The sequence below is a fragment of the Streptomyces sp. YGL11-2 genome, assembly GCF_050054615.1.
In the GTDB taxonomy this organism is placed as follows: Bacteria; Actinomycetota; Actinomycetes; order Streptomycetales; family Streptomycetaceae; genus Streptomyces.
Genome location: NZ_JBNHIN010000006.1, coordinates 56,608 through 109,674, shown reverse-complemented (window position 1 = coordinate 109,674; position 53,067 = coordinate 56,608). Strand labels below are relative to the sequence as shown.

Annotated in this window: 48 protein-coding genes, 2 tRNA genes and 1 other RNA gene (1 of these 51 only partly in view); 22 read left to right on the top strand and 29 right to left on the bottom strand. The window is 71.3% G+C overall.

Translation table 11 applies throughout. The features are described from left to right. Window positions 1-253: 253 nt before the first annotated feature. The 4 genes from nhaA (at window position 254) to ACO1BR_RS09530 (ending at window position 3,408) form a co-directional block, all read left to right on the top strand. Complete coding sequence (gene nhaA, locus ACO1BR_RS09545; protein ID WP_426794716.1) at window positions 254-1,606, top strand: Na+/H+ antiporter NhaA; 1,353 nt, start codon at window positions 254-256, stop codon at window positions 1,604-1,606. Between the two features lie 44 nt (window positions 1,607-1,650). Next, window positions 1,651-2,103, top strand: coding sequence for a phage holin family protein (locus tag ACO1BR_RS09540; protein WP_426794594.1), 453 nt, complete (start codon window positions 1,651-1,653; stop codon window positions 2,101-2,103). Between the two features lie 2 nt (window positions 2,104-2,105). Further along, the gene (locus ACO1BR_RS09535; protein ID WP_426794593.1) at window positions 2,106-3,044 is read left to right on the top strand and encodes an alpha/beta fold hydrolase; all 939 of its coding nucleotides are present in this window, start codon (window positions 2,106-2,108) and stop codon (window positions 3,042-3,044) included. 166 nt (window positions 3,045-3,210) lie between these two features. Further along, window positions 3,211-3,408: a hypothetical protein gene (locus ACO1BR_RS09530; RefSeq protein WP_426794592.1), complete on the top strand. Its 198-nt coding sequence runs from the start codon at window positions 3,211-3,213 to the stop codon at window positions 3,406-3,408. An 87-nt stretch (window positions 3,409-3,495) separates the two neighbouring features. On the opposite strand, the gene ACO1BR_RS09525 is transcribed toward ACO1BR_RS09530, so the two are convergent. The 3 genes from ACO1BR_RS09525 to nth all read right to left on the bottom strand — a co-directional run bounded on the left by ACO1BR_RS09525 (window position 3,496) and on the right by nth (window position 6,493). Beyond that, window positions 3,496-4,695: a MarP family serine protease gene (locus tag ACO1BR_RS09525; RefSeq protein WP_426794591.1), complete on the bottom strand. Its 1,200-nt coding sequence runs from the start codon at window positions 4,693-4,695 to the stop codon at window positions 3,496-3,498. Between the two features lie 13 nt (window positions 4,696-4,708). Next, window positions 4,709-5,416: an NUDIX hydrolase gene (locus ACO1BR_RS09520; RefSeq protein WP_426794590.1), complete on the bottom strand. Its 708-nt coding sequence runs from the start codon at window positions 5,414-5,416 to the stop codon at window positions 4,709-4,711. Window positions 5,417-5,512: 96 nt separating this feature from the next. After that, window positions 5,513-6,493, bottom strand: coding sequence for an endonuclease III (nth, locus tag ACO1BR_RS09515; protein ID WP_426794589.1), 981 nt, complete (start codon window positions 6,491-6,493; stop codon window positions 5,513-5,515). 383 nt (window positions 6,494-6,876) lie between these two features. On the opposite strand from nth, the gene ACO1BR_RS09510 reads away from it, so the two are divergent. Both ACO1BR_RS09510 and ACO1BR_RS09505 read left to right on the top strand, forming a co-directional pair. After that, a complete protein-coding gene (locus ACO1BR_RS09510; RefSeq protein WP_006604164.1) occupies window positions 6,877-7,551 on the top strand; it encodes a Crp/Fnr family transcriptional regulator in 675 nt (224 codons plus the stop codon). Between the two features lie 113 nt (window positions 7,552-7,664). Continuing rightward, complete coding sequence (locus ACO1BR_RS09505; protein WP_426794588.1) at window positions 7,665-8,498, top strand: nucleotidyltransferase domain-containing protein; 834 nt, start codon at window positions 7,665-7,667, stop codon at window positions 8,496-8,498. 62 nt (window positions 8,499-8,560) lie between these two features. Here the strand turns inward: ACO1BR_RS09505 and ACO1BR_RS09500 are convergent, their stop codons facing one another. The 4 genes from ACO1BR_RS09500 to ACO1BR_RS09485 form a co-directional block, all read right to left on the bottom strand. Next, on the bottom strand, window positions 8,561-9,391 hold the full coding sequence (locus ACO1BR_RS09500) for an MBL fold metallo-hydrolase (protein WP_426794587.1): 831 nt from the start codon (window positions 9,389-9,391) through the stop codon (window positions 8,561-8,563). Next, a complete protein-coding gene (locus ACO1BR_RS09495; RefSeq protein WP_426794586.1) occupies window positions 9,388-10,302 on the bottom strand; it encodes an NUDIX hydrolase in 915 nt (304 codons plus the stop codon). The genes ACO1BR_RS09500 and ACO1BR_RS09495 overlap by 4 nt, the downstream gene beginning before the upstream one ends. Before the next feature lie 90 nt (window positions 10,303-10,392). Beyond that, window positions 10,393-10,857 (bottom strand): RidA family protein, encoded by a 465-nt coding sequence (locus ACO1BR_RS09490; protein WP_426794585.1) that lies wholly within the window; start codon window positions 10,855-10,857, stop codon window positions 10,393-10,395. Further along, the gene (locus ACO1BR_RS09485; protein ID WP_019992579.1) at window positions 10,854-11,012 is read right to left on the bottom strand and encodes a DUF4177 domain-containing protein; all 159 of its coding nucleotides are present in this window, start codon (window positions 11,010-11,012) and stop codon (window positions 10,854-10,856) included. The genes ACO1BR_RS09490 and ACO1BR_RS09485 overlap by 4 nt, the downstream gene beginning before the upstream one ends. 198 nt (window positions 11,013-11,210) lie before the next feature. Here ACO1BR_RS09485 and ACO1BR_RS09480 point away from each other — a divergent pair, with 198 nt between their 5' ends. Both ACO1BR_RS09480 and ACO1BR_RS09475 read left to right on the top strand, forming a co-directional pair. Beyond that, on the top strand, window positions 11,211-12,188 hold the full coding sequence (locus ACO1BR_RS09480; protein WP_426794584.1) for an ArsA family ATPase: 978 nt from the start codon (window positions 11,211-11,213) through the stop codon (window positions 12,186-12,188). Next, the gene (locus tag ACO1BR_RS09475; protein ID WP_426794583.1) at window positions 12,185-13,597 is read left to right on the top strand and encodes an ArsA family ATPase; all 1,413 of its coding nucleotides are present in this window, start codon (window positions 12,185-12,187) and stop codon (window positions 13,595-13,597) included. The genes ACO1BR_RS09480 and ACO1BR_RS09475 overlap by 4 nt, the downstream gene beginning before the upstream one ends. Before the next feature lie 59 nt (window positions 13,598-13,656). Here the strand turns inward: ACO1BR_RS09475 and ACO1BR_RS09470 are convergent, their stop codons facing one another. After that, a complete protein-coding gene (locus tag ACO1BR_RS09470; protein ID WP_043265402.1) occupies window positions 13,657-14,001 on the bottom strand; it encodes a WhiB family transcriptional regulator in 345 nt (114 codons plus the stop codon). 381 nt (window positions 14,002-14,382) lie between these two features. On the opposite strand from ACO1BR_RS09470, the gene ACO1BR_RS09465 reads away from it, so the two are divergent. After that, window positions 14,383-16,572, top strand: coding sequence for a transglycosylase domain-containing protein (locus ACO1BR_RS09465; RefSeq protein WP_426794582.1), 2,190 nt, complete (start codon window positions 14,383-14,385; stop codon window positions 16,570-16,572). A gap of 136 nt (window positions 16,573-16,708) precedes the next feature. Here the strand turns inward: ACO1BR_RS09465 and ACO1BR_RS09460 are convergent, their stop codons facing one another. Beyond that, entirely contained in the window at window positions 16,709-17,173 is a 465-nt protein-coding gene (locus ACO1BR_RS09460; protein WP_426794581.1) for a GatB/YqeY domain-containing protein, read from the bottom strand. Window positions 17,174-17,334: 161 nt separating this feature from the next. Between ACO1BR_RS09460 and ACO1BR_RS09455 the strand changes: the two genes are divergently transcribed. The 3 genes from ACO1BR_RS09455 to ACO1BR_RS09445 all read left to right on the top strand — a co-directional run bounded on the left by ACO1BR_RS09455 (window position 17,335) and on the right by ACO1BR_RS09445 (window position 19,325). Further along, window positions 17,335-18,261 carry a metallophosphoesterase gene (locus ACO1BR_RS09455; protein WP_426794580.1) on the top strand — a complete coding sequence of 309 codons (927 nt, stop codon included), beginning with the start codon at window positions 17,335-17,337 and terminating at the stop codon, window positions 18,259-18,261. 108 nt (window positions 18,262-18,369) lie between these two features. Further along, window positions 18,370-18,443 (top strand) — tRNA-Pro (locus ACO1BR_RS09450). 300 nt (window positions 18,444-18,743) lie between these two features. Then, window positions 18,744-19,325, top strand: a complete 582-nt coding sequence (locus tag ACO1BR_RS09445) for a hypothetical protein (protein ID WP_426794579.1) — start codon at window positions 18,744-18,746, stop codon at window positions 19,323-19,325. A 314-nt stretch (window positions 19,326-19,639) separates the two neighbouring features. Here the strand turns inward: ACO1BR_RS09445 and ACO1BR_RS09440 are convergent, their stop codons facing one another. Then, window positions 19,640-21,175, bottom strand: a complete 1,536-nt coding sequence (locus ACO1BR_RS09440) for an FAD-dependent monooxygenase (protein ID WP_426794578.1) — start codon at window positions 21,173-21,175, stop codon at window positions 19,640-19,642. Window positions 21,176-21,212: 37 nt separating this feature from the next. On the opposite strand from ACO1BR_RS09440, the gene ACO1BR_RS09435 reads away from it, so the two are divergent. The 3 genes from ACO1BR_RS09435 to ACO1BR_RS09425 all read left to right on the top strand — a co-directional run bounded on the left by ACO1BR_RS09435 (window position 21,213) and on the right by ACO1BR_RS09425 (window position 24,786). Then, window positions 21,213-21,959, top strand: a complete 747-nt coding sequence (locus ACO1BR_RS09435; protein ID WP_426794577.1) for a TetR/AcrR family transcriptional regulator — start codon at window positions 21,213-21,215, stop codon at window positions 21,957-21,959. A gap of 83 nt (window positions 21,960-22,042) precedes the next feature. Then, entirely contained in the window at window positions 22,043-22,438 is a 396-nt protein-coding gene (locus tag ACO1BR_RS09430; protein WP_426794576.1) for a hypothetical protein, read from the top strand. A gap of 302 nt (window positions 22,439-22,740) precedes the next feature. Then, on the top strand, window positions 22,741-24,786 hold the full coding sequence (locus ACO1BR_RS09425) for a M3 family metallopeptidase (RefSeq protein WP_426794575.1): 2,046 nt from the start codon (window positions 22,741-22,743) through the stop codon (window positions 24,784-24,786). Between the two features lie 144 nt (window positions 24,787-24,930). Here the strand turns inward: ACO1BR_RS09425 and ACO1BR_RS09420 are convergent, their stop codons facing one another. Together ACO1BR_RS09420 and ACO1BR_RS09415 are read right to left on the bottom strand one after the other, a co-directional pair. After that, window positions 24,931-26,001, bottom strand: a complete 1,071-nt coding sequence (locus tag ACO1BR_RS09420) for a hypothetical protein (protein WP_426794574.1) — start codon at window positions 25,999-26,001, stop codon at window positions 24,931-24,933. 368 nt (window positions 26,002-26,369) lie between these two features. Next, complete coding sequence (locus tag ACO1BR_RS09415) at window positions 26,370-27,212, bottom strand: class I SAM-dependent methyltransferase (RefSeq protein WP_426794573.1); 843 nt, start codon at window positions 27,210-27,212, stop codon at window positions 26,370-26,372. 68 nt (window positions 27,213-27,280) lie between these two features. On the opposite strand from ACO1BR_RS09415, the gene ACO1BR_RS09410 reads away from it, so the two are divergent. Next, a complete protein-coding gene (locus ACO1BR_RS09410; protein ID WP_426794572.1) occupies window positions 27,281-29,230 on the top strand; it encodes a S9 family peptidase in 1,950 nt (649 codons plus the stop codon). 160 nt (window positions 29,231-29,390) lie between these two features. Here the strand turns inward: ACO1BR_RS09410 and ACO1BR_RS09405 are convergent, their stop codons facing one another. From ACO1BR_RS09405 to ffs, 10 genes are all read right to left on the bottom strand, one after another. Continuing rightward, a complete protein-coding gene (locus tag ACO1BR_RS09405) occupies window positions 29,391-30,410 on the bottom strand; it encodes an SURF1 family protein (protein ID WP_426794571.1) in 1,020 nt (339 codons plus the stop codon). Between the two features lie 351 nt (window positions 30,411-30,761). Continuing rightward, complete coding sequence (locus ACO1BR_RS09400; RefSeq protein ID WP_426794570.1) at window positions 30,762-31,757, bottom strand: hypothetical protein; 996 nt, start codon at window positions 31,755-31,757, stop codon at window positions 30,762-30,764. A gap of 431 nt (window positions 31,758-32,188) precedes the next feature. After that, the gene (locus ACO1BR_RS09395) at window positions 32,189-32,764 is read right to left on the bottom strand and encodes a SigE family RNA polymerase sigma factor (RefSeq protein WP_201305259.1); all 576 of its coding nucleotides are present in this window, start codon (window positions 32,762-32,764) and stop codon (window positions 32,189-32,191) included. A 506-nt stretch (window positions 32,765-33,270) separates the two neighbouring features. After that, a complete protein-coding gene (locus ACO1BR_RS09390) occupies window positions 33,271-34,440 on the bottom strand; it encodes an aspartate-semialdehyde dehydrogenase (RefSeq protein ID WP_426794569.1) in 1,170 nt (389 codons plus the stop codon). Further along, window positions 34,437-35,708 (bottom strand): aspartate kinase, encoded by a 1,272-nt coding sequence (locus ACO1BR_RS09385; protein ID WP_159509018.1) that lies wholly within the window; start codon window positions 35,706-35,708, stop codon window positions 34,437-34,439. Before ACO1BR_RS09385 ends, ACO1BR_RS09390 begins: the two co-directional genes overlap by 4 nt. Before the next feature lie 343 nt (window positions 35,709-36,051). Continuing rightward, window positions 36,052-36,714 carry a DUF5063 domain-containing protein gene (locus ACO1BR_RS09380; RefSeq protein ID WP_426794568.1) on the bottom strand — a complete coding sequence of 221 codons (663 nt, stop codon included), beginning with the start codon at window positions 36,712-36,714 and terminating at the stop codon, window positions 36,052-36,054. Beyond that, the gene (gene recR / locus ACO1BR_RS09375; RefSeq protein WP_426794567.1) at window positions 36,707-37,306 is read right to left on the bottom strand and encodes a recombination mediator RecR; all 600 of its coding nucleotides are present in this window, start codon (window positions 37,304-37,306) and stop codon (window positions 36,707-36,709) included. The genes ACO1BR_RS09380 and recR overlap by 8 nt, the downstream gene beginning before the upstream one ends. 51 nt (window positions 37,307-37,357) lie before the next feature. Next, complete coding sequence (locus ACO1BR_RS09370) at window positions 37,358-37,708, bottom strand: YbaB/EbfC family nucleoid-associated protein (protein ID WP_078893978.1); 351 nt, start codon at window positions 37,706-37,708, stop codon at window positions 37,358-37,360. Window positions 37,709-37,969: 261 nt separating this feature from the next. After that, window positions 37,970-40,483 (bottom strand): DNA polymerase III subunit gamma and tau, encoded by a 2,514-nt coding sequence (locus ACO1BR_RS09365; RefSeq protein ID WP_426794566.1) that lies wholly within the window; start codon window positions 40,481-40,483, stop codon window positions 37,970-37,972. Between the two features lie 87 nt (window positions 40,484-40,570). Then, window positions 40,571-40,669, bottom strand: an RNA gene (gene ffs, locus ACO1BR_RS09360) — signal recognition particle sRNA small type. A 120-nt stretch (window positions 40,670-40,789) separates the two neighbouring features. Here ffs and ACO1BR_RS09355 point away from each other — a divergent pair. Beyond that, a tRNA-Ser gene (locus tag ACO1BR_RS09355) sits at window positions 40,790-40,874 on the top strand. Window positions 40,875-40,982: 108 nt separating this feature from the next. On the opposite strand, the gene ACO1BR_RS09350 is transcribed toward ACO1BR_RS09355, so the two are convergent. The 4 genes from ACO1BR_RS09350 to ACO1BR_RS09335 form a co-directional block, all read right to left on the bottom strand. Next, complete coding sequence (locus tag ACO1BR_RS09350; protein ID WP_426794565.1) at window positions 40,983-42,278, bottom strand: hypothetical protein; 1,296 nt, start codon at window positions 42,276-42,278, stop codon at window positions 40,983-40,985. A gap of 92 nt (window positions 42,279-42,370) precedes the next feature. Further along, entirely contained in the window at window positions 42,371-44,131 is a 1,761-nt protein-coding gene (locus ACO1BR_RS09345; RefSeq protein WP_426794564.1) for a tyrosine-type recombinase/integrase, read from the bottom strand. Between the two features lie 14 nt (window positions 44,132-44,145). Continuing rightward, window positions 44,146-44,445 (bottom strand): helix-turn-helix domain-containing protein, encoded by a 300-nt coding sequence (locus tag ACO1BR_RS09340; RefSeq protein ID WP_426794563.1) that lies wholly within the window; start codon window positions 44,443-44,445, stop codon window positions 44,146-44,148. A 167-nt stretch (window positions 44,446-44,612) separates the two neighbouring features. Further along, entirely contained in the window at window positions 44,613-45,149 is a 537-nt protein-coding gene (locus ACO1BR_RS09335) for a helix-turn-helix transcriptional regulator (protein WP_039634338.1), read from the bottom strand. 282 nt (window positions 45,150-45,431) lie between these two features. Here ACO1BR_RS09335 and ACO1BR_RS09330 point away from each other — a divergent pair, with 282 nt between their 5' ends. The 4 genes from ACO1BR_RS09330 to ACO1BR_RS09315 all read left to right on the top strand — a co-directional run bounded on the left by ACO1BR_RS09330 (window position 45,432) and on the right by ACO1BR_RS09315 (window position 50,846). Continuing rightward, complete coding sequence (locus ACO1BR_RS09330; protein ID WP_426794562.1) at window positions 45,432-46,967, top strand: DnaB-like helicase N-terminal domain-containing protein; 1,536 nt, start codon at window positions 45,432-45,434, stop codon at window positions 46,965-46,967. Between the two features lie 366 nt (window positions 46,968-47,333). Further along, window positions 47,334-48,479, top strand: a complete 1,146-nt coding sequence (locus ACO1BR_RS09325) for a hypothetical protein (protein WP_426794561.1) — start codon at window positions 47,334-47,336, stop codon at window positions 48,477-48,479. 164 nt (window positions 48,480-48,643) lie between these two features. Beyond that, a complete protein-coding gene (locus tag ACO1BR_RS09320) occupies window positions 48,644-49,135 on the top strand; it encodes a plasmid mobilization protein (RefSeq protein WP_426794560.1) in 492 nt (163 codons plus the stop codon). Window positions 49,136-49,139: 4 nt separating this feature from the next. Continuing rightward, window positions 49,140-50,846, top strand: a complete 1,707-nt coding sequence (locus ACO1BR_RS09315; protein ID WP_426794559.1) for a mobilization protein — start codon at window positions 49,140-49,142, stop codon at window positions 50,844-50,846. On the opposite strand, the gene ACO1BR_RS09310 is transcribed toward ACO1BR_RS09315, so the two are convergent. The 3 genes from ACO1BR_RS09310 to ACO1BR_RS09300 all read right to left on the bottom strand — a co-directional run bounded on the left by ACO1BR_RS09310 (window position 50,847) and on the right by ACO1BR_RS09300 (window position 52,624). Continuing rightward, window positions 50,847-51,404, bottom strand: a complete 558-nt coding sequence (locus tag ACO1BR_RS09310) for a flavoprotein (protein ID WP_426794558.1) — start codon at window positions 51,402-51,404, stop codon at window positions 50,847-50,849. A gap of 150 nt (window positions 51,405-51,554) precedes the next feature. Beyond that, window positions 51,555-51,968: an NUDIX hydrolase gene (locus tag ACO1BR_RS09305; RefSeq protein ID WP_426794557.1), complete on the bottom strand. Its 414-nt coding sequence runs from the start codon at window positions 51,966-51,968 to the stop codon at window positions 51,555-51,557. Further along, a complete protein-coding gene (locus ACO1BR_RS09300) occupies window positions 51,965-52,624 on the bottom strand; it encodes an NUDIX hydrolase (protein ID WP_426794556.1) in 660 nt (219 codons plus the stop codon). The genes ACO1BR_RS09305 and ACO1BR_RS09300 overlap by 4 nt, the downstream gene beginning before the upstream one ends. A gap of 403 nt (window positions 52,625-53,027) precedes the next feature. Between ACO1BR_RS09300 and ACO1BR_RS09295 the strand changes: the two genes are divergently transcribed. After that, on the top strand, window positions 53,028-53,067 hold the 5' end (the start) of the coding sequence (locus ACO1BR_RS09295; protein ID WP_261951409.1) for a nucleoside-diphosphate kinase. 470 nt of this gene lie beyond the right edge of the window; 40 of the gene's 510 nt are visible here — the first part of the coding sequence; its start codon is at window positions 53,028-53,030; the stop codon falls past the right edge of the window.

Sequence of the window (53,067 nt, the reverse complement as noted above, 5' to 3'; positions counted from 1 at the left end):
GCTTCCTCCCCCCCCTCCGGCGTTCCCGGGCCGCCGCTCCCCCGGCCGCCGTAAGCCCGAAATGCCCGTAAAGTTAACCCCACGCCTCAACCCCCTGCACCCGCCCGGTAAAGTAGGCACTGCGTCAATGAGGCGCTAAGAAACTCTGGGTGCGCCGGGAAGTCTGGTCGGCAACTGCTATTGCCGTTCACAGCTGCCGGAGGTCAACCGCGTGACTGCGCCCAGCAACCGCCGCTCCATATTCCTCGGCCGGATGCCGCTGCCCGAGCGGAACTACGTCGCCGACGCGCTGCGCGCCGAGACCGTGGGTGGGGTCCTGCTCCTGGTCGCCGCCGTGGCGGCGCTCATCTGGGCCAACACCCTCGGCGGCAGCTACGAAGCCGTCCGCGGCCTGCACATCGGCCCGGCCTCGCTCGGCCTGGACCTCTCCCTCCAGCACTGGGCCGCCAACGGCCTGCTTGCGATCTTCTTCTTCGTCGCCGGCATCGAGCTCAAGCGCGAACTGGTCGCCGGCGAGCTGCGCGACCGCAAGGCCGCCGCCCTCCCCGTCGTCGCCGCGCTCTGCGGAATGGCCACGCCCGCCGTCGTCTACTTCACCGTCAACGCGCTCGGCGGCGGCTCCCTCAGGGGCTGGGCGGTCCCCACCGCCACCGACATCGCCTTCGCACTCGCCGTCCTCGCGGTCATCGGCACGTCTCTGCCGTCCGCGCTGCGCGCCTTCCTGCTCACCCTCGCCGTCGTCGACGACCTCTTCGCGATACTGATCATCGCGATCTTCTTCACCTCGAAGATCAATTTCCTGGCGCTCGGCTTCGCCGCCGTCGGCCTGATGGTCTTCTACCTGCTGCTGCGCAGGGGCGTCCGCGGCTGGTACGTCTACCTCCCACTCGCCGCGGTGATCTGGGCCCTGATGGAGAACAGCGGGGTGCACGCCACCATCGCCGGCGTCGCCATGGGCCTGATGCTGCGCTGCCACCGCCGCGACGGCGAGACCCAGTCGCCCGGTGAGCACATCGAGCACCTGGTCCGCCCGCTGTCGGCCGGCCTCGCCGTACCGCTCTTCGCGCTGTTCTCCGCAGGTGTGTCCATATCCGGCGGCGCGGTCCACGACGTCTTCACCCGGCCCGAGACGCTGGGCGTGGTCCTCGGCCTGATAGTGGGCAAGTCGCTCGGGATATTCGGCGGCACGTGGTTCACCGCCCGCTTCACCAGAGCCGAACTCAACCCCGACCTCAGATGGCCGGACGTCTTCGCCGTCGCCTCCCTGGCCGGCATCGGCTTCACCGTCTCCCTGCTCATCGGCGAGCTGGCCTTCGCCAAGGACCTGGTACTGGCCGACGAGATCAAGGCGTCGGTCCTGATCGGCTCGCTGCTCGCGGCCCTCTTCGCCGGCATCCTCCTCAAGATCCGCAACAACAAGTACCGCCGCCTCTGCGACGAGGAGGAGCGCGACGAGGACCAGGACGGCATCCCCGACATCTACGAACTCGACAAGCCGGAGTACCACCTGCGGATGGCCGAGATCCTCGAAGCGAAGGCCGCGGAGCACCGGCGTCTGGCCGAAGTGGCCTCCGGCGCCCGCGCCGGGGACGATGGTCCGGCATGATCTGAGAGGCTTTGCATCCAGGAGAAGAGAAGAGGGAGACGGCGATGAGCGCAGCCGACGACGGTGGGGACCGCAGCCTCGGGCAGCTGGTGGCCACGGCGACCGCCGAGATGTCCGCGCTGGTGCACGACGAGATCGCGCTGGCCAAGGCCGAGCTGCGGCAGGACGCCAAGCGGGCGGGCATCGGCAGTGCCGCGTTCGTCGTGGCGGGCGCACTGGCGCTGTTCGCACTGCCGGTACTGAGTTTCGCGGCGGCGTACGGCATCCACAACCTCGGGCTCGGGCTCGCCTGGTCGTTCCTGATCGTGGGCGGTGCCTTCCTGGTCATCGCCGCACTGCTGATCCTCATCGCGCTGGCCAAGCTCAAGAAGATCAAGAAGCCGGAGAAGTCGATCGCCTCCGCCAAGGAGACCGCGGCCGTCCTCCAGAACGCCAGGCCGCACCCGCGCGAAGAGCTCCCGGACCACCCGGTCCTGGAGTCTGTGACACGCTCGTAGTTATGACAGCCCCTGACAGCACCGCCGCGGTCGTCCAGCTCGACGTCCCCGGTGGGCGCGAGGTGACGCACCGGGACGTCGCGGCGAACGGCGCGCGCTTCCACATCGCCGAGATGGGCGACGGCCCGCTGGTGCTGCTGCTGCACGGCTTCCCGCAGTTCTGGTGGACCTGGCGGCACCAGCTCCCGGCGCTGGCCGACGCGGGCTTCCGCGCGGTCGCCATGGACCTGCGCGGCGTCGGCGGCAGCGACCGCACCCCGCGCGGCTACGACCCGGCGAACCTCGCGCTCGACATCACCGGCGTCATCCGCTCGCTCGGCGAGCCGGACGCCGCGCTCGTCGGCCACGACCTGGGCGGATACCTGGCCTGGACGGCCGCGGTGATGCGGCCCAAGCTGGTGCGCCGGCTCGCGGTGGCGTCGATGCCGCATCCGCGGCGCTGGCGGGCCGCGATGCTCGCCGACGTCCGGCAGAGCGCGCGCAGCTCGCACATCTGGGGCTTCCAGCAGCCCTGGCTGCCGGAGCGCCGACTGCTGGCCGACGACGCGGCGTTGGTCGGCCGGATGATCCGCGACTGGTCCGGCCCCCGGCTCCCGGAGGACGACACGGTCGAGGTCTACCAGCGGGCGATGAGCATCCCCTCGACGGCGCACTGCTCGATCGAGCCGTACCGCTGGATGGTCCGCTCGATGGCCCGCCCCGACGGCATCCAGTTCAACCGCCGGATGAAGCTGCCCGTACGGGTACCGACCCTGCATCTGCACGGCTCGCTGGACCCTGTGATGCGCACCCGCAGCGCCGCCGGCTCCGGCGAGTACGTGGAAGCCCCGTACCGCTGGCGGCTCTTCGACGGCCTCGGGCACTGGCCCCACGAGGAGGACCCGGTGGCCTTCTCCACGGAGCTGGTCAACTGGCTGAAGGACCCGGAGCCGGACCGCTGACGACGCCCACCGGGTCCGCCGTGCGGAACGCGGGGCACCGCTGAGCGAACACCCGGCCGGGGCACTGCGAACGTTCGTCTGACGAACAGCCAATTGCCTCGCGCATAGGCCAATTGGCCCCCTCCGAGGCGGTTACGGACCATGGGCCACGGGCAGAGTCGAAGGTATGGGCTGGACGCACGACTACCGTGACGTGGCACGCAACCGCCGCAGCAGTGCCGCTGCAGTGGGCACTCAGGACAGGGGCACCCCGGATCTCAGGTCCGGTCCGTCCCGCGACGCGGCGCACCCGATGGGCATCCCGCGCATCCTGCGCCGCAGAGCACGCTGGATGAGCGCGCGGCTGCGCCATCCCCGCAGCTGACCCGCGTCGGCGCGCGCCGCGCGGGCGCCGCCCGGACCGGGCCGCGCCCCGTCCGCACCGGATCGGTTCGCGGCCCAGGCCCCGGCCTCAGATCGCGCAGCCCTCCGTGTCGACCTGCTGGGTCGCCGTACGCCCCTTGGCGATGTCCTGGCGGACCTCGTCGGCCGTCAGCGCATAGCCGGTGTGCGAGTCGTCCAGCGACTTCGCGAAGACCACGCCGTAGACGTCGCCCTTCGTCGTCAGCAGCGGGCCGCCGGAGTTGCCCTGCCGGACCGTGGCGTAGAGGGAGTAGACATCGCGGCCGATCGTGCCGCGGTGGTAGATGTCCGGGCCGTTGGCCTGGATACGGCCGCGGATCCGGGCCGGGCGGACGTCGTAGGAGCCGTTCTCCGGGAAGCCGGCGACGATGGCGCTGTTGCCGGTCGCGGCGTCCTTCGAGGCGAACTTCAGCTCCGGGGCGCGCAGCTGCGGGACGTCCAGGACCGCGATGTCGCGCTCCCAGTCGTAGAGCACGACCTTGGCGTTCAGCGGCAGCCCCTCGCCGCCCACCTGGACCTTCGGGTCGGTGACACCGCCGACGACGTGGGCGTTGGTCATCACCCGGTGTGGCGCGAACACGAAGCCGCTGCCCTCCAGGACCTTGCCGCAGCTGGGCGCCCTGCCGACGATCTTGACGATGCTGTGCTTGGCGTCCGCCGCGACCGCGCCGTTGGCCAGCTGCGGGTCGGGCGCCGGGACCGAGGTGATCGGCTCGTTGGAGAACGGCGTGAAGACCTGCGGGAAGCCGTTCTGCGCGAGCGCCGAGGAGAAGTCCGCGAACCAGGTGCTGGCCTGCGGGGGCATGACCTGGGAGACGCCCAGCAGCACCTTGGAGTTGCGGACCTCCTTGCTGAGCGTCGGCAGGGACGTCCCGGCGAGGGCGGAGCCGATCAGCCAGGCGACCAGCAGCATCGCCATGACGTTGACCAGCGCGCCGCCGGTCGCGTCCAGCGCCCGCGCCGGTGTCCAGGTGATGTGGCGGCGCAGTTTGTTGCCGAGGTGGGTGGTGAGCGCCTGGCCCACGGACGCGCAGACGATCACGATGGCGACCGCCGCGATGGCCGCGAAGGTGCCGGGTTTGGCGTCGTCGGTGACCTCGTTCCAGATCACGGGCAGCAGATACACCGCGATCAGGCCACCCCCGAGGAAGCCGATCACGGACAGGATGCCGACGACGAAGCCTTGCCGGTACCCGACGATCGCGAACCACACGGCCGCGATCAGCAGCAGAATGTCCAGGACGTTCACGCCGGACACCGTCTCACGAGCGCCAGTCGAGCGGGACCTGCTTGTCGCGGTCCCATGCAATCTCCCAGCCCGCGTAGTGCAGGATCCGGTCGATCACTCCGGCGGTAAAACCCCAGACCAGGGCGTTCTCGACACGGAACGCCGGGCCGGTGTGGCCGCTGGGGTGGCGCGTGGTGACCCGATGCGCGGGGTCCGTGAGATCCGCCACGGGAACCGTGAAGACCCGCGCGGTCTCCGCCCGGTCCACCACGCCCACCGGGCTCGGCGTACGCCACCAGCCCAGGACGGGCGTCACGACGAAGCCGCTGACCGGGATGTAGAGCCGCGGCAACACCCCGAAGACCTGGACCCCGGACGGATCGAGGCCGGTCTCCTCCTGGGCCTCCCGCAGCGCCGCCCGCACCGGACCGGGCCCGTCCGGGTCACCGTCCTGCGGGTCGAGCGCGCCGCCGGGGAAGGAGGGCTGACCAGCATGGGAGCGCAGGGTGCCGGCCCGCTCCATCAGGAGCAGCTCCGGCCCGCGGGGGCCGTGGCCGAAGAGGATCAGCACCGCGGACTGCCGGCCGCCGTCCTCCGGCGGCAGGAACCTGCTGAGCTGGCGCGGCTCTATCGTTCCCGCCGCACGGGCCACCGGGGCCAGCCACTCGGGCAGGCCCTCGGCCGTGACCGTGACCTCCCGGCCGGCCGCCGCCTCGCCGTACTGCTCCCGTGCACTCGTCATACGCGCCCCCTCAGGCATCGCGTCGATGGTCGGTGTCCCCTCGTGGAGCGGTCCCCGTGGCCCTGCGGTCACGGCGCTCGGTCCTGGCGTTCGCCGTTACGCGCTCGCCAGCGGGGGCGCGGGCTGCCCCGGATAGCCGGCCGGCGGTTTCAGCCGCTGCCCCGGCTGGCCGCCCAGCTCGTACTTGAGCAGCTTCCTCGCCTTGTCCGGGTCCGTCTCGCCCTCGCCGTACGCGGGGCACAGTGGGGCGATGGGGCAGGCCCCGCAGGCGGGCTTGCGGGAGTGGCAGACGCGGCGGCCGTGGAAGACGACGCGGTGCGAGAGCATCGTCCATTCGCTCTTCGGGAAGATCGCCGCGACATCGGCCTCGACCTTCTCGGGGTCCTCCTGGGTCGTCCAGCCGAAGCGGCGGGCCAGCCGGCCGAAGTGCGTGTCGACGGTGATGCCGGGGACGCCGAAGGCATTGCCGAGCACCACGTTGGCGGTCTTGCGGCCGACGCCGGGGAGCGTGACGAGATCCTCCAGGCGGCCCGGGACCTCGCCGCCGAAGCGGTCGCGCAGCGCGGTGGAGAGGCCGATCAGGGACTTCGCCTTGGCGCGGAAGAAGCCGGTCGGCCGGATCAGCTCCTCCAGCTCCTCCGGGGCGATCGCGGCCATGTCCTCGGGCGTCGGGCAGACGGCGAACAGCCTCGGGGTGGTCTGGTTGACCCTCAGGTCGGTGGTCTGCGCGGAGAGGACCGTCGCGACCAGCAGCTCGAAGGGGTTGGTGAAGTCCAGCTCCGGATGGGCGTACGGATACAGCTCGGCCAGCTCGCGGTTGATCCGGCGGGCCCGCCGCACCATCGCCACCCGCGACTCCGGCTTGCGCGCGGCCGCCTTCCGGGCGGGGGACGCGGTGACCGCCTTCTTCGCCACGGTCTTCTTGGCCGCCGCCTTCTTCGCCACCGTCTTCTTGGCGGGTGCCGCGGCCGTCGACGCAGCCGTCGACGCGGCCCTCTTCGCGGGCGCCTTCTTGGCCGGGGCCTTCTTCGCGGCGGCCTTCCCGGCCGTTGCCCGCTTCGCGGGGGATTCCGCCACGGACGCCTCCTTTGCCTCGGGTTGCGACGCGCCGGACGGGCGCTTCGCCGGCTTACGCCCGGTCGTCACCCTGGAGGGCGATTTGCTACTTTTATCTGTATTCAAGACGCCTGTGGGACACTGTTCGCCCACAGCGGAATCGCGTCCTGCGCTCACTCTGTCGGCCCCCCAGTCCTCTGCTCTCACCGGCGTATTGGACACTCGGCCAGACTAAGGCCACCCACTGACATCCGACCCGATCACCAGGATTCGTGACCCCAATCGGCCCCCTGCCGTATGGCTCGGGCCACGGGTCCGGCAAACTTGTGATTGATCGCACTGTTTTGCATTCCGGCATGATGGGGACCACAGTCCCCCGGAGCATGTCGACAAGGAGAGATCTCGTGGACGACGTTCTGCGGCGCGCACCGCTCTTCGCGGCGCTCGATGACGAGCAGGCGGCCGAGCTGCGCGCCTCGATGGGAGAGGTCACGCTCGCCCGCGGCGACGCCCTGTTCCACGAAGGGGACCCCGGCGACCGCCTCTACGTGGTCACCGAGGGCAAGGTGAAGCTGCACCGCACCTCCCCGGACGGTCGGGAGAACATGCTCGCCGTGCTCGGCCCGGGTGAGCTGATCGGTGAGCTCTCGCTCTTCGACCCGGGCCCCCGTACGGCCACCGCCTCCGCCCTCACGGAGGTCAAGCTGCTCGGCTTGGGCCACGGCGACCTCCAGCCCTGGCTCAACGCCCGCCCCGAGGTGGCCACCGCCCTGCTGCGCGCGGTCGCCCGGCGGCTGCGCAAGACCAACGACCAGATGTCCGACCTGGTCTTCTCGGACGTGCCGGGCCGCGTGGCGCGCGCCCTGCTCGACCTGTCGCGCCGCTTCGGTGTGCAGTCCGAGGAAGGCATCCATGTCGTGCACGACCTGACACAGGAGGAGCTGGCCCAGCTGGTCGGCGCCTCCCGGGAGACCGTCAACAAGGCGCTCGCGGACTTCGCGGGCCGCGGCTGGCTGCGCCTGGAGGCGCGCGCCGTGATCCTGCTGGACGTCGAGCGGCTGGCCAAGCGCTCGCGCTGACGCCTCCCGTCCACGCCACCACACCAAGGGCCCCGCTCCGGCGGGGCCCTTGGCCGTGCGCGCGCCGGACAACGCGCTCGCGGCCCGCCGCCCCGCCCCTCCATAGTGGCGCCATGGACAGCGACAGCGGCCCCCACGGCCCCGGACTCGACCAGGACGGCTGCTTCGTACGGGAAGGAGCCCTCGACCGTGTGCCGGCGGCGTTCGCACCCGTGGTGGCGAGGCTGGCCGACCGCCTGACCGCCGGCTTCCCGCCCGGCAGGGTGGTCAGCAGCTATCTCTACGGCAGCATCCCGCGCGGCACCGCCGTCCCCGGGGTGTCCGACCTCGACGCACTCCTCGTCCTGCGGGACGAGCCCGTTGACGCCGACAGGGCCGCCGCCCGGGCCGTCGAGGCGGAGCTGGACGCCGCCTTCCCGCAGATCGACGGCGCAGGGATCCTGCTGATCGGGCGGGACCGGCTGCTCGGCGAGCAGGAGCGGTACGACGGGGCCTGGTTCGTGGCCTGCCTGTGCACCCCGCTCAGCGGGCCGGACGTGACCGCCGGGCTGCCCCCCTACCGCCCCACCTCGCTGCTCGCCCGGGAGACCAACGGCGACCTCTTCCGCCGGCTGCCGGGCCTGCGCGAGCGGGCCGCCGCGGTCGCCTCCGGGGAGGAGCGCACCCGGCTGACCCGCGGGGTGGCCCGGAACCTCGTACGGACCGGGTTCACCCTGGTGATGCCGCGCTGGGGCGGCTGGACCAGCGACCTCGCCGAGTCCGCCGAGGTGTTCGGCCGCTACTACCCGGCGCACGCCGAGCAGATGCGCGCCGCGGCACGCGCCGCCCGGACGCCCGCCGCCTGCCCCGGGCTGCTGACCGAGCTGCTCTCCGGGCTCGCGCCGTGGCTCGCGGAGGAGTACCTGGCCGTCCACGGGGCGAAGGCCCCCCGCCCGCAGGCGCCCTGACGCGGCCTCCGCCCCGGGTGACCTGGATCAGCCCGTGCTCGGCTAGATCAGCCCGTGCTCGGCTAGATCAGCCCGTGCTCGTCCAGGTAGTCCAGCTGGGCCCGCACCGACAGCTCGGCGGCCGGCCACAGGGAGCGGTCGACGTCCGCGTACACGCTCGCCACGACCTCGGCGGGGGTGCGGTGGCCGGCCTCGACCGCGGTCTCCACCTGGGCGAGCCGGTGGGCCCGGTGCGCGAGGTAGAACTCCACCGCCCCCTGGGCGTCGTTCAGCACCGGCCCGTGGCCCGGCAGGACCGTGGAGACGCCGTCGTCGACGGTGAGGGAGCGCAGCCGGCGCAGCGAGTCCAGGTAGTCGCCCAGCCGGCCGTCGGGGTGTGCGACCAGGGTGGTGCCGCGCCCCAGGATCGTGTCGCCCGTCAGGACCGCGCCGTCGGCGGGCAGGTGGAAGGAGAGCGAGTCCGCGGTGTGCCCCGGGGTGGGCACCACCCTCAGCTCCAGGCCCCCGGTGGTGATGACATCGCCCGCTTCGAGCCCCTCGTCCCCCAGGCGCAGCGCCGGGTCCAGCGCCCGTACGGAGGTGCCGGTCAGCTCGGCGAAGCGCGCGGCTCCGTCGGCGTGATCGGGGTGCCCGTGGGTGAGCAGGGTCAACGCGACGCGCTGCCCGGCCCGTTCGGCGGTGTCGATGACGGCACGGAGGTGGCCCTCATCGAGCGGCCCGGGGTCGATGACGACGGCGAGGCCGGAGTCCGGCTCGGCGACGATCCAGGTGTTGGTGCCGTCCAGCGTCATCGCCGACGGGTTCGGGGCCAGGACGCAGTACGCGCGCGGGGTGGCCCGGCCCGAGACGACTTCGCCGCGGGGCTGGCCCGGGAGGGCGGCTGCTTCGGTCATGCGGGGGTTCCTCCCGAGGGGCCGGTGGTGGCCGACGGCCCGTCGCCGGTCGTCGCGATGTGCTTGGTGAACTCGTCGTGGCCCGGCCAGCTCAGCACGATCTCGTCACCCACCAGGCGGGCCCTGGCCAGCACCGGCGTGAGGTCCTGCGCCGCCGCCGCGGCCAGCGCGTCCGCGGCGGCGGCGTACGGCTGGAGCGCGCGCAGCGTGGAGATCGTCGGCGGCATCATCAGCAGCTCGCCGCGGTCGTAGCCGGCGGCGGCCTCCTCGGGCCGGATCCACACCGTGCGGTCCGCCTCCGTGGAGGCGTTCCGGGTGTGCTGGCCCTCGGGGAGCACCGCGACGAAGAAGAACGTGTCGTAGCGGCGCGGTTCGAACTCCGGGGTGATCCAGCGCGCCCAGGCGGCCAGCAGGTCGGACCGCAGCACCAGCCCGCGGCGCCGCAGGAATGCGGCGAAGGACAGCTCGTGGGCGACCAGCGCCGCGCGGTCCGCCTCCCAGTCCTCGCCGGTGGTGTCCGCGACGACCGTGGTGGCCGAGTCCCCGGCGAGCAGCACGCCCGCCTCCTCGAAGGTCTCGCGCACCGCGGCGCAGACGATGGCCTGCGCGGTGGCCGGTTCGACGCCCAGCCGCACCGCCCATTCGGCGCGCGAGGGCCCCGCCCACTCCACCGGGCGCTCGTCACGCGGGTCGACGGAGCCGCCCGGATAGGCGTACGCGCCTCCGGCGAAGGCCATGGAGGCGCGTCTGCGCAGCATGTGGACGGCGGGGCCGCCGGTACCGGTGTCCCGCAGCAGCAGGACCGTGGCGGCCCTGCGGGGCGCGGCCGGCGTCAGCTCGCCGTGGGCGAGCGCCCGGATACGGTCCGGCCATTCCGGCGGATACCACTGGCCATTGGTCGTCGACGACATGGCCGGATGCTATGCGCTCGCGCGCGGATGTTCGAGGGTCCCTCAGGTGCGAGGGCGGCATCCGGACGCGAGCGCACCACGGGCGAGCCGCTATTCGGCGACCTCGACCAGGATCTCCACCTCGACCGGCGCGTCCAGCGGCAGCACCGCCACACCGACCGCGGAGCGGGCGTGCACGCCCTTGTCGCCCAGGATCTCGCCGAGCAGCTCGCTGGCGCCGTTGACGATGCCCGGCTGCCCGGTGAAGTCCGGCGCGGAGGCCACGAACCCGACGACCTTCACGACCCGGACGATCTTGTCGAGGTCGCCGATGACGGACTTCACGGCGGCCAGCGCGTTCAGCGCGCAGACCGCGGCGAGTTCCTTGCCCTGCTCGGGGCTGACCTCGGCACCGACCTTGCCGGTGACGGGCAGCGAGCCGGCCACCATGGGCAGCTGGCCGGAGGTGTGGACGTACGCGCCGGAGCGCACCGCGGGCTGGTACGTGGCCAGCGGAGGCACGACCTCCGGCAGCTTCAGGCCCAGCGACGCGATCTTGTCCTCGACGCCGCTCACGGCTTCTCCCGCTTCAGGTAGGCCACCAACTGCTCGGGGTTGTTCGGGCCGGGCACGACCTGGACCAGCTCCCAGCCGTCCTCGCCCCAGGTGTCCAGAATCTGCTTGGTCGCGTGCACGAGCAGCGGCACGGTCGCGTATTCCCACTTGGTCATGGCCCGAGCGTAATGCCTGCGCCCGGCCGCGCCGCCGCCGCCCGACCCCGGCCGCGCCGCCGCCCCGCCCGGGCCCTGCCACAGCGCCCCCTAGGGCACATCCCTGACGCCGTCCCCGACAGGCGCGCGGCGGATCTCCGGGTAGCCCCGGGCGTATCCCGTGCGTAGCCGGGACGCGGACTGGTTAGGCTCCTTGGCGTGAGCAGGCTCCATGTCGTCAGCGGCAAGGGCGGCACCGGCAAGACCACGGTCGCCGCTGCCCTCGCCCTCGCCCTGGCCACCGAAGGGCGCCGTACCCTCCTGGTCGAGGTCGAGGGCCGGCAGGGCATTGCCCAGCTGTTCGAGACCGAGGCGCTTCCCTACGAGGAGCGCAAGATCGCCGTGGCCCCGGGCGGCGGGGAGGTGCACGCCCTCGCGATCGACGCCGAGCGCGCCCTGCTGGACTACCTCCAGATGTTCTACAAGCTCGGCAGCGCCGGCCGCGCCCTGAAGAAGCTCGGCGCGATCGACTTCGCCACCACCATCGCGCCCGGCCTGCGGGACGTGCTGCTGACCGGCAAGGCGTGCGAGGCCGTCCGCCGCAAGGACAAGAGCGGCGCGTTCGTCTACGACGCGGTGGTGATGGACGCCCCGCCCACCGGCCGCGTCACCCGGTTCCTGAACGTGAACGACGAGGTCGCCGGCCTGGCCAAGATCGGCCCGATCCACAATCAGGCGCAGGCCGTGATGCGGGTCCTCAAGTCGCCCGAGACCGCGGTGCATCTGGTGACCCTCCTGGAGGAGATGCCCGTCCAGGAGACCGCCGACGGCATCGCCGAGCTGCGCGCCGCCAACATCCCCGTGGGCGGCGTCGTCATCAACATGACCCGCCCCGCCCTGCTGGACAACGGCGACCTCGACATCGCCGCCCGCGGGGCCCGTACGGGCATCGCCAAGGCGCTGTCCCAGGCCGGTCTGGGCGGCGCCCGCCGCGGCGGCCTCGCCGACCGCCTGATCGACCCCCTGCTGGAGCAGGCGCGCGAGCACGCCGAGCGGGTCGAGCTGGAGCGTGCCGAGTACGCCGAGCTGACCGCGCTCGGCCTGCCCACCTACGAGTTGGGGCTGCTCCCCGAGGGAGTGGACCTCGCCGGGCTCTACGGCCTGGCCAGAGACCTGCGGAGACAGGGGCCCATATGACCTCGGACGACACGACGCTGGACGCCTCGGCCCCGTGGCTGGAGGTCGACGCCGTGATCGACGATCCGCGCACCCGCATCGTGGTGTGCTGCGGCTCGGGCGGCGTCGGCAAGACCACCACCGCCGCGGCGCTGGGCGTGCGCGCCGCCGAGCGCGGCCGGAAGGTCGTGGTGCTCACCATCGACCCGGCCCGGCGGCTGGCGCAGTCCATGGGCATCTCGGAGCTCGACAACGTCCCGCGCCGGGTCAAGGGCGTCGACGAGACCGCGGGCGGCGAACTGCACGCGATGATGCTGGACATGAAGCGCACCTTCGACGAGATCGTCGAGGGCCATGCGGACGCCGAGCGGGCCCGCGCCATCCTGGAGAACCCCTTCTACCAGTCCCTGTCGGCCGGTTTCGCGGGCACCCAGGAATACATGGCCATGGAGAAACTCGGCCAGCTCCGCGCGCACGACGAGTGGGACCTGATCGTCGTCGACACCCCGCCGAGCCGTTCCGCGCTGGACTTCCTCGACGCGCCCAAGCGCCTGGGCTCCTTCCTGGACGGCAAGTTCATCCGGATCCTGATGGCGCCCGCGAAGGTCGGCGGCCGGGCCGGCATGAAGTTCCTCAATGTCGGCATGTCGATGATGACCGGCACCCTCAGCAAGCTGATGGGCGGCCAACTCCTCCGCGACGTCCAGACGTTCGTGGCCGCCATGGACACCATGTTCGGCGGCTTCCGCACCCGCGCGGACGCCACGTACCGGCTGCTCCAGGCGCCCGGTACGGCGTTCCTGGTGGTGGCCGCGCCGGAGCGGGACGCGCTGCGCGAGGCGGCGTACTTCGTCGAGCGGCTGGCTGCCGAGCAGATGCCGCTGGCCGGTCTCGTCCTGAACCGCGTGCACGGCAGCGGCGCGGCCCAGTTGAGCGCCGAGCGCGCGCTGGCCGCCGCGGAGGCCCTGACGGAGACGCTGGTCACGGAGAGGGACGCGGACGGGGACCCGGCCGCTGATCCGGACGCCGCAGAGGCGAGCCGGCCCTCCGGCGGTACCGCCCCCAACTCCCCTTCCGACGACCCGAGTTCCCCGGTCGTCGAAAATCTTGGGCCGGGCGGCATTGTGGATCTCGACGGCGGGAAGACTGGATCACGTACCGCCGGCGGCCTCTCCCCCGCTGCCCCGGCGGAGCAGGCGTCATCACCTTCGGCCTCGGCAGCACAACTCGCCGCCGGGCTGCTGCGGTTGCACGCGGAACGTATGCAGGTCCTCGCGCGCGAACGGCGCACCCGTGACCGCTTTACCGCGCTGCATCCCGAGGTCCCGGTCGCGCAGGTCGCGGCGCTGCCCGGCGACGTCCACGACCTCACGGGCCTGCGCGCGATCGGCGACCGCCTGGCCGTGCGGCCCGACGACGCCGACGCCTGAACCGCAGCGGCGAACGGCCGCGGCGGCGACATGACCGCACATGCGGTCCGGCGGGCGGCCTATCCGACCGCGGCGTACTCGTCGTCGAACACCTCGTCCTCGCAGTCCACCGGCAGGATGCCGGTGCTGCGCTCGTATTCCGTACGTGCTGTCTCCAACAGGCGGCGCCACGACGTCACGGTCGGGCGGCGGCGCAGCAGCGCCCTCCGCTCGCGTTCGGTCATTCCGCCCCACACACCGAACTCCACCCGGTTGTCCAGGGCATCGGCCAGGCACTCCGTGCGCACCGGACACCCGGTGCACACCGCCTTGGCGCGGTTCTGCGCCGCCCCCTGCACGAAAAGTTCATCCGGATCGGTAGTGCGGCAGGCTGCCTGTGCACTCCAGTCGGTTACCCAGCCCATGCTGGCGCCGTCCTCTCCCGAATCGAGGCTCCCCCACGGCGGCAAACGGCATATTCACCGTTGCCAGTTGAGGACGTTACGGAAGGCGGGCAGGGCGCAACACCCCCTTCGGGCCCAATCTTGAATGGCCCGAACGGACTATGCGTACGCGGCAGATCACCCAACGGAGTGACCGGACGACATACGTCACTTACCTCCCAAGCGGGACACTTCGCTGTGATGACAAGGGATTTATGGCACACAGCGGGCATGTGGGGCACAGCCCGAGGAGGGAGTAGGGGTTGACGAACCGAGGTGTGGCCGTTCCGCAGTGACGGATGGGAACAGGCTAAACGAACAGGTGCGCCCCTGTCCGGCGATTGAGAACGTAGGCTGCTCCCCATGGCTAAGAAGCGCGTGGGCGGAGGTCGGTCCAAGACCCAGCAGGCCGCCAAGTTCCTCGGTGTCAGCGTCCTCGCCGGAGCGGTACTGGCCGGCATCGCGCTCCCGGCGGCCGGCGCGCTCGGCCTCGCGGCCAAGACATCCGTCCAGGGCTTCGACGACATCCCGGCCAACCTCAGGACGCCGCCGCTCAGTCAGCGCACCACCATCCTGGACGCCGACGGCGGCGAGATCGCGAAGGTCTACTCCCGCGACCGCACGGTCGTCGGCCTCAAGGGCATGTCGCCCTACATCCAGCAGGCGATCGTCGCGATCGAGGACGCCCGCTTCTACAAGCACGGCGCCATCGACCTCAAGGGCATCCTGCGCGCGGTCAACAAGAACGCCCAGTCCGGCGGCGTCGCCCAGGGCGCCTCCACGCTGACCCAGCAGTACGTGAAGAACGTCTTCATCGAGGAGGCCGGCGACAACCCGGACAAGGTCGCGCAGGCCACCCAGCAGACGATCGGCCGCAAGGTCAAGGAGCTGAAGTACGCGATCCAGTTGGAGGAGAAGCTCGGCAAGCGCAAGATCCTGCAGAACTACCTCAACATCACGTTCTTCGGTGAGCAGGCGTACGGCGTCGAGGCCGCGGCCCAGCGCTACTTCAGCAAGCCCGCCAAGGACCTGAGCCTGGAGGAGTCGGCCCTGCTGGCCGGCATCGTGCAGTCGCCGAGCCGCTACGACCCGGTCAACCACCTCCACGAGGCGACCGTGCGCCGCAACACCGTGCTGCGGCGGATGGCCGACCTCAAGGACATCACCCGCGCACAGGCCGACGCCGCCGCCGCGAGGCCGATCCAGCTGAAGGTCAGCCGCCCGCAGAACGGCTGCATCACCGCCGGCAGCGGCGCCGGCTTCTTCTGCGACTACGTCCGCGAGGTGCTGCTCAACGACAGGACGTTCGGCACGACCCGCGAGATCCGCTCGCAGCGCTGGAACGAGGGCGGGCTGACCATCCGCACCACCCTCGACCCGCAGACCCAGAAGTCGATCCAGGCATCGCTGAGCAAGCACGTCTACGACGACGACCCGGTGGCCGCCGCCGCGACCGTCGTCCAACCGGGCACCGGCAAGATCCTCGGCATGGGCCAGTCCCGGCCGTACGGCTTCGGCACGAACCAGACCCAGATCAACCTCTCGGTCAACCACAGCATGGGCGGCGGCGCCGGCTACCAGCCCGGCTCGACCTTCAAGCCGGTGATCGCGGCGGCGGCCCTGGAACAGGGCACCAGCCCGTACCAGCAGTACCCCTCGCCGTACAAGATGCCGTACCCGAGCCCGGTCCAGACCTGCACCGGCGAGTGGCAGGGCCACGACAGCGCCGAAAACGAGAACCCGCAGGAACACGGCCCGTACGCGATGAAGGAGGCGACCGCGAAGTCGGTCAACACCTACTACGTGCAGCTGATCAGCGACATGGGCATCTGCCCCGCGGTCAAGATGGCCGAGAAGATGGGCATCCAGCGGGCCGACGGCAAGCCTCTGAAGCAGGTTCCCTCCATGGCCCTCGGCGGCCAGGAGATGTCCCCGCTGACCATGGCCGGGGCGTACGCCACCTTCGCCAACGAGGGCACGTACTGCTCCCCGGTCGCCATCGAGTCGATCACCGACGCCCAGGGCCGGTCGCTGAAGGTCCCGCAGACCAGCTGCCACAACGCGATGTCCAAGAAGACCGCCGACACGGTCAACACCCTCCTCAAGGGCGTCGTCGAGGACGGCACCGGCAAGGAGGCCGGCCTCCAGGGCCGCGACAGCGCCGGCAAGACCGGAACGACGGACAACCGCTACGCCGCCTGGTTCGTGGGCTACACCCCGAACGCGGCCGGCGCGGTCTGGGTCGGCGACCCGCGGCACCAGCGCCAGATGTACAACATCACCATCGGCGGCGTCGCGCACGACAAGGTCTACGGCGCGGACACCCCGGGCCCCATCTGGCGCGACGCGATGTCCGGCGCGCTGGCGGGCCGCCCCGCGCCGGCACTGCCCACCGTCCCGATCGACGACCCCGCGGGCGGCGACGGCGACAAGAACCAGGGGCAGGACAAGCCCAAGCCGAACCCCGGCCACGGCGGCGACAACAAGCCCGGGGGCGGCTGGCACCTTCCGGGCTTCCCCGACATCCTGGGCGGCCTCAACGGAGGCTGGTGACCCGCCGGGCGGCCCCCGCCCACGAGCCCGCCGGCTCCACCGCGGCACACGGCACTCCACCACGGCATCCAGAAGGGGCGCCCTCATCACGAGGGCGCCCCTTCCGCGCTTCCGTTTCCGCGTTTCCGTCCGGCCCTCAGCCGGCGAGCAGCTTCTTCACCACCGCGGCGACCCGGCCGCCGTCGGCCCGGCCCGCCACCTGCGGGTTGACGATCTTCATCACGGCGCCCATCGCGCGCGGCCCCTCGGCACCGGCCTCCCGGGCCTCCGCCACGGCCGCAGCGACCAGCTGCTCCAGCTCGTCATCGGTCAGCGGCTTGGGCAGATACACGGCGAGCAGTTCGCCCTCCGCCCGCTCCCGCTCCGCGGAGTCGGCCCGGCCGGCCTTGTCGAACGCCTCCGCGGCCTCCCGGCGCTTCTTCGCCTCCCGCGCGATGATCTTCTCGACCTCGCCATCGGACAGCTCACGCGCCTGGGTGCCGGCCACCTCCTCCTTCTGGATGGCGGTCAGCGTGAGACGGAGGGTGGCGGAACGCAACTCGTCACGCGCCTTGATCGCAGTGGTGAGGTCGTCCCGGAGCTTGGCCTTGAGCGTGGTCATGCCGTCGAGTATGCCCTCACCCACGGGCAACCGCCGCGCCTTTTCCCCGCCGCGCGCCCCGTCCCCCCGCCCCCTCCCGAGGACCCCTGCCACGCCCCCGTCCCCGTCCCGACGATCAAGGGCCGCTCCCCACCCCACCGCCACTCTGCGACCATGGACACATGCGCGCGCGATACGGAGTACCCCTGTCCCTGACCGCAGTCGGTGCGGCCGGCCTGGCCTATGCCGCCGGCTTCGAAGCCCGCTCCTTCCGCCTGCGGCGCGTCACTGTGCCCGTACTGCCCCGCGGTATGCGGCCGTTGCGCGTCCTCCAGGTCTCCGACATCCACATGGTCAGCGGGCAGCGCAAGAAACAGCGCTGGCTCCAGTCGCTCGCCGGGCTCCGCCCCGACTTCGTCGTCAACACCGGCGACAACCTCTCCGACCCCGAGGCCGTGCCCGAGACCCTGGACGCCCTCGGCCCCCTGATGGAGTTCCCCGGCGCCTACGTCTTCGGCTCCAACGACTACTACGGCCCCCGGCTGCGCAACCCCGCCCGCTATCTGCTGGAGAAGGTCCAGGGCCGGCACGGCCTGAACGGCAACGCCCCCGTCGTCGGCGCCGTCCACAACCCCTGGGAAGACCTGCGCGACGCCTTCGACGCGGCCGGCTGGGTCGGCCTCTCCAACTCCCGCGGGCGCCTCAAGCTGGAGGGCGCCGAGATCGCGCTGACCGGCCTGGACGACCCGCACATCAAGCGCGACCGCTACGCCGAGGTCGCCGGCGGCCCGGAGTCCGGCGCCGATCTCTCCGTGGCCGTCGTCCACGCCCCGTACCTGCGCTCCCTGGACGCCTTCACCGGCGACGGCTACCCGCTGATCCTCGCCGGCCACACCCACGGCGGCCAGCTCTGCGTCCCCTTCTACGGCGCCCTCGTCACCAACTGCGACATCGACACCCGGCGCGCCAAGGGCCTCTCCAGCCACACCGCCGACGGCCATACCTCCTACCTCCATGTCTCCGCCGGCTGCGGCACCAACCGCTACACCCCGGTCCGCTTCGCCTGCCCCCCGGAAGCCACCCTGCTCACCCTCACCCCCCACGACTGACCGCCCCGAAGGCCGCCGGCCGGGGCCCTTCCACCACCCCGGCCCCGGCCTCCCCGGAACCGGATTTCACCTACGGGGATCAGTCCGCTAAAGTAGAGCTCGTTGCTTCGGGGTGTAGCGCAGCTTGGCAGCGCGCTTCGTTCGGGACGAAGAGGTCGTGGGTTCAAATCCCGCCACCCCGACTGAAGGAACACAGGTAAGAGGCACCGGCTCACGTGAGTCGGTGCCTCTCCTGCGTTGTGCGGGATCAACTCCGTGACCGGGGCTCCGGATTCGCCCGGCCCGGCCGGGCGCGGGATCTTTTCGCGGGGGATGCCGCTGTCCGGCAGCGTCGAGACGGGGACCATGGCGCAGCTCACACGGCGGGCATGGTTCCACCGCGGGCCGCCCGGTTCCCGGTCCGCGTCATCCGGGCTTCCCGGGCCGGGGTCCCGGCGAAATCTCCCTGCGTACCGGCCCCGGGGTGTCCTACCGTTCCGTGCATGACCGCGATCAGCCCCGAGAACCCGCTGACCCCCGAAGACGCTCAGGCGTTGCTTGCCCTGCTCCCGGCCCGGGTAGAGATCGAGCGGGGCATGAGTGATCGGGAACTCGATCGCGTCGAGGAGCGGTGGGGCTTCCGTTTCGCTCCGGAGCACCGGACGCTGCTGGGTGCCGGGCTGCCGACGGGGAGCCGTGGCTGGCCTGACTGGCGGGACGGTGACCCGGAGGACCTGGCGGGGCGGTTGGCCTGGCCGGTGGAGGGAGTGCTGTTCGACGTCGAGCACAACCGCTTCTGGCATCCGGACTGGAGTCCGCGGCCGGCAGGCACGGAGGAAGCCCTGGAAGCGGCTCGCGCGTACTTGGCCGAGGTCCCGGTCATGGCGCCGGTCTACTCGCACCGGTACTTGCTGGCCGATCCGCACCGCACGGGTACGCCGGTGCTGTCGATGCACCAGACGGACATCATTTACTACGGCACCGATCTGGTCGACTACTTCCACCACGAGTTCGGCCGGCCCGTGCCCACGCCCGAGGACCATCGGTACGCCACGATCCCGTTCTGGTCCTTCTTCGTCGAATGACCTCGCGGTGGGGAATCGCCTCGCGGTGGGGAGTGAGCTTGCGGCGGGGAGTGAGCTTGCGGCCAGGAGTTCGGGGCGAGGAGGTCGTGGACGCGCGTCCCGCCCCCGGTCGAAGGAGCGCCACCAGGCCAGGGGCCTGATCCGCGAGGGCGGGGCGGGCCCCTGACGTGTGTACCGGGCCTTTGGGGCGCCTGGTCCGGCCATCGCGGTCGGGAGGTGGCGCCGGAAGCGGTCTGCGGTGCGTTGCCGCTCGCCCGCTGGCCGCCTTCGTACCGTGGGCCAGGGCCTTCCGGTCCTGGCCCGTCGGACGGACCCTAGGTTCCGGCGAATTCGGGCGCGCCGTTGCGGCCGTTCAGCAGCGCGGTGAACGCCTCGGTGGCCGCGGCGGGGTCCGCGCCCCGCCAGGCGACGATGTGGTCCGGCCTGATGAGCAGGGACTGTCCGGCGGGCAGGAAGTCCACGTCGAGGCGGTGCACGGCGAGGCCGGGGTGTCCGGTCGTGGGGTGCGGGGTGCGGCTGCCGGTCAGCAGGGCCCAGCCGGGTCCGGCGAGGTCGAGTGTCGACCGGGTGCGGGCCCGGTCGAGCCAGCGGTGGGGAATGCGGGTGCCGACCCGGCCGGCGGGGCTGAACTCGGTGATCGGTTCGGGGTCGTCGGTCTTCTCCGGGTCGTTGCAGAGGGCTCCCTCGGTGTACTGGAAGCCGCCCGCGGTCAGGACGAAGGGGTGGGCGAGCGCCGGGTCGGGAGCCGACGCCCAGTCACGGAGGTTCAGGGTGCGGCGACTTGACTGGTCGGCGGCGAACCAGCCGGCCGGGCGACGTTCCGCGTCGTAGCTGTCCAGCAGCGCCGGTGCCGCGTGGCCGCGGAGGACCGCGGCGAGTTTCCAGCCCAGGTTGTGCGCGTCGGCGATGCCGGTGTTGGCGCCGCTGGCGGCGAAGGGCGGCATGACGTGTGCGGCGTCGCCGGCCAGGTGGACACGGCCGGCGGTGTAGCGGTCGGCGACGAGCATCTCGGACTGCCACGGCAGGACGCTGCGGACTTCGAGGTCCGGGACGGGCACGCCGAGGGCGGCGCGGAGCAGGGCGGGCCAGTCGCGGTCGTTGGCACTGCCGCTGCCCATGAACACCCAGCGGCGCCGGCCGTCGACCGATGCCAGTGCGCCGGGCGCGTCGGGGTGCTCGATCTGGCAGAGGTTGAACTCCCGGCCGCGGACGATCTCGCCGAGGTCGGCGTGGAAGTAGACGTTCACGCTCGGGTCGCCCAGGGTGCCGCGGCCCGAGCGGGCGATGCCCAGTGCCTGGCGTATGGGGCTGCGGGCGCCGTCGGCGGCGACCAGGTAGCGCGCCCGCAGTCGCGAGCGGCCCCCGTCGCCGCGGTCGAGGAGATCGGCGGCCACCTCGTCGTCGTGCTGCTCGAAGGCGACGAGTTCGGTCTCGAAGCGCACCGCGGCCCCGGCTTCGACCGCGGCCTCGCGCAGCACCGGTTCCAGCACGTCCTGGGCGATCAGGCAGGCGGCCGCCGGGCTGACGTCGGCGAAGCCCCCGTTCGGGCCCGCCGGTTGCCACGGCGGCAGTTGCTCGGCCTCGGCGAGCGTCCGCCCCGCGGCCATGCGGTCGTGGCCGGCGAGATCGCGTGCCGCGTGGTGGACCAGCTCGGCCAGTCCGAGTTCCCGGAAGATCTCCATGCTGCGTATGTGGAAACGGCGGGCCTTGGGCTGCGGCGAGGTGGTCGCGCGCTTCTCCACCACCGTCACCGCCACCCCGTGGTGGCGCAGCACCAATGCGGCGGTGAGGCCGACCAGTCCGCCGCCCACCACGAGCACCTCAGAAGTCTGTGTACGTTGTCCACTCATGGTGGACAACGTACACCAACGTTAGAGTGAGTCCACCATGACTTCTTCCGAGCGCCGGCCCGTTCCTGGCGGGCTGGTGTGGTTCGACGAGCCCACACCCCCGCGCGCCACCGAGCAGCTCAGCCGCGAGCGCATCGTGAACGCCGCGGTGGAGCTGGCCGACGACCAGGTGCCCGGCGAGATCACCATGCGGGCGCTCGCCGCCCGGCTGGGCGTACGCAGCCCCATGGCCCTGTACCGCTACGTCGGCAGCAAGGACGGCCTGGTCGACCTCATGACCGACCAGGTCTACGGCCAGATCACCGTGCCGCAGGGGCACGGCTGGCGGCAGGCGCTCCAGGGACTCGGCCGTACCGGCTGGGACGCGGTGCAGCGCCACCCCTGGTTCGCGCGCCTCGCCTTCACCCGTCCCCCCATGGGGCCCCACGCCCTCCACCTCTACGACGCCGCGCTCGCCGAACTCGCACCGTTCGGGCTCGACGCGACCACCCGCATGGGGTTCGTCAAGACCGTGCTCGGCCACGTCCTGGGTTCCGGGCTCGCGCTGCTGGAGGAACAGACCATGCGCGCCCGGGTGGGACTGCGCTCCGACAGCGACCTGGAGGCCGCCGCGGCCCCCTATCTCGCGCGCATCGCCGCCGCGGGCGAGCACCCCCACTTCATCGGCTGGGCCACCGATCCCCAGCGCCTCGCCCCGGAGCCCCAGTCCTTCGAGCAGGTCCTGGAATGGCTCCTCGACGGGCTCGCCACCCTGCTCCCGCCGGAGGACCGCCCCCCGGCCTGACGGCCCCAACCGTCGGCCGCATGCCGTAAGTTGGCCCGGTGAAACCTGGGTTACGCGAACGGTGGCGGCGGCAGCCACCGTGGGTGCGCGGAGCGCTCGCGCTGTACGGGATCGGCTTCTTCCAGGGAGCCTGCTGGCACATCGTCGATCTGGCGCGCGGCGGGATCCACGGCTACGCGCCCTTCGCCCCGCTCCCGTTGCGCGTGTTCTTCGCCTGCCTGCTCGTCCTCGACCCGCTGCTCGTCGTGCTGGTGGGGCGGGTGCGGCCGGCCGGCGTGCCGCTGGCGGGCGGCGTCATGGTGCTCGACACCGCCGCGAACTGGATCGTCAACTGGCCGCAGGTGCACCGGGATCCGGCGTTGCTGCTGCGCCCGGTGGGACTGCTGCCCATCACGCTCTTCTGCGTGTTCGTCCTCGCGACGCAGGTGCCGCTGCTGCGCGCCATCGGAGGGGGCGGGCGGACACAGGGGCGGTACTGACCCCCGGGGCGGACGCGTGGGCCGCACTGCCCCCGGGGCGGAGGCGTGGCCCGTACTACTCCCGGGGCGCGCCCGTTGGCCGCAGCGGACGGCGCCCCGTCCCGGCCCGCGGGTTCGGTCCGGCCGCTCCGTCCCGGTGGTCCCGGTGATCCCGATGGTCGCGGTGGCGTCCCGATGGCGTCCCGCGATGCGTCGCCAACTGCCGTGCACAACCGCCGGACCGGCTCCTGTTCCCCCGCGTAGTGTCGCGTGTCATGACTTCTGCGAAGAGTTCCCCACCGGCTTCCGCAGTACCCGCGCCGATGGCCACCGACGCGGCCCCGCTGATGCCGAACCCTTTCTTCACGCCGAGTGAACTGCCCTATGAACTCCCGCCGTTCGCCCATATCCGGCACGAGCACTTCCTGCCCGCCTTCGAACGCGGTATGGCCGACCAGCTGGCCGAAGTCGCCGCCATCGGGGGCAGCGACGCGCCCCCGACGTTCGAGAACACCGTGGAGGCGCTGGAGCGCAGCGGCGCGGTGCTGTTCCGGGTGTCGCGGGTGTTCTTCAACAAGACCAACGCGGACACCGATGACGCGACACAGGCGCTGGAGGCCGAGATCGTCCCGCGGCTGTCCGCCCATGAGGACGTCGTACTCCTCGATCCCGCCCTGTTCGCCCGGCTGGAGACGCTCCACGAGCAGCGCGACCACCTGGGGCTGGACGGTGAGCAGCGGCGACTGCTGGAGCGCCACCATGCCCTGCGGGTCCGGGCCGGGGCGCGGCTGGCACCCGAACAGCAGGCCCGGCTGCGGGAGTTGAATGCCAAGATCGCCGCCCTGTGCACCGAGTTCGGGAAGAACCTGCGGGTCGACACCGCGGCGGCCGCGCTGGTGGTGGAGCGCGCCGAGGAGTTGGCCGGTCTGCCGAAGGACGACATCGCCGCCGCGGCGCAGAGCGCCCGGGATCTCGGACACGACGGCCACTACGTGCTCGGCCTGCGCAACTTCACCAACCCACCACAGCTCGCCTTCCTGGAGGACCCGGCGCTGCGCGAGCGGCTGCTCACCGCCTCCCTGGAGCGCGGCCTCACCAGCAACGGCCCGCTCGCCGTCGCCGTGGCCACGCTGCGCGCCGAGCGCGCCGCGCTGCTCGGCTATCCGCACCACGCCGCCTGGCAGGTCGCCGACCAGACCGCCGGTACGACCGGTGCCGTCGAGGAGATGCTGGGCAAGCTGATCGGCCCGGCCCTCGCCCACGCCGAGCGCGAGGGCGCCGCGCTGGCCGAGGCGGCGGGCGTGGCGGAGGTCCGCGCGGCCGACTGGCAGTACTACGCCGAGCGGGTCCGCAAGGAGCGGTTCGACCTCGACGCCGCCGCGCTGCGTCCCTATCTGGAGCTGGAGAGGGTCCTGCGCGACGGCGTCTTCCACGCCGCCACCCTGGTCTACGGGGTCAGCTTCACCGAGCGCCCCGATCTGGTGGCGTACCACCCGGACGCCCGGGTCTTCGAGGTGCACAACGCCGACGGCAGCCCCGTCGGCCTGTACATCGGCGACTTCCACGCCCGGGAGTCCAAGCGGGGCGGCGCCTGGATGAACGAGCTGGTGCTCCAGTCCCGGCTGCTGGACCAGCGCTCCGTGGTCGTCAACAACCTGAACATCCCCAAGCCTCCGGCCGGCGACCCCGTACTTCTGACCTGGCCCGAAGTCATCACGCTCTTCCACGAGTTCGGGCACGCGCTGCACGGGTTGTTCTCGGACGTCTGCTATCCGCTGCTGGCGGGCACCAAGGTGCCGCGCGACTTCGTCGAATTCCCTTCCCAGGTCAACGAGATGTGGGCGGAGTGGCCCGAGGTCCTCGCCCATTACGCCCGGCACCACCGCACCGGCGAGCCGATGCCGCCCGAGCTGCCGGCCAAGCTGCGCGAGGCGGAACGGTTCGGCGAGGGCTTCGACAGCGTGGAGCACCTGGCCGCCGCGCTGCTGGACTGGTCCTGGCACACCCTCCCCGCCACCGAACTGCCGGACAAGGACGGCACCGCGGCGTTCGAGGCCGCCGCGCTGGAGCGCCACGGCCTGGCCCGGCCCGCCATCCCGCCGCGCTACCGGACCGGCTACTTTGCCCATGTCTTCGGCGGCGGCTACGCGGCCGGCTACTACGGCTACCGCTGGGCGGAAGTACTGGACGCGGACACCGTGCGCTGGTTCCGGGAGAACGGCCGGACGGTCCGCGAGAGCGGCGAGATCTTCCGCCGCGAACTGCTCGGCAGGGGCAACAGCGTCGACCCGATGGAGGCGTTCCACGCGGTGGTCGGCCACGCCCCGGACATCGGACCGCTGCTGGCCAGGCGGGGCGCGGAGGGTTAGCGGAGGGCAGCGGAGGCGTCGCGGAGGGTTGGCGGAGGCGCCGGCGGAACGGAGGAGCCCGCGCTCCACCCCCGCGGGCCCCTCTGCCACTTCTCCTCCTTCTTCTACTCCGCTGCCACTTCTCCTATTTCACCGCCACGTCTCCTACTTCGCGCCGTCCGGGATCGCCCGCCAGGTGACCGGCTGGGCGCCGTCCCCGTTCCCCCGGAAGGTCAGCGAGGCCGGCGGATCGCCCTTCGGCAGCATGTGGATCGTGCACTCGGTCACCGTGGCACCCGGCTTCACCATCTTGTCGGGGGTGGCCTCGGGGCACTGGGCCACCCCGGGGCCGCCGATGTCCAGCAGGATCATCTTCCGCGCCTGCTGCCCGCTGACGGTGGTCAGCGTCAGGCTGTCGTTCATGCTCGGCAGCAGGTCGTACTTGCCGGTGTTCTTGTACTCCACCGTCACGTAGTACGGGATGAGCTTCTTCTGGTCCGCGTTCAGGTCGAAGCGGCTCAGATCGTCGAGGGACCCGGCGCGGACGCTCTTCGGGGTGGCCAGGACCGTGACCGTATGGCGTTCGCTGTCCGTCGTGGCCGCGTCGGCGGGCTTGTTGGCGGGCAGCACGCCGGCCGCGCCCCCCTGGGTGCCGCCGATCTGCCACAGCAGGGTGTCGCCGCCGTCGTCCTTGTAGGAGACGTTCGCCGGCTTCTGCCCCTTGGACAGCATGAAGATCACGCACTCGGCCGTGGTCTCACCGGCGGCCAGCTGCGCCTTCCCCGGCTCCCGGCACTCGGGCGGCAGCCCGGAGTCGGTGGCCAACGGGTTGGTCCGGAACAGCGAGACCTGCTGGCCGGCCTGGCCGTCCGCCCCGGTGACCGAGAAGTTCCGCTCCGGGTACAGCCCCTTCTCGGTCTCCTTGCCGGTGTTGGTGTAGGAGAAGGTGAGGTAGTACGGCACCTTCCCCTTGAGGCCGCTGTCCAGCCGGATGTGCGCGAGGTCGGACTGGTCGCCGCGGGCCAGGCGGGTGGGCTTGAGTTGCAGCGGGTACGGCTTGTGGTCGGTGTCGGTCCAGGTGGCCGCACGGGCCGCGGACTCCATCGGGAGCGGCTTGGCGGGTACGACGGCGGGCGACGCCCCCGGTGCCGCCTTCCCGCCGGACGTGCCGCCGCACCCCGCGGCCAGCAGCAGGAGCACGCTCACCCCGGCGGCACCGACCATCCCTCTGCGCACACGCACATGAACCCCCGTGAAGTCGTCCTTCGGAGCCGTCGCCCGAAGTGGTTGTCCGGAGCGCCCGTCGGCGTGGCCGGCCGCGCGGGGCCGACACCGTCCTGCCCTGCCGACGGTCCTGCCGCGCTGACGCCGACCGGACAAAACCGACCGGGGCGTCCATCACAGTAACCGGCGGGCACCGGAGCAATTCCGGTGGCCCCTGGGGCAGATCGCGGGCAGCACCGCGCGGCGCATCCCACGGGCGCAGACCGCGCCGGATGGCGTGTCGGCGACCGCATCACCGACCACGTTGGAGGCCGATCGCCGACCGCGTCGCACACCGCGTCAGGTCGGCTCGGCCGCATCGGTCAGCTTGGCCGCATCGGTCAGCTTGGCGCTTCGGGCGGTTTGATCGCCTTCAGCGAGTACATCAGCGGGATACGGGGCCGGTCCTCCGGAAACCGGTAGAACCCGTCGTCGCCCCGCCGCAGTTCGCCGAACCGCTGAAACATCGTCATGCCGTGCTCATGCAGGAATGCGATACGCAGTCCGGAACCCGCCACCGCGCTGACGACGTCCCCGAGCGAATGCTGCCATTCGACGCTCCTGTTGTGGACCGTCACCGCGCCGAAGTCCGTGTAGCTGCCGGGAACGTCCTCGTCCCACGCCTCACGGCGGAAGTAGTCATGGGTGACCTGCGATCCGGTCCTGTCGTCCAGCGCATCGCACAGCGGGTGGAATTCGGCGAGATAGAGAAACCCGCCGGGGGCGACCAGCGACGCGGCGGTCTCGGCCCACCGGACCAGGTCCGGAAGCCAGTTCACCGAGCCGATGCCGGTGTACACGATGTCGTACGCGGCGTCGGGGACGGCCTCCGCAGCGTCATGGACATCGGCGGTCACGAACGACGCGCGGTCCGGGCCGTAGCCGAACTCGGCCGCCAGTTCGCGGGCCGCTTCGATGGCCGGTGCGGAGAAGTCCAGACCGACGACGCGGTCCGCTCCGCGATGCGCCCACGACAGCGTGTCCTGGCCGAAGTGGCACTGGAGATGGAGCAGGCTCCGGCCTGTGACGTCACCGACCTCCGCGGCCTCGAAGTCGCGCATGACGTCCCGGGTCCGCCGGAACGCGTCCTGGTCGTAAAAATCGCTCGCGATGTGGAGAGGCACCCGCTCGTCCCACCTCGCGCGGTTCACCTCGCACCAGTCATCGGGCGTGTGATGTCGCATAGCGCGAAGTTATCCACAGCCTGTCGGCCCCGCCAACGCATTTTCCGCGGCGGGCGCAGAATGGCCCCATGACTGACGAGACCACAGGCCCCGGCCACACCCCCGCCGATCCGCCCCCGCCCGCCCCCGATTCCGCCGCCACCCCCACGGCCAAGGCTCCGGGCGGCGCCGGCGGCGCAGCTGACGGTTCGACCGGTCCGGCCGCCGACCTGCCGGACTGGGAGAAGCGCTTCCGCGCCCCGCGGATCGGGCTGCCGGAGTGGGCCGAGTACGCCCCGGACCGCTCCCTGTTCGTCTCGAACGCCACCGGCACCTTCGAGCTGTACGCCTGGGACCGCGCGACCGGCGGCCAGCGGCAGGCCACCGACCGCCCGCACGGCACGACGGACGGGACGCTGTCGCCGGACGGCGAGTGGATCTGGTGGTTCTCCGACACCGACGGGGACGAGTTCGGCGTGTGGATGCGGCAGCCGTTCGCGGGCGGCGCGGACGAACCGGCCGCGCCGGGGCTCGCCCCCTCGTATCCGGGCGGTCTGGCCATCGGCCACGACGGCACCGCCGTCATCGGCCGCTCCACGGACGAGGACGGCTCGACCGTCCACCTCGTACGGACCGGGGAGCCGCCGGTGGAGATCTACCGCCACCGCGAATCAGCCGGCGTCGGCGACCTCTCCCACGACGGTTCGCTGATCGCCGTGGAGCACACCGAGCACGGCGATGCGATGCACTCCGCCCTCCGCGTCGTCCGCCCGGACGGTTCGACCGTCGCCGAGCTGGACGACACCCATGGCGGCACCGAGGAACTGGGCCTGTCGGTGATGGGGTTCGCGCCGGTGGACGGTGACAGCCGGCTTCTGGTGGGCCACCAGCGGCGGGGCCGCTGGGAGCCGATGATCTGGGACCCGCTGACGGGCGTGGAGACCGCCCTGGTGATCGACCTGCCCGGCGACGTGGGCGCGGACTGGTATCCGGACGGATCGGCACTGCTGATCGAGCACGAATACCAGGCCCGCAGCGAGCTGTGGCGCTACGACCTGGGCGCACCGGGCACCGCGGACGGCGGCACCCGGACCGGCGGGCCCGCACTGACCCGGGTCGAGACCCCCGCCGGCACGGTCTCCGGCGCGACGGCCCGACCGGACGGCACGGTCGAGTTCCTCTGGTCGTCCGCGGCCCAGCCCTCGGAGATCCGGTCGACGAGCGGCACCGTGGTCCTGGACCCGCCCGGCATGAAGGCCCCCGGATCGGTCCCGGTGACCGACGCCTGGGTGGACGGGCCCGGCGGCCGTATCCACGCCCTGGTGCAGCAACCCCCCGGCAAGGGCCCCTTCCCGACCGTCTTCGACATCCACGGCGGCCCGACCTGGCACGACAGCGACGCCTTCGCCTCCTCACCGGCCGCCTGGGTCGACCACGGCTTCGCCGTCGTCCGCGTCAACTACCGCGGCTCGACCGGCTACGGCCGCGCCTGGACGGACGCGCTCAAGCACCGCGTCGGGCTGATCGAGCTGGAGGACATCGCCGCGGTCCGCGAGTGGGCGGTCGCCTCCGGCCTCGCGGACCCGGAGCGGCTGGTGCTCGCGGGCGGCTCCTGGGGCGGCTATCTGACGCTGCTGGGCCTGGGCACCCAGCCGGACGCCTGGGCGGTGGGCCTGGCCGCGGTCCCGGTGGCGGACTACGTCACGGCCTACAACGACGAGATGGAAGCCCTCAAGGCCATGGACCGCACGCTCCTGGGCGGCACCCCGGAAGAGGTCCCCGAGCGCTTCGAGGCGTCCTCCCCGCTGACGTACGTCGACGCGGTCCGTGCCCCCGTCTACATCTCCGCCGGCGTCAACGACCCCCGCTGCCCGATCCAGCAGGTCGAGAACTACGTCCAGCGCCTGGAGAGCCGCAGCCACCCCCACGAGGTCTACCGCTACGACGCGGGCCACGGCTCCCTGGTGGTGGAAGAGCGCATCAAGCAGGTCCGCCTGGAACTCGACTTCGCACAGAGGCACATGAAGCCGAAGGAGTAGAACCGAGCGGGGGCGGGGGGGGAGGGGAGGGGGCGGGGGGGGAGGCCCCCCGGGGCCCAAGCCGCCGAGATCGGCCCCGCCCCAGTAAGCAGCCAGGCCCAAGTGATCAGCCAGGCCCCAGTGAGCAGCCATGCCACGGGCTCAGGCGCGAGCCCCGGGCTCAGGCGCGGGCCACGGTCTTCTTCCCGTCCCCGCCCCCGCCCCCATCGGCCTCGGCGTCCGAGGCCGGGGCGGGGGCCGCGCCCGTCGCAGCTTCCGAGTTCGCCGCAGCTCCCGGGGTCACCGCAGCCGCCGGGTGCGACACAGCCTCCCGGTTCGGCGCAGGCTTCCGGTCTGACGCAGGCTTCCGGTCCGACGCAGCCTCCGGGGTCGCCGCGGTGCCCGCCGGTTCCTCCGGAAGGATTCCGAGGGCCGCGTCCCTGGCGGCTTCGGCCTCACGGCGTACGAGGCGGAACCACATGAAGACGACGAACCCCGCGAAGACGAACCACTCGCCGGTGTAGCCGAGGTTCTGGAACGCCTTCATGTCCAGGCCGCTGCCCTCCGCGGCGGCCGGCGGGACGGCGTGCAGCGGCGCCGGCGGATCGGTGAGCGTGATCCAGGCGTCGTAGACCCCGTACGGCACGATGTTGACCAGCGAGGCCGCACTGATCATGCCGAGCTGCCCCTGCGGCAGACCGCCGCCGGCCTGCACCCCGTCCGTGCCCTGGTTCTCGGACGCCTGCAGCGCGCCGGTGACCGTCACCTCCCCCTTGGGCGGCGCGGGCACCTTCGCCGTATCGGCCGGCACACTCGCGTCGCCGGGCAGCCACCCCCGTACGACAGGGAGGGCCTTCCCGGTGTCCGTACGCAGCAGGGTCAGAACGTAGAAGCCCTGCTGGTCACCGTTCCTGCCCTTCAACGTGCGGCCCGGTACGAGCAGTTGGTGCGCATCGTCGTACTGGCCGCGGGCGCTGGCCTGGCGGCCGGAGGTGACCTGGTTGACGGGCAGCAGGCTGTCCAGCGGACGGGCAGCCGCCGTCTTGGCCTGGGCGGATCGGTTCTCCTGCTGCTGGTGTGTGGCGACCCGGGCGTCGAAGCGGCTCAGCTGCCAGCTGCCCATGAAGATGCAGAAGGGGATCGCCAGCACGGCGAAGACGTTGATTCCCCACCACCGCGGGGTCAGCAGGAACCGGTACACCCCACCAACGGTACGGGGCCCGCACCGCGCGGCGGCACCGCCCCCTCCCCGCCGCGACTCCGGCCCCCTGGACCTGCACCGATGACGACCAGCAGATGACGGCCGCCAGCGATCAGAGACCAGCCACCAGAGACAGGCGATCAGCGATCAGCCGAGCATCGACAACCGACGGCCAGCGGCCGACGACGGACGACCGACGAATGACGACCGGCGACCGGCGACCGGCGACCGGCGACCGACACAGCCTGCGGCCGGCAACCGACAACCGCCGCCCGCAACCCCCACCACAGAGCTGCGCCACGAAGCAGCCCCAGCCCCCCGGAACAGCCCGAGTCCCCCGAATCAGCCCCGCTACGACGCCGCCAGCGGTGCCGTGCGGTATACCGTCCCCGCGCACGCGTCCGCGATCTTGGCGTCCGCCGCGACCGGTTCGCCGGCCTCCGGAGTGTGGCTGAGGAGCACACCGCCGGCCGCCGGCGCCTTGTCCCCGGAACTCTCTCCGCCGCCCACCTGGCCGCCGCCGGCTCCGTCGGGAGCCGGCGCGGCAGCGCCCGGGGACGCCGCGGGCCCCTTGGACGGGTCGGGGGTCGGCGACGGTCTCGGCTTGACGCAGCCGGTCTTGCCGCCGTCCCCCGCCGGGATCCAGGCGAACTTGACCTCGTACGCCTGCCCCGGCTTGAGCACCAGCTGGTCAGGGGTCGTGGCCGGATCCGGCAGCCCGGTGGCGTCATCACCCGTCGTGTGGTCGACGAGATGGACCTTGTCCGACTTCGTGGAGCCCTGCGGGGTCAGCTCGACGGTCCCGCCGCCCTGCACCGAACAGGCGGTACCGGACGTGTTGACCACCCGGAACGCACCATAGACCCGCCCCGCGGAGTCCGCCGGACCGACGGTGCTGGTCCCCCGGCCGAGCTGGTCGCGTCCGCAGGCCGGCGAGGTGACGTCCATGGTCGTGTCGGGGGCGGGCGTACCGACGCCGGCGGCCTCGCCCGTGCCGGGCGTCACGGCGCCCTGGTCCCCCGTGGCCGCGGTCCGGCCGTTGCCGGGCCTTTGGCCGTCGCTGCCGGTCGGCCGCGCACTGGCCTGTGCGGGGCCTTCGCCGCGCGTACCCGCGGTGTCGTGATCGGCGCGCCGGCTGCTGGCGGTGTTGGTGGAACGGTCCCCGGAGCCGTCGCCGAAGTCGGCGACATGGACCATCGCCGGGATCGCCGTACCGCCGAGCAGCAACACCGCGACCGCGCCCACGAGGGCGTGCCGCCGCCGCTGACGGCGGGCCGGTACCGCGCGCCGCAGCTCGTCCAACGCGTCCGGCGCGGGCTCCAGATCGGCGACGCGGGACTGCAACAACCGTCTCAGCTGGTCCTCGCCACCAAGGCCCTCGCCACCGAAGCCCCCACCGCCGAGGCCACGTCCGCCGAGGCTCCCACCACCGAGGCCACCGCCGGCCGAACCACCGGCCCCGTCAGCAGAGCCGGAACCGGAACCGGAGTCGGAGCCGGAACCCAAGTCAAAACCGAAACCGGAGCGGAAGTCGAAACCTGAGCCAGAACCTGAGCCAGAACTGGAGCCGGAGCCAGCACCGGAGCCGGAAGAGGCCCCATCCCCCCCACGCACAACACCGCTCTGCGCGGCACGACCGCCCTGCTCGGCCCCACCACTCTCGTACGCCCCACCGCTCTCGCCCGCACCACCGTTTCTGTGCGCACCACCGCTACCGGCCGCCCGGCCGGTCTCGTCCGTGCTACCGGGCTCGGTGCCGCGCCCGGCTCCTGCTCCACTCACGCCGGAGCCTCCATAGCGACGCGGAGCGCCGCGATACCGCGCGATCCGTACGCCTTCACGGAGCCGAGGGATATGCCCAGCGTCTGCGCGACCTGGGCCTCCGTCATATCGGCGAAGTAGCGCAGCACCAGCACCTCGCGCTGGCGACGCTGCAGTCCGCGCATGGCCTGGATCAACTGGTCGCGCTCCAGCAAGTCGTACGCGCCCTCCTCGGCGCTCGCCATGTCGGGCATGGGCTTGGACAGCAGCTTGAGCCCGAGGATGCGGCGGCGCAGTGCGGAGCGCGAGAGGTTGACGACGGTCTGCCGCAGGTACGCCAGGGTTTTCTCGGGGTCGCGGACCCGACCGCGCGCGGAGTGCACGCGGATGAAGGCTTCCTGGACGACGTCCTCGCAGGAGGCGGTGTCGTCGAGGAGCAGCGCGGCCAGGCCGAGAAGCGAGCGGTAGTGCGCGCGATACGTCTCGGTGAGGTGGTCGACTGTGGTGCCCGCTGCCATCGCGTCGTCAGTGTCCCCACGCTGAGAAGGAAGCTGCGCGGGGCGCGCGGCGGGCCAGGGGGCGATCACCGGCATGCCCCCGGACACCCGCGGGAGCTGCGGGCGCACTGCCGCGCCTGCCGCACCCGCCGGAGCGATGGTGAAACCGAGTACCTCTGCCACGCCTGTTGGACACGCTTCCCCCCAAAAGGGTTGTACGCGCAAGGCATCGCTTGTGACGATGCGTTAAATGCCCTCATGCGTACCAGCTCTTCCCCAATGTCCCATTCGCCCCGACGTATTCGCCCCGCCACCCAGGACCCTGGAACACCCCGCAGACACTTCGCACCACCCGCAGGTGGCCCGAGAGACGCCCCCCACGGACTGACGGTTGCAGCACCCGAGGAAGCGAATGATCGAACAGGACATCAGCCCAGTTCAAACGGTCCGGACCAACGCCCAGTGCACAAAATCTTCACACGACATACAAATTATGTCCCAGGCGCCCCGAGCCATGACACCCCATCCGGCCAACTCCCGTCCCGGGACCGGCCGACGTGGGACAACGGGCCCGGCGACCGCGCCGGCCCACCGGCCATCCCCTACGCCCGCGGCTCCCCGGCCGCCAGCTCGGCCGCCACCAGCTCCCCGATCTGCGCCGTGTTCAGCGCCGCCCCCTTGCGCAGGTTGTCCCCGCACACGAACAGCTCCAGCACCCGCGGATCGTCCAGCGACCGCCGCACCCGGCCCACCCAGGTGGGATCCGTGCCCACCACATCCGCCGGCGTCGGGTACTCGCCCTCCGCCGGGTCGTCGCTCAGCACGACGCCGGGGGCCGCCGCCAGTATCTCGTGGGCACCCGCGACCGTGACCTCGTTCTCGAACCGCGCGTGCACGGCCAGCGAGTGCGCGGTGATCACCGGGACCCGTACGCAGGTCGCGGTGACCGGAAGGTCCGGCAGCCCCAGGATCTTGCGGGACTCGTTGCGGATCCGCAGTTCCTCCGAGGACCAGCCATCCTCTTGGAGCGAGCCGGCCCACGGCACGACATTGAGCGCGAGCGGCGCCGGGAACGGCCCCAGGGTGTCGCCGACCGCCCGCCGCACATCACCCGGCGTGGTACCCAGGTCCGTACCGGACACCGCCGCGAGCTGTGCCCGCAGCGTCTCGGCGCCGGCCTGCCCGACCCCCGTCGCGGCCTGGTACGAGGAGACGATCAGCTCGCTCAGCCCGTACTCGGCGTGCAGCGCGCCCAGCGCGACGATCATCGAGAGGGTGGTGCAGTTCGGATTGGCGATGATGCCGCGCGGCCTTATCCGAGCCGCGCACGCATTGACCTCGGGCACCACCAACGGCACCTCCGGGTCCATCCGGAACGCGCCCGAACTGTCCACCGCGACGGCGCCCTTGGACACCGCGACCGGCACCCACTGCGCGGCGACCTCGTCGGGCACGTCGAACATCGCGACGTCGATGCCCTCGAAGGCGTCCTCGCTCAGTCCGACGACCTCGACCTCTTCACCGCGCACGGTCAGCTTGCGGCCGGCCGAGCTGGGGTGGGGGTCCCCCCTGCTCGAACGCAGCTGAGAGCTTGGGGGCGCGATCAGCCGGATCTCGCCCCAGACGTCGGCCCGCTCGGAAAGGATCCCGAGCAGGACCGCGCCGACGGCGCCGGTGGCACCGACCACGGCGAGATCCGGCTTGGCGGCCGCACGGGCCCCCGCCCTCGCCGCATCAGCGAAGGACGGGCGGCCCGCCTCGGCCGGAATCATCGTCCGGTGCCGCCATAGACGACGGCTTCGTCGCTCTCGGTGTCGAGCCCGAAGGCGCTGTGCACGGCCTGCACCGCCTCCTTGACGTCATCGGCGCGGGTGACGACCGAGATGCGGATCTCGGAGGTCGAGATGAGCTCGATGTTCACGCCCGCGTTGGACAGCGCCTCGAAGAACGTCGCGGTGACGCCCGGGTTGGTCTTCATGCCCGCGCCGACCAGCGAGATCTTGGCGATCTGGTCGTCGTAGCGGAGCGAGTCGAAGCCGACCGCGGCACGGGTCTTCTCCAGCGCCGCGATGGCCTTGCGACCCTCGTCCTTCGGCAGCGTGAAGGAGATGTCCGTCAGCCCGGTGGTGGCTGCCGAAACGTTCTGGACGACCATGTCGATGTTGACCTCGGAGTCCGCGATGGCGCGGAAGATGCGCGCGGCCTCACCCGGCTTGTCCGGGACCCCGACGACCGTGACCTTCGCCTCGGAGGTGTCGTGTGCGACGCCCGAGATGATTGCCTGCTCCATCGGCCTGTCCCCTTGCGGTTCGTTGCTGACCCACGTGCCCTTAAGCCCCGAGAAGGACGAGCGGACGTGGATCGGGATGTTGTAACGGCGTGCGTACTCGACGCAGCGGTGCAGCAGCACCTTGGAGCCGGAGCTGGCCAGCTCCAGCATGTCCTCGAAGGAGATCTGGTCGATCTTCCGGGCCTTCTTCACGACCCGCGGGTCGGCGGTGAAGACACCGTCCACATCGGTGTAGATCTCGCAGACCTCGGCGTCAAGGGCGGCGGCCAGCGCCACGGCGGTGGTGTCCGAGCCACCCCGCCCCAGCGTCGTGATGTCCTTCTTGTCCTGGGACACGCCCTGGAAGCCGGCGACGATGGCGATGTTGCCCTCGTCGACCGAGTCCCGGATACGGCCCGGCGTGACATCGATGATCCGTGCCTTGTTGTGCACGGAGTCGGTGATGACACCTGCCTGGCTGCCGGTGAAGGACTGCGCCTCGTGGCCGAGGTTTTTGATCGCCATCGCCAGCAGGGCCATGGAGATCCGCTCTCCGGCGGTCAGCAGCATGTCGAACTCGCGCCCCGACGGAATCGGGGACACTTCCTGAGCGAGATCGATCAGCTCGTCCGTCGTGTCGCCCATCGCCGAAACCACGACGACCACCTGGTGGCCGTTCTTCTTGGCTTCGACGACTCGCTTGGCAACGCGCTTGATGCCCTCGGCATCCGCAACGGATGAGCCGCCGTACTTCTGCACGACAAGGCCCACGTGCGCTCCTCGCAACTGTCTCTGCGGGAGGGAGTCCCTCCCGGACCCCCGGAAACGGGGGTACTGCGGTCGGCTCAGTCTAACGAGCGGGCGGCATACGCCCCGCTACCACCACATGGTGAGACGCAGACCACGCTGTGATCATCCCGATCATCCCGCCCACCGACATCACTCCTCGGTGAGCACCGTGAACGCCGCGTCCCTCGGCGGCTCCGCGCGGTGCACCGTCGCACCGGCTCGGCGAGCACCTGCCCGCTCCACACCCGGACACACGGGAACGTAACCCAGGTCACACCCCGCGCACCGGCCGGAGCTCGGCGGTCACCCGGCGGTCACCCGGCGCTCACACCCCGCGCAGCCCCAGCGGTGCGGCGATCTCCTCCGCCATGACCTTGCCGGCCTCCTCGGCCAGCCGCTCCTCGTCCCCGTTGGCGTCGCTGTCGGTGTCCAGACCGTCCAGCGCGTCCAGCGGCTGGTCGAGGCGAACATGGGCGACCAGCGACTGGAGGGCGCGCAGCGCGGCCGAGGCGGTCGGGCCCCAGTTGGAGAGGTAGGAGAACTGCCACCACCACAGCGCCTCGGTGACCCGGCCCTCGCGGTAGTGCGCGAGGCCGTGCCGCAGGTCGGTGATGACGACGGCGAGGTCGTCGGAGAGCCGCGAGGCCACCGGCTCGCTGCGCGGCACATACGGGTCGAAGACCTCGGAGTACACGTCGACCGGGTCCAGCAGCCGCGCGAACCGCTCGCGCAGCTCGTCCACGTCCGGCTCCGGGCCGGTGTCCGGTTCGTACCGCTCGTCGGGAACGATGTCCTCATGGGCCCCCAGCCGGCCGCCGGTGAGCAGCAGCTGGGAGATCTCCAGCAGCAGGAAGGGCACCGCGCTGTCCGGCTCGTCGCCCTTGGCGACCTCGGTCACCGCAACGATGAAACTCTCGATCGAGTCGGAGATCGATACGGCGAAGTCGTCCGGGTTCTGTGTCGTGTTGTGCAGCGTGGCATCAGACATCGAGAAGTCTCCTCCCTTCGAAGGCCCGCCCGAGCGTGACCTCGTCGGCATACTCCAGATCGCCTCCGACCGGCAGTCCGCTGGCCAGTCGCGTCACTGTGAGGCCCATCGGTTTGATCATGCGGGCCAGGTACGTGGCCGTGGCCTCGCCCTCCAGATTCGGGTCGGTGGCCAGGATCAGCTCGGTGACCGCGCCGTCCGCGAGCCTGGCCAGCAGTTCCCGTATCCGCAGGTCGTCGGGGCCGACGCCCTCGATCGGGCTGATCGCCCCGCCGAGGACGTGGTACCGGCCGCGGAACTCCCGCGTCCGCTCGATCGCCACGACGTCCTTGGGCTCCTCCACGACGCAGATGACCGCCGGATCGCGCCGCGGGTCCAGGCAGACCCGGCACTGCTCCTCCTGCGCGACATTGCCGCACACGGAGCAGAACCGGACCTTCGCCTTGACCTCCATCAGCGCGGTCGCGAGCCGGCGGACATCGGTCGGCTCGGCCTGAAGGATGTGGAAGGCGATCCGCTGCGCGCTCTTGGGACCGACGCCGGGCAGCCTGCCCAACTCGTCGATCAGATCCTGGACCACGCCTTCATACACGGAACGTCTTCTCTCTCTTCTGCCGTGCTGCGTACGCTAGTTGGCTACTCCTCAGAAGGGGAGGCCGGGGATGCCACCGCCGCCCAGCCCCTGGGCGAGCGGGCCGAGCTTCTGCTGCTGGAGCTTCTGCGCGCTGGCGTTGGCGTCCCGGACCGCCGCGAGGACGAGATCGGCGATGGTCTCGGCGGTGTCCTCCGCGGAGTCGGTGTCGACCGCCTTCGGGTCGATCACCAGCGCCTGGAGCTCACCGGAGCCCGTCACCGTCGCCTTGACCAGACCGCCACCCGCGGAGCCCTCCACGGGCGTCTCCGCCAGCTCCTGCTGGGCGGCTGCGAGGTCCTGCTGCATCTTCTGGGCCTGCTGAAGCAGCTGCTGCATGTTGGGCTGACCACCGGGGATCACGACGTGACTCCTGCCATACGACAACGATTGGTGCGGTAGCCCGAGCCTACGTGTTTCCCGGGCCCCGCGCCCTACGCCGCAGGGAGGAGCGCGGATCTCCCTCTCAGCCCCCGCACACCCGCCCTCCCCGCGCCTCCACCGCTCCGGGCAGACCGGTCAAACACGGGCCATTCGTGCGTCATATGCGGCCGAATATGCCCGTACGAAGCGAAACTTCGCGATCACCCACCGCTGCCGCTCCCCCTCACCTGTGACTGTGCGTCACTCGTTGGTGAACTCCTCGACGACCGTCGCGCCGAGCTCGCGCACGATCAGCTCATGACCGCTGAGCGCCGAGTCGACGAGATCCGGATCGTCCTCGGCCGGCATGTCGTACTCGATCGCCATCGGCGGCTCCGGCGCGCTGTACGAAGGCTCCACCGGAGGCCCGCCCTGACCGCCGCCCGCGGACGCCGACGGGGCCACCGCCTCCCGCGCCATCCGCGCGCCCTGGCTTCCGCCACCGCCCGACCCGTACTGCCCTCCGGGGGCCTCGGGCGCCGGGGCGCTCGGCTGGGGCGCCGGCTGCGGGGCCGCCTGCGGCGGCGCGGCCGGGGCACCGCCGAAGCCGCCCCCGCCACCGCGGGCACCGCCGGCCGGCGAAGTGGCACCGCCCGACGGATCGACGATCGCCTCGACCCGCCACTGAAGCTGGAACCGCTCGGCCAGCACGTCCTTGAGGACCTCCTCGCTGCCGCCGTTCGCGAAGCTGTCCCGGGCCCCGGCGTTGGGGAAGCCGATCTGCAGCGTCGTCCCGTCGAACCCGGACACCTGGGCGTTCTGGCTCAGCAGGATCCAGGTGAAGCGCCGCCGGTCCTTCACCGCGTCCAGGATCTGCGGCCACATCTGCCGCACCTGCGCGGCCCCCTGCGCCGCACCACCGGAAACCTGCTGCCCCACGGGCGCGGGCGCCGCCCCGGCACCCGGCCCGGACACACTCGGCCCGGCCGCACCCGGCACGGACGCCTCACCGGAGCCACCGGCCCCGGAAGCACCGGACGCCGCCTGGCCCCCCGCGCCTCCCTGGCCGCCCTGCCCCGGCGCCACGGCCGACGGCCAGCTGCCGGGCTGCCGCACCCCGCCCGCGGCACCGCCACCGCCACCGCCACCGCCACCGCTCCGCTGCGCGCCTCCGGGCCAGGCCCCGGGCCGCCCACCGGCCGCCGGACCACCCTGCGAGCCACCCGGAGCACCGCCCTGCGGACCACCCTGGGGCGGCGCCTGCCCACCGTCGTACGCACCGCCGGGCGCCACACCCGCCCCCGGAGCGGCAGCCGCCGCACCCGCAGCCGACGCGGCAACCGGCGGTGCCGCAGCACCTGCACTTGCCCCTGCCCCTGCGCCGAGACCGGCATCGGCGCCGCCGCCACCGCCCGCAGCCCCGCGCACCGCGGCTCGCGCAGCGGCGGGACCGGACGGCCCGGCCGGCATCGGCGGATGCGCCTCCGGCCCCGGCACGTACGCGGCCACCGGCCCGCCCCCGGACTCCAGCACCGCCCCACCGGGACCGACGGGCCCGCCCCCACCGGGACCGCCGCCGGGACCGGCCGGGCCACCCAGGGCCACCGCACCGGCGCCCAGGCCCCGCTCCAGGCGGTCCAGCCGCGCCTGCACCGACCGCTCGTCGTCGTACGCCGCGGGCAGCAGCACCCGCGCGCAGATCAGCTCCAGCTGGAGCCGCGGCGAGGTCGCGCCGCGCATCTCCGTCAGGCCCGCGTTCACCAGATCCGCGGCCCGGCTCAGCTCTCCCGGGCCGAACACCGCGGCCTGCGCCGTCATCCGCTCCACGACATCGGCGGGCGCGTCGATCAGTCCCTTCTCCGCCGCGTCCGGCACCGCCGCCAGGATCACCAGGTCCCGCAGCCGCTCCAGCAGATCCGCCACGAACCGCCGCGGGTCGTTGCCCCCCTCGATGACCCGGTCGACGACCTCGAAGGCCGCCGCCCCGTCGCCGGCGGCGAACGCCTCGACGACGGAATCCAGCAGCGACCCGTCCGTGTACCCCAGCAGCGCCGTCGCCATGGCATACGTCACACCGTCCGCGCCGGCACCGGCGAGGAGCTGGTCCATCACCGACATCGAGTCACGCACCGACCCGGCCCCGGCCCGCACCACCAGCGGCAGCACCCCGTCCTCGACCGGGATGTCCTCCCGCCCGCACACCTCCGCCAGGTACTCCCGCAGCGTCCCGGGCGGCACCAGCCGGAACGGATAGTGGTGGGTACGCGACCGGATCGTCCCGATGACCTTCTCGGGCTCGGTCGTGGCGAAGATGAACTTCAGATGCTCCGGCGGCTCCTCGACGACCTTCAGCAGGGCGTTGAAGCCCGCCGAGGTCACCATGTGCGCCTCATCGATGATGTAGATCTTGTACCGGCTGCCGGCCGGCCCGAAGAACGCCTTCTCCCGCAGCTCACGCGCGTCGTCGACACCGCCGTGGGACGCCGCGTCGATCTCGATCACATCGATCGAGCCCCGGCCGTTCCGCGCCAGGTCCACACACGACTGGCACTTCCCGCACGGCGTGGGAGTGGGACCTTCCTCACAGTTCAGGCAGCGCGCCAGGATCCGCGCGCTCGTCGTCTTGCCGCAGCCGCGCGGCCCGCTGAACAGATAGGCGTGGTTGACGCGGTTGTTCCGCAACGCCTGCTGCAGCGGATCGGTCACGTGCTCTTGCCCGATGACCTCGGCGAAGGTCTCGGGGCGGTAGCGGCGGTACAGCGCAAGGGACGACACGCATACGACGATATCGGGCCCCACCGACAACCGGCCCGTCCCCGAACCGCCGGCGCCTCCCCCATGCGCAGGGGAGCCCCGTCCGCAAACGCAAGCGCCCCCCACGCACCCGCCAGAGCCGACCTACCCTTGCTGCCTTCCGGCCCTGGGGGAGTTCAGTCAGATAGCGCCACGTGAGGGGCTGCGCTCCACACTAGCGGATCCACCCCCCTGAAAACGACCCGGCTCCCGACCACACCTCCCCTCCGGCCCCCTCCTCCGGATCATGTTCGCGAGCACTGCCCGACGTCTTGTATTGTTTGCGGCGGAGGATTCGCCTAGTGGCCTAGGGCGCACGCTTGGAAAGCGTGTTGGGGGCAACCCCTCACGAGTTCGAATCTCGTATCCTCCGCACCCGCCCACCAGGGCAAACGAAGGTCCCGACCGCTCAGCGGCCGGGACCTTCGTCGTTCCGTGGTTGCAGTTTTGGTTGCAGTTGCCTCTGACGAGCCGCCGTCGGCTACCGGCCGTTGAGAACTGCGCGGCACACGTCGCAGTACATGGCGGCGTCGCGTCCGTACCGGCGCATCAGCTGTCCGCACTCGGCGCACAGGCCCAGCTCCCACGGCGGGCAGCCCAGCGCGGCGGAGGCAGCGGCCCGCTCAACAGCCGTGATCAGGTTCGGGTTCCGGGAACGCTGCGTCGGCATCCGGGAGAGGGTGAAGCCGCCGGTCGGCTGGCCGAGATCACGGATGGGCCGAGCGTCGCCGACGAACCGGCCCTCCTCGCCGGCCCGGCACGTCCGGTCGATCTCCTGCTCGGCGAAGGTGATCTCGTCGTCCGGCTCCTGCGGCTCCGCCGTGGGCAAGGGAGACGCCTGGCCCGTCAGTTCCTTCCAGATCCGGCAGTCGTCCGCCGGCACCCACATGTGCCTACCGGCCCGACCGCCGCCGCGATTGGGCACGTACACGGGCACGCTGTCCCCCGTCGCGCTCGACAGCACGAGATCCTCAAGCTGCACCGCCGGCTTCTCCGGATGACAGAGAGCCGGCAGGAACCACTCGGCGTGAATCCGCTCACAGTGACCGGCGCCTTCGGTGACAGGGCAATGCCGGGGGCTACTGGGCACGCACTTCCAGACCTGGAGGTAGCGATACCCGCCGCGGATCACCATTTCCCTGCCGCCGGCGATCTCCTTCCAGGGCATGTCGTCCACGCGAGCCCACGGCGCACGGTCGATGAGAGACGCCGTTCTGTCCTTCGCCACCCAGAGAGGCGTGATCTGGTGCTGCACCGCGTTGGCTGACCGGCGATGCACGCTGCTGGGGCTGAGGTGGTGGTACTGGATCTCCCAGCCGATACGTATGCCTTCCGGGCCGGTGACGAGGGCGTCGGAGATGCTCCGCCGGTTGGCGGTGGACACCTCGACCTCGGCCGCCAGGCCATACCGGGAGGCGGTCTCGACGATCCGCTCCTTGGTGGCCTTGTGCTGCTCGCTCTCAGCCGGTGTCGCCTTGTGCGTGACCGGCAGATGAGAGGCGACTAAAGGCCGACGGCCTCCGACACGGCCTCGGCGTATGAACATCCACGGAGATTTGCCGCCTGCCTCGGACGCGCACTCCCGCCCATCATGATGGGCGAGGCATTCGAGCAAATACGGATCACGCTCGGCGACGCTTGCAGTGAGCTCCCGAAGCAGATCGGGACGCTCCGGGTGACCGAGGTCAGGCAGCGACAGATTGATCTCTATGCCATATGCGGTGTGCCATACCCCATTTGCCATGTCTCCACCATAGAAAGCGCCACTGACACTCAACAGGGGCTCGCCTCACGGGAGATGGCGGCAGGCAGCAGTCAGTCGGGCGACGGAATCCCGTCGCCCGACTGTCACAGACGGACGCACCCTCCTTACGAGTCGCCGTACTTGCCAGGAGCCTTGGCCCGGTCCACAGCCTGTGCGCATGCGTCGGCGAACGCGGCGGCAACGGCGTCCTCGTCCGTGCCCCGGACCTGTGCCTCGATCTCCTGGCCAGGGCGGCGCGTGGTGTGCCACCGCACCGGCAAGTCCGTGTAGAGGTCGATCTCGAACTCCCAGGCCATCACGGACCATTGGTCATTGCGACCGATGTTGAGTCGCTCGCCGCCAGGCAGGTACACGGCGTGGGCGTGGTGGACGACCCTGCGGTCAGGCATACGCTCGCGGATGGCCCGCATGCCGCCGCGGCCCTTGTCCTCCCACTTATCCCGGTCCCACTCCTCCACCCCTGCCGCGTGGTTGGGATGGTCGGCGCCCCACTGCGAGGCCACCGTATCCGCGTGCTCGCGGTGCAGGAACGGGATGCGGCGTTCGCCGAGTCGGGCAACGTACACCGTCGGGTCCGCCGGGGCAGGGTCCTGGCTCGGGCCGGCCGCCGGGCCTCCAGAGGTCGACGGGGAGGCAGAAGGCGTCGCTCCCCACAGCAGGCCGCCGACCTTCGCCGCGGTCTGCTGGAGCACCTGGCCGGTGAGGTGCTGGTAGCGGCGGCGCATCCGGGCGGACTTGCCGGGCTCCCAGCCCATGATGCGGTCGACGACCGCCTCGGGGACGCCGAGGATCAGCAGTACGGTGGCCGCGGTGTGGCGGGCGTCGTGGAGTCGGCCCTCACGGACACCTGCGGCCTTCAGCAGGTCCTTCCACTTGTGGTGGTCGGTGTTCGGGTTGAGCGGTTCGCCGGTCGGCGAGGTGAACACGTACCCCTTCTCCACCCACAGGTCACGGGCGAGAGCCCGCTCGCGGTCCTGCGCCTCCTTGTGCCGTTGCAGCAGCGCCAGCAGCTGCTCGGGCGCGCCGATCGTGCGCTTGCCGGCGCGGGTCTTGGTGTCCTTCGTCTCGCGCCGGGTGTTGATCTTCTGGGGGCAGTAGCCGGGCTTGCGTCCGCACTTGTCGCCGCAGCCGTGCTTGTAGCGGGGCCTCAGGCGGCCCCGGCGTACGAAGAGCACGCCTTCCTCGAAGTCCACGTCATCCCACTTCAGGCCGAGGGCCTCGCCCTGGCGCAGGCCGAGCGCGAGCGCGATGACCCAGCGAGCGTGGTTGCGGTGCTTGCCCGCTTCGAGGAGGAGACGCTGGATCTCAGCCAGCGTGTACGGCTCGACCTCTTCCTCTTCGACCTTGGGGGCCTTGGCGATGGAGGCCGGGTTGGTGGTGAGGTGGCGACGGCGTACGGCCTCGTTGAGCGCCGTGTTGGCGGTGCGGTGTGCCTGGTGGGCGGTGCCGGCGGCGCTGCCGTTGGCCTGCATCTTCTGGTAGAAGCGCTCCAGGTGCTCGGGCTCCAGCTTCTCCAGGCGGTGGCCGCCCAGGCCGGGGATGAGGTGGTGGTAGACCGCCACGCGGTAGCCGTCGATGGTGTTCTCACCGACGTTGGGTGCGGCGATGTTCTCCACCCAGTGGGTCAGCCAGGTCTTGACCGTCCAGGTCTGACCGGCCTTGCGGACGCCCGTGGAGTCTCGCTGCTTCTCCAGTTCGCGTACGGCCTTGGTGACCTCCGGGCGGGTCTTGCGGCTGACGTGGCGCCGGTCGGGGGCACCGTCGTCCTTGACGCCAACGGTGACGTAGCCGTGCCAACGGCCGTCCTTGCCCAGGAAGATGGACGAGGCGCCGTTGGGCTGACGGGAGTTCTTGGGCTTGGTCAAGTTCCCGTTTCCCCTCAGGCCGCGGTGTCGAAGTCGGTGGCCAGCGGGCGCTTGGCCATGAACTCGACGACCGCCTCGGCGGGGATGCGGCGCAGTCGGCCGATCTTCACGGAGGGGATCTCGCCGGAAGAGACGTACTCGTAGAGCTTGGTGCGGCCGATGCCGATACGACGAGCAGCCTCAGCGACGGTGAGACCGACGAGGGTGGGGTCGCCTGGAGCGTCTTCGCGCCGGGCCATGAGCTCACGCAGGGCGTGCTCGTCGACGCCGAGCGCCTGGGCGAGCTGGGAGATGGGCAGGGGGAACTGCGGCAAGGGGTACTCCTCCCCGGCCTCGTGGCAACGCGTGAGCGGCAACTCCTGCGGGCCTGGCCGGCGGTGTGCGTTCAGGGATGGGCGTTACGTGGGTGTGGCCTGCGCCTGAAGGGGCGCGGCACCTCGGTGTTCGCAGCACCGAGGACGCCGAGCGGGCCTCGTGGGACCTACTTGGCCGGGCGGCTGGACCCCATCCAACTCCGCTGCTTCGACGGGTCGTGCGCGTAGTGGCGGTTGAACTCGCCGCCGGAGGCGACGTCGAGCTCGTGCATCAGCAGGACCTTGATCAGATCCGCTTGGTCGGGGTTCTCCTCCCCATACGCGTCGAGCTGGTCCTTGAGGCGCTTCATGTCCTTGTCGAGCTCGCGCCAGGCCACCCACTTCTCGACGTATTCCCCGACCAGGCGGCGGACGTGGGCGTTGGCGACCTGGCCGGGCGGCGCGGTGAGGTCCTCCATCGTGATCTGGAACACCTCGCAGAAGCCGAGGGCCTCGTCGAGGTTGACTCTGCGGCGCGGCTTGCCGCTCTCGATGCGCCAGATCGCGGACTGATTGATCGGATGGCCGGCGGCGGCCATCTTCTCCGCCAGCGTGACCGTGCTCCAGCCGCGCACCTCGCGCTCCATCTTGATGCGCTCGGCGACGTTTTCCTCCATGGCTGGGCGATCCGGGCCCGCGCGGGCCGCGCCCTCCTTGTCGCTCACGTCGCACCTCCTTCGCGGTCAGACAGGTCCAGTACGGCCAGGGTCAATACTGAACACCATTGCGGAGTGAAATGCAAGCCGTTGCATTTCCAAAATTCTGCGGTATCGTTCCTGGTCCCACCGGACACCGGTGAACGTGCCCACACACGCAAACGGCCCCCGGTGCTGCGAACACCGAGGGCCCAAGCCAAAGCTCCACCGTATGACCGCCCATCCCTGAACGACCGAAACCGGCACCGGCCGGGGTTGCCGCCCCGTATGGCCTGCCGGGTGAGGAGCTCTATGGCCCAGAGTAGGGCCCCGCGCCAGAAGAATCCATCCAACGACGAAGCCGACGGCCCGTTCGCCGCCATCGGCACCGCCGGCGAGCCTCCGCACGCCGTGGACGCCGAGCGCGCGGTTCTCGGCGCGTGCATGTTCCACCGCGACGCGGTAGTCGAGGTGCGCAGCGTGCTGGATGGTGCCGACTTCTACCGGCCCGCGCACGAGACGGTGTGGTGTGCCCTCCTCGCACTGCACGCCGACGACGCACCCACGGACCCGATCGCGCTGGCCGAGTACCTCGCCGGGACCGGGGAACTCAGCCGGATCGGCGGCGCCGCCTATCTGCACCAGATCGTCGGCGCCGCGACCACGACCGGCAGCGCCGCCTATTACGCCGACATCGTCCGGCGCAAGGCGAACCTGCGGCGCCTGCGTGAAAGCGCGGTGCGCCAGTACCAGCGCACCGTCGAGCCAGGCGCCGATCCGGACGAGATACGCAGCGCGGCCGAGGCCGACCTGCGCGCCGAGCGCGAACGCGCCCACGCGGCCGGCACCGGGCGGCTGTCCCGCTACCTGACCAACGGCTGGGACTTCATCACCAAGGCCGCCGACACACAGCCGATCTGGGGCACCCGGGAGCAGACCGCCTGGGCATCCGGTGAGAGCCTGATGCTCGTCGGCCCGCCCGGGGTCGGCAAGACGACCCTCGCGCACCAGGTCGTCCTCGCCCGCATCGGCCTCAAGGACTCGGTCCTCGGCATGCCGGTCGTCCCGGGCAAGCGCGTGCTGTACCTGGCTATCGACCGGCCCACCCAGATCGCCCGGGCCCTTGCCCGCGGAGTCGGCGACGAGCACAAGGCCGCGCTGCGCGACCGGCTCGCCGTCTGGCAGGGCCCGCTGCCCGCCACGCTCGACAAAGAGCCCGACCTCCTCGCCGAACTGGCCACCGCCCACCAGGCCGACACCCTGGTGATCGACAGCCTCAAGGACGCCGTCAGCACCATGGTCGACGACGCCCTCGCGGTCGCGTACAACAACGCCCGCGGACGCGCCCTCCAAAACGGCGTCGAGGTCCTGGAGCTCCACCACCAGCGCAAGTCCGGTGCCGACAGCCCCAAGGCCCAACGCCCTGCCCTGGACCAGGTCTACGGCTCCACCTGGCTGACCTCCGGCGCCGGCAGCGTGCTGTTCATCAACGGCAAGCCCGGCGACCTGGCCGTCACCATCCACCACCTCAAGCTGGCGACCGGCGAGATCGGCCCGCTCCAGGTCATCCACGACCACGAGCACGGCACCAGCACCGTCGACCCCACGCTCGACCCGGTCACGCTCCTGCGTGCAGCCAGCGGCGGGCTGACCGTGCGGGAGCTGGCCGAGGTGCTCGCCGGTGAGCCGGAGCCTGGACGTGCCGACGTCGAGAAGGCACGACGCCACCTGGAACGGCTCGTCAGGGCCGGACTGGCCACCAAGGCCGAAGGGGCCGCGGGCGGCAACGGCGGCGGCCAGCAGGCCCGCTACCACGCCTCCACACGCCACATCGGCGTCGTCTCCTGACCGCCTAGACCGGGTCCGGACCGTACACGCACCCGTACACGCGCCCCCTGCGCGTACACGGCCCCGAACAGGGCTCGCAGCGTCCACGGCCGTGACGAAATCCCTGGTCAGACGATCACGCGGGCGTACACGCCGTACACGCCCCCAGGCGTTCACGCGCGAGACCCCCCTTAGAGGGGGGCTCGCGTGTACGCCCCCGCCGTGAACGCTTCCCCCTCCTACCTCCCACGCCTCCTGGAGACCACCCGCATGTCCCCTGCCTCCCCCACTCTGGCTGCGCTACTGCTTGTGCCCGTCGCGCTGCTCGGCGGATGGCTGATCCCCCGAAGCCGGCACCGCCCGGACGGCCAGGAGCAACGCCGAACCTTGGCAGTACCGGTCGCCGCCCTGGCCGCGGTCGGCTGTACCGCCTACAGCGCCGACACCAGCTGGCGGTTCGCGGCCGACTACCTGGACATGGGCAGCACGATCGAGCGCGCCGCGATGTTCGCCACCGCCGAGCTGGCCCTGTTCGCCACCGCGCTCATGGCCCGGCAGAACCTCCACAGCAACAAGAGGGAACCGGGCCTGCCAGGCATCCTGGTCTGGATCATCACCGGGGTGCAGATCATCCCCGCCTATGCCGAGTCAGGTCCCGTCGGCGGCACGGTCCGCGCCCTGATCGGCCCCGTCATGGCCGCCATGCTCTGGCACTTGGCCATGGGCATCGAACTGCGCCACCGCACGCCCCGGGCCACCTCCCGCAGCCTCACCGCGGTCCTCGCGCGCCAGGCCCGCGAGCAGCTCCTGGCCCGCCTTGGTATCGCCGACGATGACGCCGATGCCGCACAGCTCATCCGCGAGCGCGCCCTGAGCCGCGCCGTCACGCTGATCCTCCGCATCGAGGCAATGACCGAGAAGAAGCGGACCGGACGGCGAGGCCAGCGCGCGACCCGGCGCCTGCACGACGCTCTGGAGCGGGCCGGCGTCGACAGCGACCCGCTCCAGGACGAGCTGCTGCTGCGCAAACTCGGCACCCGCCAACAGGCCACCGACCTCGCTTACGTCGCTTTGCCCGCCCGGTGGGATACGCCCGACACCCTGACCACCCAGCTCCGAACGGCCCCTGCGAAGCGGGCACAGCCCAAGCGCCCCACTGCCGTACTGGATCCGGGCGATAAGGACGAGCACCGGGCCCACGGCCCGGAATCCACGGACCGCCCGCAATCCCCTGGTGCGACACCTCAGGACCTGAATGCGGGCAAGACCGCAGGTGCCAATCCGGGCACCAGCGCGAGCACAAGGACAAGGACGAAGGCATCGCGCCCGGGTCGCAAGCCCGACCTGCCCTGGGACGTCCTCATCGACTACGCCCACCGCATCTACCGCGAGACCGGGCGTCTCTCACGTGACCTCCTGAAGGAAGCCGTTCGCACCGACGGCCACCACATCGGCACCGACCTCGCGCAAAGGGTCGTCAACGCCGTCAAAGCCGAGCCGAAGGACGCCGCCCGCGCCGGCCACCCTCACTGACCACCTACCCCACACCCCCGCAGATCCACGAACGGAGCCCCTTCGCCATGCACGACTCCAACCATGGAGACCTCAACACCCCGGCCATCACAGGCGAAATGAGCCCTGTCCCAGACGCAGCAAGTTGTCGGGTAAGGAGTCCTTACCCGGCCTCCGCCCCAGGGGTGGCGGAGGCGTCCGACGCCGAGGGGGCGCCGGAGTCGGCCGGCCCAGGGGTGCCGACCGAAGGTGGGGCGATCGAGCAGTCGTCGAACGTGCCGCAGAAGTCCGCGCCGCGTCGCCGTCTGCGTGACAAGCAGCTGCGCGAGCACCGCATCTCGCCCCGCTACAACGACACCGAGCTCGCCCTTGTGAAGAACGCCGCCGACCTCAGCCGCATGAAGCCCGGCGGCTACGTCGCCGAGTGCTCACTCGCCGCTGCGCGCGCCGACGACCCCACCGCCGCAGTCGCCGACTACCGCGCCATGGTCAAGGCGCTGATGGCCGCCAACGGACAGCTCGGCAAGGTCGGCAACAACCTCAACCAGCTCACCCGACATCTCAACCAGGACGGCGCCTGGCCCCACCACGACACCGTCAAACGGCTCCTGGGTCGCGTCGAGACGTCCATCGCCGAGCTGGACACCGCCGTCGCCCAGGTCACAGAGGCGCGGTGAATCAGTGATACCGAAGATCATTCTCGGTACGGGTCCACACGCCACGCGTCGAACGATCGGCTACCTTTTCGGCAAGGGCCGGGCCAACGAGCACACCGATCCGCACCTGGTGGCCTCCTGGAACGACTTCGCCCCCGACCCCGGCCGCAGCCCCCACCGCGACCCCAAGGACGTGGAGAACCAGCTCGTCGCACAGCTCGACCAGCCCGTGAAGATGCTGGGCGACAAGGCACCGAAGTACACCGTGTGGCACTGCCCCGTCCGCGCCGCACCCGAAGACCCGATCCTCACCGACGCCCAGTGGGCCGACATCGCCCGCCGGATCGTGGCTGCCGCCGGCATCGCCCCCGAAGGAGACGAGGAAGCCTGCCGCTGGGTCGCCGTCCGCCACGCCGACGACCACATCCACATCGCCGCCACTCTCGTCCGGCAGGACGGCCGCCGCCCGCGTCGCGACCACGACCAGCGCGCCGTCCAACGCGAAGCCCGCAAGATCGAAGTCGACTACGGGCTCAGGCGGCTCAAGCCCGGCGACGGCACCGCCGCCAAACGCCCCACCAGCAAGGAGCACTTCAAGGCCAAGCGCCTGGGCCAGGACGCCGCCACCCGCGACGTCCTACGCATGCGCGTGCGCCGCGCCGTCGCCGCGGCAGCCGACGAAGCCGAGTTCTTCGCCCTGCTGGAGGCGACCGACGTGACCGTACGTCTCAAGCTCGGCCCTTCCGGCGACGCGCTCGGCTGCAACTTCGCCCTGCCCGGCGACACCAACGACAAGGGCGAGCCGGTGTTCTACGCGGGCTCCACTCTCGCCCCCGACCTGTCCCTGCCCCAGATCCGCAAACGCCTCGCCGCCACCAGCCCCGAACCGGTCACCGTCCGGCCGGGAAATCCGTGGCACCAGGCAACCGCCGCCACCGAACGCATCCCCAGCCACCTGACCGCCACCGACGACACGGTGGCGCAAGGGCAACTGGAAGCGCTCGGCGGAGCAATGGACCTACTGTCGGTCACCGCACCGGCCACGGTGAAGGCCGACCTCGAACGGGCCGCCGCTGTCTTCGAGCGCGCCAGCCGCTCCCGCATCACCGCCGACCGGGACAGCGCCCGTGTCCTGCGCCGCAGCATCCAGACGATCTGGCGCGACCGACCCCAGGACAGGGACGGCGCCGGGTTTGCCATGCTGCTGGACACCATGCTCACCGCGGTCGCCTACGCAATGCACTGGCACCGCACCCGTCAACACGCCCAGCAGAAAGCCGCAGCCCAGCAAGCCCTCGTCCACCTGCACAGCGCGTACGCACAGACCGCCGAACCGGTCCTGGCCACCCTCGCGCACCGCGCCCCCAGCCTCCAGATGAAGCGCCGCTTTGCCCACCACGTCCAAGAGGCGGTACCCGAGCACGCCGAGCGCATCCTCAACGACCCCGCCTGGGACGCACTCGCCACCGTCCTCGCCGAGGCAGAAGCCGCCGGACACAACGCAGCCACCATCCTCGACCAGGCACTGGGCCAACGCACACTGGAGGACGCTCGCAACCCCGCCCGCGCACTGACCTGGCGCATCCGCCGTCTCGGCGAACGCCACGCCCCCAGCCCCCTGGCACAAGCCGCCAACGCCCGCAGCGTCACACAACGCCCCACTGCTCCCGTTCCGGCCCCCACAGCTGCGGCAGTTCGACCGTCACAGCCGGCGCAAGGACGGCGGCGCTGATCACGCTGGGGCAGACTCCCAGGGTGTGAGCAGTTCCAGTGCCTCCTCCCAACGGAAGCGGTCGGCTCCGCCACCGGCCTTCGGCCGGTGTGGCTCATACGAGCCGATCAGGACGCCCATCTCGCGCAGCCGTTCCAGGCTCTGGCGGTATGCGGGGTGGGCGGCCTGAGCCGCATTCAAGTACGGCAGGACGGCGGTCGGGATGCCGAAGCCGTACGCCTCGCACAGGATGCCCACGGCCAGGGTGTCGGAGATTCCGGCAGCCCACTTGTTGATCGTGTTGAAGGTGGCCGGGGCGACCGCGATAGCGTCGGCGGGCGGCAGTGGGCGAGGCTCTCCGGGCGAGCGCCAGGCCGAACGGATGGGGTAGCCGGTCTGAGCCACCACGGCGTTGGCATCGATGAAGCCGAGTCCCTGCGGGGTGGCGATGACGCCGACATCCCAGCTCGCCTCCTGGGCAGCCGTGATCAGCTTGCCGACGTCGCCAGCGATTCCGGCTGCGCACACGACGACGTACAGGAAGGGCTTCTTTTTCTGCTGGTCAGGCTGATCGCTCACGCGAGGACTCCAAGCTGTCGGCAGAAGTGACGCGGTTCAGGCACGACGCGGTCGATGTCCTCCCCCGCTCGTCGCGAAGGAGGACATCAGGCGTTCCCGTGCCGCCATTCAGGCCGTAAGCAGGAGGGCAGGCAGCGTGGGGCGGGCCTGCTAGATGGTGAGAGTGGCGTCCAGGTACTCCTGCACCGGCCCGAACAAGCCGTACGGTACGTACTCGGAGATCTGGTCGTGAGCCACCCAGGCAAGCTCGGCCAGTTCCACGGTGTCTGCGACGTGCGCCGTCCCGCTGACCACTTCGCAGGCGGTGTAGGACATCAATCTGCCCGTGGCTGGGTGAACACGCTCGCCCAGCAGCTCGACGGCGGAGACGTTCAGCCCGGTCTCCTCCTTGGTCTCCCGCACAGCGGCGTCCTCGCGGGTTTCGCCGGGCTCGACTTCGCCGGCCGGGAACTGCCAGGAGAGCTTGCCCTCACTGATCCGGCGCCGGACCATCAGAACGCGTCCCTCGTGAACGATGATGGCCGCTGCAATGCCGGGTCGTTCATCGGCTGTCTGCTGCGTCACGTCTGCTCCTCCAGGACGGCAAGCACGGGTGGAAAGATCGTATCGACGGGGATGAAACGGGTCACCGCGTTTCTGGGAACCCACATCACGTCGATGTTCTCGACGGCATCGGAGTTGGTGGCCTGGCCTGCGAGGTACTCACACAGGAAGTATTCGCACTGGACGCCGGTCACGGGGTGGAGCCGGTTTCCGAGATGCTGCCGGATCGCGCAGTGCACGCCGGTCTCGTCCAGCGTTTCCCGCACGGTCGCCGTCTCGGCCCTGGCTCCTGGTTTGATCACGCCTGCCGGGAACTGCCAGCTGAGGCCCGTTGCGTCATCGTCTCGCCGGCAGACCAGCAGCACCTCGCTGTCCCGCATGACCACGGCGATCGCGACGCGCAGGGCCTGCGCACCTGCTGGGCCCGGTGCGGACGGACCCCGTTCACCCGAGACTAGGAGCGCGAACCGCTGTCGCGCTGTCGGCGAAGCCTTCTCGTGGACGGTGTCGAGGAGCTGTTGCATCTCCGTGCGCGGCACTACGGCCGGGTCGGCGTGCCAGGCCGCCACCGTCCGCACCGCGATGCCGAGCCGGGCCGCGAACTGTTCATTGGTGAGGCGCAGGGCGGACTGCAGCAGGCAGGCGTGACGGCCGCTCCAGACCTCGATCACATCCACGTCCGCCCTCCTCCTTCGCCCCGCTCTCAGTGCAGGAACTCGCGCGCTGAAGGTGCACTCCGGCTGCACTGGCGGTTCATGGCCGTCCCGTAGGTGACTCGGAAGAATGATGGTCACCAGGGCGAAGTGAGCCGCAGGAGACGCCCTGAGCGGCCAACCCGCCTGTGCGCAAGAGCGCCGGTCGACCAAAAGGAGAGTCTAGGTGAGCACCCTCAACGAGTAGGCGCGCAATAGCACTTGGCTGAAATGAGTCCCTGTTTTCAGCCCTATCGCGCCGCCTCCCGGTGTGCGCCATCCGAGGGACGGTCCGAGCGTCCGGTCGGGCAAGTGGGCGCCGGTAACCTCAGCTACCTGGCGGCTGATCCGCCGTCAACCTCCGTGCATACAAGCCGAAAGGGACTCCATGGCTGAGGATCAGGCACACCCCGTTGAGCGCACGCTCG

Bases quoted from the DNA above. Each gene is read 5' to 3' on its own strand.
- nhaA (WP_426794716.1), top strand. From the start codon at position 254: ATGCCGCTGCCCGAGCGGAACTACGTCGCCGACGCGCTGCGCGCCGAG.
- ACO1BR_RS09540 (WP_426794594.1), top strand. From the start codon at position 1,651: ATGAGCGCAGCCGACGACGGTGGGGACCGCAGCCTCGGGCAGCTGGTG.
- ACO1BR_RS09535 (WP_426794593.1), top strand. From the start codon at position 2,106: ATGACAGCCCCTGACAGCACCGCCGCGGTCGTCCAGCTCGACGTCCCC.
- ACO1BR_RS09530 (WP_426794592.1), top strand. From the start codon at position 3,211: ATGGGCTGGACGCACGACTACCGTGACGTGGCACGCAACCGCCGCAGC.
- ACO1BR_RS09520 (WP_426794590.1), bottom strand. From the start codon at position 5,416: ATGACGAGTGCACGGGAGCAGTACGGCGAGGCGGCGGCCGGCCGGGAG.
- ACO1BR_RS09505 (WP_426794588.1), top strand. From the start codon at position 7,665: ATGGACAGCGACAGCGGCCCCCACGGCCCCGGACTCGACCAGGACGGC.
- ACO1BR_RS09500 (WP_426794587.1), bottom strand. From the start codon at position 9,391: ATGACCGAAGCAGCCGCCCTCCCGGGCCAGCCCCGCGGCGAAGTCGTC.
- ACO1BR_RS09495 (WP_426794586.1), bottom strand. From the start codon at position 10,302: ATGTCGTCGACGACCAATGGCCAGTGGTATCCGCCGGAATGGCCGGAC.
- ACO1BR_RS09485 (WP_019992579.1), bottom strand. From the start codon at position 11,012: ATGACCAAGTGGGAATACGCGACCGTGCCGCTGCTCGTGCACGCGACC.
- ACO1BR_RS09475 (WP_426794583.1), top strand. From the start codon at position 12,185: ATGACCTCGGACGACACGACGCTGGACGCCTCGGCCCCGTGGCTGGAG.
- ACO1BR_RS09470 (WP_043265402.1), bottom strand. From the start codon at position 14,001: ATGGGCTGGGTAACCGACTGGAGTGCACAGGCAGCCTGCCGCACTACC.
- ACO1BR_RS09465 (WP_426794582.1), top strand. From the start codon at position 14,383: ATGGCTAAGAAGCGCGTGGGCGGAGGTCGGTCCAAGACCCAGCAGGCC.
- ACO1BR_RS09460 (WP_426794581.1), bottom strand. From the start codon at position 17,173: ATGACCACGCTCAAGGCCAAGCTCCGGGACGACCTCACCACTGCGATC.
- ACO1BR_RS09455 (WP_426794580.1), top strand. From the start codon at position 17,335: ATGCGCGCGCGATACGGAGTACCCCTGTCCCTGACCGCAGTCGGTGCG.
- ACO1BR_RS09445 (WP_426794579.1), top strand. From the start codon at position 18,744: ATGACCGCGATCAGCCCCGAGAACCCGCTGACCCCCGAAGACGCTCAG.
- ACO1BR_RS09440 (WP_426794578.1), bottom strand. From the start codon at position 21,175: ATGAGTGGACAACGTACACAGACTTCTGAGGTGCTCGTGGTGGGCGGC.
- ACO1BR_RS09435 (WP_426794577.1), top strand. From the start codon at position 21,213: ATGACTTCTTCCGAGCGCCGGCCCGTTCCTGGCGGGCTGGTGTGGTTC.
- ACO1BR_RS09425 (WP_426794575.1), top strand. From the start codon at position 22,741: ATGGCCACCGACGCGGCCCCGCTGATGCCGAACCCTTTCTTCACGCCG.
- ACO1BR_RS09415 (WP_426794573.1), bottom strand. From the start codon at position 27,212: ATGCGACATCACACGCCCGATGACTGGTGCGAGGTGAACCGCGCGAGG.
- ACO1BR_RS09410 (WP_426794572.1), top strand. From the start codon at position 27,281: ATGACTGACGAGACCACAGGCCCCGGCCACACCCCCGCCGATCCGCCC.
- ACO1BR_RS09395 (WP_201305259.1), bottom strand. From the start codon at position 32,764: ATGCCGGTGATCGCCCCCTGGCCCGCCGCGCGCCCCGCGCAGCTTCCT.
- ACO1BR_RS09390 (WP_426794569.1), bottom strand. From the start codon at position 34,440: ATGATTCCGGCCGAGGCGGGCCGCCCGTCCTTCGCTGATGCGGCGAGG.
- ACO1BR_RS09380 (WP_426794568.1), bottom strand. From the start codon at position 36,714: ATGTCTGATGCCACGCTGCACAACACGACACAGAACCCGGACGACTTC.
- ACO1BR_RS09330 (WP_426794562.1), top strand. From the start codon at position 45,432: ATGGCCCAGAGTAGGGCCCCGCGCCAGAAGAATCCATCCAACGACGAA.